The sequence below is a fragment of the Acinetobacter sp. YH12045 genome, from assembly GCF_013419925.1.
Classification (GTDB): domain Bacteria; phylum Pseudomonadota; class Gammaproteobacteria; order Pseudomonadales; family Moraxellaceae; genus Acinetobacter; species Acinetobacter amyesii.
Genome location: NZ_VOZE01000009.1, coordinates 1 through 57,671 on the forward strand (window position 1 = coordinate 1; position 57,671 = coordinate 57,671).

Consider the following 57,671-nt stretch of genomic DNA (forward strand, 5'->3'; position numbering starts at 1 on the left):
AAACTTTCAAAATCCTTGCCGAGCGATATCGTAATCGAGGAAAAAGACTGGGCTTAAGATTCAATTTAATTGCGGGAATCTATAATTTAGAGCTGAGCAAAAAATGAATTATGAAAGAAGTCTATTATTCCACGGGGTTTCTTTTCCACGCTGTAAAGTATTTTTCTAGTCCAATCAAGAAATAGTTAAAGGATAAGCCTACGAGGGTAATGACTAATATGCCTACAAACATTTGTGGAATTTCAAAGCTAAATTGCGAATAAATAATCAGATATCCTAGACCTGCTTTGGCACCAAACATTTCTACTGCAACTAAGGCCAAAATAGAAATTGCCCCTGCCAGACGGATACCGACAAAAATCGTCGGAACCGACGCAGGCAGAATCACTTTTCGGAACAATTGATAGGGTTTTAGGCCCATGGTTCGTGCCGATTTAATCAGTAAAGGATCGACCGTTTGTACGCCTGTAATGGTGTTCAATAAAATCGGCCATGTGCACGCGTAGACCAACAGACTGATTTTTGAGGTTTCACCAATGCCTAAAAATAAGATAAACAGCGGCATCAACGCCAATGCTGTGGTATTTCGAAACAGTTCTAACAATGGATTTAAAGTTTCAGCCACGAGCTTGTACCAACCAATGATGAGACCCAAAGGAATTGCGATCGCTAGGGCCAAAATGAAACCAATAATGGAACGCTTTATACTGGCCAAGAAATGGATGCCTAATTGCCCGCTTTGATATAGCTGCCATGTAGTTTCCAACACCACAGATAACGGCGGTAAAAAAGCCGGATTGACCACACCACTCCGCGGCAGAATCTCCCACAGCAAGAAAAAAGCCACAATGGCAATGGTGCGTTTAAAGACCGTGTTTAACCAAGTGAATTGTAGTCTGGGTTTAATGTCGTTATAGGTTTGCGTATAACTGATGGCTTGTTTAGTCGATGACATAAATAAATCCTCTGAATATTTTAGTTATGTGCAAGCTGTTTATGTTTTTCGAGGGCTTGCGCTTTAATCACTTCTTCACTGAGCAATGACCAAATTTTATGGCGAATTCGGCCATATTCAGGCAATGAACGGACATCTTCACTGGAGCTGCGCAGGCTTTGCGGAATTTCAATCACTTCCTTAATTCGCCCCGGTCTTGAGGTCATAATCGCCACACGCTGGCTCAGATAAATTGCTTCATCAATACTGTGAGTAATAAAAACAATGGTTTTTTTCGAACTTTTCCAGATATTGATCAGCTCAGCTTGTAAGGTTTCTCGGGTTTGCGCATCTAGGGCAGCAAAGGGCTCATCCATTAATAAAATTTCTGGTTCATAAGCCAAACTTCGGGCAATCGCAACCCGCTGTTTCATCCCGCCGGAAAGCTCATTCGGATAATGCTTTTCAAAGCCACTTAAGCCCACAAGCTGCAAATAGTATTCGGCTTTTTCGCGGCGTTCTTTCTTTGCTACGCCTTTGGCTTCTAGACCAAATTCAATATTTTCCAGTGCGGTTAACCATGGATAGAGCGCATATTGCTGAAACACAATGCCACGGTCTAAACCCGGTTGAGTAATCTGCTTACCACTCAGTAAAATCTGCCCTGTAGACGGTTTGGTTAAACCCGCAATTAAGTCTAATAATGTAGATTTTCCACAGCCACTTGGCCCCACGATTGAAACAAATTCACCCGGCTGAATATCCAAAGTGACATTTTCTACAGCAACAAATTCAGGCTTATAGTTTTTACTGCCGACATGGTTCTGTGCAGGAAAAACCTTCCGCACGTGATCTAAATGTAATGCACTGGTCATTGTTATGTTCCTTTTGATTTTTGGTCTTTCGCATAGGGATTAAATTCATTGCTATAGATGCGACTGACCTCAATTTGATTCGGTTTTAATTTGTGTTCTTTTTCTAAGGCACTCACCCATGGGGCAAAATCCTGATCTTTTTGCACGCCACCGACTTCGTGAACACCTGTACCTGTGTAATATGGAATCAGTGTTGTATTTTCATTGCGTTGGCGTTTTTCGATAATACTTTCCATACGAGCAATGATTTGCTCTTTCGGCGTGTTGTGTAACCATTCCTGTGCTTTAGCTACGCCACTGACAAAAGTACGAGCCAACTCGGGATGTTCTTGAATAAACTCTCCTCGCATCGAAAAACTCCCTGCGGTAAAGGGGCCGTATAAATCAATATCTTTAAAGATGCTGCGTACACCACCATTTTTTAAGGCACGTTTTTCCAAAATGCCAGAGAACACTGCAATATCAATTTGCCCATTCCTTAAGGCTTGTTCTGAGCTCACCGGTGGCAACATAATCAGCTCAACTTGACGGATTTCATCCTCAGTTAAGCCATGACGGGCCAAATAATCTTTCACCACAAAGTCATAATGCGCCCCGTAGGCATTCACTGCGACTTTCTTGCCAATAAAGTCTCGTGGGCTACGAATAGAACTATTTTCTAGCACATAAAAACCCACTTTTTGTTCAGCATCACTGCCATAAGAAGCCACTAGGGGAACGACATCTAGACCCGCAGCGATGACCTTCACCACAGCACCATTAAAGGCGCCAGCAAAATCAACATCACCGGCCACCAAAGTGAGTAAATCTTGTGGCCCACCTTGTACCGTGCCGACATAACTGAGTTTAACGTCGCCTAAATAGCCCAAGTCTTGTGCCAATTCAGGTAAGGACACCAGTCCCGGATAGCTTTGATAGCGTAGTTCTTTTAAAGCCACTTGCTGAGGTTCATCCACTCGCTGCGTGCTGCAACCAACCAAGGCTGTGCCACCGACCAATGCTGCAAGGAACATATTGCGCCAGAGTTGAGGAATGTTATGGATTGTCATTTTTTTCATTCTTATGTTCTCCTATCCAACCTGCTGCCAAGCTAAAACTTTACGCTCAACCCAAGTCAGTACCGTATTGAGCAACACGCCCACAATGCCTATCAGCAACATGCCAAAAATAATCAGTTCGACATCAAAAGCCTGACGCCCTTGAATCACGATATTGCCCAGACCATTGCCATAGTTCGCCAATAAAAATTCAGAGCCGATGGTGGCAAGCCATGCGAAAATCAGCCCAAGTTGTAAACCGACAAAAATCTGCGCCGAAGCACCGGGTAATATCAATTTACGAAACGCGTATGTCTTGGGAAATTGGTAGACTTCGGCCACTTCACGATATTTATGCGAAATACTGCTCACACCTTCAAAGGTGTGTAGCGCCACGGGATAAAACACCGATAAGGTAATAAACAGCACTTTGGCGCCATGTCCCGCACCTAAAAAGGTCGAAATTAGTGGCAACCATGCAAACAGCGAAATTTGACGCAATACATGAAAGCTCGGTGCAAATAACCAATTCGAAAGGCGTGAACTCGCGATTAAGATGCCAAATAACACACCTGCTATCGCACCTATGCCATAGCCGATAAAATTTCGCGCCAAACTTTCGCCAAAGCCTGTCAAAAAGCTCGGTTGTTGGAGCACGGTTACTGCTTTTTGCAGCACGAGCCATGGACTAGGAATCAACTTTGGATCAACCCAATTTTGCTGTGAGGCTACTGCCCACAGTGCGATAAATGCCACAGGTAGAACGAGTGCTTTTGCTGCTTTAACTAAGACTTGGCGCGCTGCCCCGTGTAATGAAAGAATGCTCATGAGTTCCCTCCTACTCGGGTTGCGTGAAAGCGCGCAGTTTTTTCTAACCAAGCCAGCAAGGTATCTAAGACATAGCCCGTAATACCAATCAGAATGATCGCCATGAAGATCAAGTCCATCTGCATTAGCTGACGTCCCCACACCATGAGATAACCAATTCCTTCACTACTTGCTAATAACTCGACAAAAACCAATGCCAACCACGCCTGCATAATGCCTTGACGTAAACCACTGATCACACTGGGTAGTGCAGCTGGGAAAATCACTTCTTTGAGTTTCTGCCAATTGCTGTATTGGTAAACCTCTGCCACTTCCATCAAACTATTCGGCACATGAGTAATGCCCTTATAGGTTGCAATCAACAGCGGCGGTAACACAGCCAATGAAATAGCGGCAATCTTCAAAGCCTCATCGATGCCTAAGAAAATCATCAATAATGGAATCCAGCCAACTATGGGAAATTGCGCAACAAGATTCACCGTCGGAAAAATAAAGTCCCGACTACGCTTTGCTAATCCCAACACAGTACCAAGCAAAATCCCGACACTGGCACCAAGCAAGACACTCCATAAAATACGTTTGGCACTGATGGCAAAATGAAAACTCAATTCACCGCTTTGCCATAATTCGACTGTGCTTTGCCACACCAGACTCGGTGCAGATAAAATCTGCTCAGGCAACCACTGTTTAAGTGTTGCCACATACCATAGACCGAACAACAAAACTGGCATCAGGAGTCTACACGCCACTTGCAAAGTTAGTTTTAAATAGGTCTTAAAAAAATCCAACGCACTTCGGTCACTTTGCAAGGGAACCGAATGTGCAGATACATCCGTAAGGCTCATAATTCTTGTCCTTTTACGCTCTGTTCTGAGACATCAGGTTTTAAAAATTGAATAAATTCCTGATCTTTGCTGATCAAAATAATCAGACCAATAAACACCAGCCCGATCGGTAAAAATAAATTTTGTAGTCCAACCTGTGCGCCAAATACGGCGCCTATCAAGCCCCCCAACAGTCCACCCGAAGGTCCGACGAGGGCTAAAATTGGAGAAATCTTTGCCATCGCGGTTTGCTCACCGACTCGGGCGAAAGACATAAAATTGGCGATATGCAACATACCGAGTCCAAGTCCAAACATGACCGAAGCAGGCCACATCAACAGCGTGATTTTGGTTAAGGCTAAAATCAGTAATGCCGTTGCCATCAGGCTTAGGCCAATCAAATAAAACTTTTGATAACCCATCAGCTCAGCCAAACCGCCCATGCTAAATAGCGATCCCACAAAGACGATGCCTTGTACGGTCAGCAGCATCACCGCCATTGGTTCTGAAAGTGCAAAACTTTGGATAGCAATCACCACAATGAAAAAGCCAAAGTAGTTATTTGCCACGCTGCTCAAAAATTCCAATATGCAGACAATCCGCAGTGAGGCATGGGTTTTGATGAGTGCCAAAGGCGCCACAATATCCCGCCAGTGAAAATGCGGGCGATTCGTCGCTTGCGGAGTGCTACGTTGAAAGCACCACGGAGCCAACAGCAAGGTGCCTAAAAAAAGCAAAGACACCACATAAAAACTTCCGCCATAGCCGAAATGCTCGATCAACAACACGCTCAGCGCAGGTGCAATCAGGAAATAGCCCATCATGTGCGAACCGCGAAACCAACCCGCACGGGCTGGACCTAAACGCTTTAAATTGCTCAGAAAAACGGTATTGATCGAAACAAAGCGCATGGGTAAGACAAAACTTACTAAGGCTGTGACTGCAAAGAGATACCATGCACCGGCTTTGAGTGGCGTTAAGCTATAGACCACAGCGCCCAACACACTGCCGATGCAAAATATTTTCAAAGACCCAAAGCGCTGTACCAACACGCCAATCGGCAATGCCATGATCAAAATGCCAAAATTTTGCGCTGCAGAAATTAACCCCAATTGCAATTCGGTGGCTTCTAAATGCACGGCATACAAGGAAATTAATACCCGTGCGACACCCACACCCAGTCCAGCCAAAATCGTGAGCAGCACAAAACTGCTCATAAATTTGGTGGTTAATGGACTGGCAATTACATTGCTTTCAATCGGACGACTCATGGCTGCGACTTACTTCGGTTGACCTTGAGCATTAAATTGGCGCCAGTAACCCTCTAACTTCAGCTCTTTCAAGGCATTATTTAGATACTTCGGTTCATACCATGTTTTGGTATCCACATCACGACGGATTAAGCGTGCGTCTTTGGCAATTTTTAAAGCACTGTCAATTTGTGAACGGTGGAATTCATCGAGTAGTGGTGTAGTACGGTCTTTTAAATTCCAGCCATCCCACGTTTTTTGATAATCCACCAACGGAATGCCACTTTGTGCCCAAAGTTTATATTGCGCGCTACGATTGGCTTCTTGAGAACTCCACTGCGCCTGTTTAATCAGTGTCGTGACGACACGTTGCACCACCTCTGGATATTGTTTTTCAAAGCTTTCTGTCACCCAGAAGTGCGCAATCGGTGATACTTTAGGATCTTTAATTTCTAGTAATGTTTTCGCCACACCACGCGCTTGCAAACTAAACGGTGAAGTAATCGTGGCATCAATATCACCTGTCGCTAACGCAGTACGCGCCGAATAGGCATCTTGCGAAATCACTCGTAAATCGCGCTCAGTTAAATTGTATTTTGCTAACACACGGTTAAAAACGATCTGACCATTGGTCCCTTTGAAGACAGAGAATTTTTTGCCTTTTAGATCTGCAAAGGATTTGGCATTAGAGCCGGCAGGCACCACCACATAAGTTGGGCCAAAACGTCCTGTCGAGAACAACACTTTGGTTTTTAATCCCGTCGAACGTCCAACCAATGAGGGCAAATCGCCATGCAATGCAAAGTCAACTTTGCCATTGGCTAAAGCTTCATTGGTTGCAGGTCCAGCCCCGGGGAAGAACAGCCAATTCACCTTAATGCCATCTTTTTTAAATTCTTGTTCAAGCACACCTCGTAAATGTGCTGTAGCTACAAAACTACCGCCCACTTTGGGTTTACCCCCCTCACCCGCGCCTGATACAGAAATACGAATTTCTTTGGGATTGGCAGCATGCAATTGAACACTTAAACCAAGTGCTGAAAGTGCCAAGAATGTAGCTGCGATTTTTTTAGAGATAATTTTCATTTTAAATGTTCCTTAATAGTTTAAATATTTGAATTAAAAGGTGTACTGAACCTGAGCTTGCAGCTCATTGGTGTCTTTTTGATTTGCCGTTTCGACATCAAACAGGTAGTGATTCAGCTGTAATTGGAATTTTGTGGTTTGCGCAAAAAATAGGTTTAAGCCCAAAGAGTGAATGTCATATTCACCAATACGACCGCTCGCGGTATCGAGATAGCTTGCGTTGTTTTTATTCGGGTTATAGCGGTCAAAACGGTAATAACCTTGGACTGACTTCGGCCAGAAATCATCAAATTTGGCGTTGGATTTAATACTGTTGTAGAACTGATCGCCCAAGGTGTAGAAGGCGGTAAATGTATGCCCTCCCGCTTTGGCTTCTTTGATTTCTTGGGCTACGGTGTCGACATAATCGGTCTTGCCTTGCAGATATTCATAGGTCACGCCAAATGGGGCGTGGTTATAATAAATATCGAATCCCAAACGATCGCGTTTCGCTGCATTATCACTGATTCCGCCGGCTGAAATTTTCGATTCGCCTTTGATATAAGAGGCCCCAAACTTCAACTCACGGAAAATGCTGGCGTAGTCCACTGGCAAGGTGAAAGCCACACGACCGATATAATCTTTGCCATTGTTGTCATCTGCCTTATTACTGGCGTTCCCATTGGTCAACCCTAAGGCATACTCAAATAGCGGCGCACGGTAGTTCGATGCAAAGTCGACAAAAGGTTTGGCATCTCCACGGACGATAAATCCATTTTGACGGTTAAACAGACCTAAAAAGGTCGAAGCTGCAGCAGTACTAATGGTTGGACGCAAATCTTCAGGAGACTGCACATCTAGACCAAAGGGCAATAACTGCTGACCGAGTGTAAAGTTCAGTTTGGCTGTTTCGGGGCCCGCATTGGTGGCAAAAGCGTTATAGCGAACAAAGGCATCTAGTAAGTTAAAGTTACTGTTATTGGTGCCATCATTGCGTTTGCCATAACCAAAGGACAATTGATAATCGAGGTTTTTGCCTTCGTTATAATCCCGGAATAAATTCCCGCGTACACCGATCAGTGCAGTCCCAATATCAAATGTCGATTTGGTTGCACCCAACACACCCGTTTCATCGAGCGCACTGGCACGTAGTTGAACTGTGCCATACAGGGTTGTATCACGAGTCGATTTTGTAGTTTGACGTTCATATTGACGTGACTGATCGTACTTATAGTTTTCAATATCTGCACGTAAGCCGTCGATATCTTCGGATGTTGCTGTGGTCACTTCTGAAACCTGCGTTTCACCTTCAACATCAGCGGCGTTGGTCGTATCGTCTGTCGTCACAGCGGCCGTTTCGACGACTTGGCTTTTCGTCGCACCAGATTCCACGGCATTTAAGCGTTTTTGCAAACTCTCAATTTGTTGTTTTAAGCTGCTCAGTTCTTGCTGAAGTGCTTCATCCGATGCAAAACTCAGCTGACTGGTTGCGGATAAAATCAGTCCGACCGCAACGGTTAATGTGGTTTTTTTCATGATTTGGTTTCACTAACATTTTTCCCAAAGCGCAAAATCCCCCAACCCCATGCAAGGTGCATGAAGTGAATGTACTGCGTGGGTTTTTTAAAAATTAATCTGAGTGGTCATAGGTTTTATTCAACTTATGCACGACCGAAACTCGAAGACAGCTTTTAGAATTTAAGCGCGCATCATCGCGAGTGTCATAGCACAACAACATGCCTGTTGTAGGACACGAAAAGCAGAAAGATATCGATGCGTAAAAGTACTCATAAATGTTCCATACAGTGGTGAGTTTTGTTCACTCTAATATGGCAATAACTGTGCCAACATTTTAAGTATTTATTTTTTAAAGTTTTATTATTTAAATCTGATAAATTCTGTTGGTTTTAACGCCAAAAAACTGTTGGTTATTCAACAGTTGCTTATTTCAAATCATCAGTTATTTCCATTTTTATATCTCATTTTATGAAATAAGAAATACGCTTTGGGCTTTTAATAACTGATGTTACGCCTGTAAAAGTAATTTCGGATTTTTAAAATGATTTTTAAATCTATTCGATGGAGTCTTACATCTAGGGATTGAATAACGGGATTAGCCTTCGGCTGGAGGTACTCTTACGAAACGTTGTTTCTCATTCGACAAAATGAGAAGCGTGCTTCGCAAGGAAACCATCTTGCGGTGCAATACACCTCACCGACAAAACTCGTTCAATACCATCAAATGATTCAAAGGATCGCAAAAACATTTTTGATTAAAAGTCGTCTTGTCTCAAACAATTGCGGATGACACTACCGCGTATCGTTCTTTTATTTGGATCAAATTGCGCTTCTGATATTACTAGAGCATAAAAAAACCCACTGACGTGGGCTCTTTTCAATCGATTGTATTTACCGCTTATTGACCAAATTTAGTCGCCATCGCTGTTAATTTTTGATAACCCGTCGGTAGCAAACGTTGAATTAAATCAATCGCTTTTGCATCATTACCAATCAATAAACGGCGCTTATCTTTTTGTACTGCTTCAATGATTTGACGAGCCGCTTCTTCAGGTGGACAACGCAAGAATTTATTAAAGGACTGTGCCGATTTTTGCGGGTTCATGCCTAAACTTTTCAAGCTGTCATTCATTTTTGCGGCATTGGCAATATTGGTACGAATCCCGCCCGGATGAACACATAGCGCACTCACGCCACAGTTTTCAATATCCAATTCTTGGCGTAAAGATTCGGTAAAGCCACGTACTGCAAATTTAGTGGCATTATATGCCGACTGTGTTGGCTGTGCCGTTAAGCCAAACAAGCTGGAAATATTGATGATATGACCTTCACCACTTTGCTTGATATACGGTAAAAATTCTTTGGTGCCATAAACCACACCCCAGAAGTTAATATTGACAATCCACTCCAGCTCTTCGTAGCTTGCGCCTTCAACGGTCGTGCCCAATGCCACACCCGCATTGTTAAAAATCATATTCACCGAACCATGATCTTTAACAGTCTGTGCTGCCCATGCTTTCATTGCCGCAAGGTCTGACACATCGAGTTTTTGCGTGGTTACACGTACATTGCTGGCTTTCACCAAGTCAACGGTTGCCGCAAGCCCCTGTTCATTCACATCACTTAAAGACAGATGACAGCCTTGTTTCGCCAAAAGCACAGCCAATTGCTGACCAATACCTGAACCTGCACCTGTAATGGCAGCCACTTTATTTTTGAAGTTTTTCATTGTGATTCCTTATTCCTTTATGCTGCCGCTTGGCTTTATCACAGCGTGATCTCATTTGCCAATGTGTGCAGTTCGTCGACTTAATATAGTTTTGACAATACATATTGTCAATGTCATCTTAGGACGTGCTAAGCTGTTGAAATCGCCAATGCTTAAACATAGGTTTAAACTGAAATTATTGCTAAAATAAGACAAAATTCTGCTTTAGTTCAGCGTATATTTTCATGACAGATGCAACAAATCACACAGAACAACAACAGGCAAAAAATGTGAAGGAACGTCAATTTAAAGGGCTTTCTCTCAGTGAACGTAAGCAAGCGCGACGTGAAAAACTGATTGAAGCCGGTATAGAAGCCTATGGGACACATGGCTTTTTTTCAGTGACTGTGAAAGATATTTGTTTGGAAGCCAAGCTGACCGAACGCTATTTTTATGAATCATTTAAGAAAAGTGAGCAACTGTTCCAGACCATCTTTTTAAAATTAATCGATGAACTGCAACAAAACGTGATGCAAGCCATCATGCAAGCATCGACCGATTCTAAAAAAATGATTGAAGCGGGTTTAACCGCCCTACTGTTAACTTTAAAAAATAATCCCCGTATGGCGCGCATCATTTACATCGATGCTATGTTGGTACAAGAGCTACATAACCAAGCCACAATTCATGAAACCATGATGCGCTTTGACCGTATGATTCATGCCTTTGTCATGCTGATGATGCCGAATATTGATCGTTCAGAACGTGAGATTTCGATGGTCGCAACCGGTCTCAATGGTTATGTCACCCAAATTGCGATTCGCTGGGTCATGAGTGGTTATAAACAGCCGATTGATGAGGTTTTATCGTCATGTAGCGTGGTCTTTTTGGCCTTGTTGGATGCATTTTCTGAAAAACCCAGTAAATAAATTCTGGGCTCAACACTGATCTTTACAATTTTTTTGAATGATTTTTTTGTGACAGCAGCATGATGCAAAGCCCATGTTGTTGAATATTTCAGGATTTAAATTGTCACAATTTCTTTCTAAACCCCAATGAAAGATCATTTTTGCAATGATACTGTCATAATTAATCTTTGTAATAAGCCTGTCATAAATATAAAACGGTCTACCGTTTACATAAAATAGGGTATTGCGCTGTGAAAGATGACTATATTTTAATCGTCGACGACGAACTCCCGATTCGGGAAATGATCCATACTTCACTGGATATGGCTGGTTTTCAATGTCAGCAAGCTGAAGATGCCAAACAAGCGCACCAAATGATTGTAGATCAGCGTCCTGCACTGGTTTTATTAGATTGGATGATGCCTGGTGGTGTGAGTGGTGTAGACCTGTGTCGTCGTTTAAAACGCGATGAAAATTTGTCAGAAATTCCAGTCATCATGCTCACTGCACGTGGTGAAGAAGACCATAAAGTCCAAGGTCTAGACGCGGGCGCAGATGACTACATGACCAAACCCTTTTCCACCCGTGAGCTGGTGTCACGGATTAAAGCGGTGCTACGTCGCTCAAATGCCTTGGGTGGTGAAAAAACCATTGATGCCAATGGCTTAATCCTCGATCCAGTCAGCCAACGTGTCAGCTTTGGCAACACCATTTTAGATATGGGACCGACTGAATATCGTCTATTGGCCTTTTTCATGACTCATCCTGAACGTGCCTATACCCGTGCTCAATTATTAGATCAGGTTTGGGGTGGAAACGTGTATATTGAGGACCGTACCATTGACGTTCATATTCGTCGTTTGCGTAAAGTTCTTGAACCTTTCCAAGCCGATCGTTATGTGCAAACTGTTCGTGGTACAGGTTACCGTTTCTCTACCCGTGCAGACGCTGTGATGGGTTAGTCATTTTAGGTCTTTAATTTTCTATGTACGAACCGTATCCCGTCCCTGAACTTGCCAGTGAACATAAAAAATTCCGTTACAGCAGTTTATGGACTTTTGCCAAGCAGGATTTGAGACTTCTGGCATTTTTCCTACTCATTGCTGCACTCATCGGCTTTGGTATCGGGTACTTATGGATCTGCATCTTAATCGCCTTTGCAGTGTTCTTTGCATTGCAAATGCGTTCGCTGTACTTGGTCAACGAATGGATTTCAAATCGTCCCTATGATGTCCCGCCAAATTTAGACGGTATTTGGGGGGCTTTGCTCTTTAATGTATACCGTGCGCAGCGTCAAGAACGCATTGTACAAGCTGAAATGGTTGGTCTGATCGACCGCGCTCAATCTTCCTTGGTGGCACTTGCTGAAGCTGTGGTATTGATTGATGAATTACACCAAATCGAATGGTGGAACCCTGCCGCAGAAAAGCTTTTGGGGATTCAACAGCTCGATCAAGGGCGCAATATTTTAAGCATTTTAAGACAGCCCAGTTTTATCGAATACTTTACCAATATCGATTTAGCCCCCGATGGTTTGAAAATGAAATCATCAGTGCTCGAAGACCATTATGTGCAAGTCAAATTGACCCGTTTTGGTCGCGAAAGTCGTTTATTGGTGGCCTATGACGTCACACGTATGCATAACCTTGAGCAGATGCGTAAAGACTTTGTCGATAATATTTCACATGAGTTACGCACACCGCTCACGGTTTTAAGTGGTTATATCGAAACCTTTACCGATCAGGAAGATTTAAATCCACGCTGGAAACGTGCATTCGATCAAATGCAATCTCAAACCCGCCGTATGAATGCTTTGGTCAATGACTTGTTATTATTATCTCGTCTGGAAAATGATAAAAAAGTCGCTAAAAATCAAATCATTGAAATGCCAAGTTTAATGAACCAACTGTATGACGATGCACATGCTTACAATGTGGATTATGGACATACACTGAATCTTGAAATTGATAGTCACTGTGACCTGATCGGATCAGATATGGAATTGGCGAGTGCCTTTAGTAACCTCATCACCAATGCAATTAAATACACCCCGAAAGGCGGTACTGTGACCATTGGTTGGCATGATGATGGTACGCATGGTTATTTTACCGTTGAAGATACGGGTATCGGGATTGACCCGAAACACCTACCCCGTTTAACGGAACGGTTTTACCGTGTGGACAGCGCACGTAGTCGCCAAACGGGAGGAACAGGTTTAGGTCTTGCCATCGTGAAACACGTTTTGATGCAACATCAGGCACACCTTGAAATTGAGTCCAAAGAAAACCGTGGTTCGCTGTTTAAAGTAGTCTTCCCTAAAGAACGCTTGTATCATGTGAGCTAAGCAGAATCATCCTGCCGGTCTTGCTGTGCTTCCAACTGTTGTTCTTGTTGTTTGGCACGGCGATATGCAGGACGCTGTTGCATCCGTTGTAAGAAAGCCTGAATTTGTGGATATCGCCCTTGAGTTCTGGTCATGACGGCTTCTAATGGAAACGTCATCTGAATATCCGCAAAGCTAAACGGTCCCGCAAAATATTCATTTTCCGCTAAATGGTTTTCTAAAAACTCGATATGTTCTTTTAAGCGAGGTCGTACAAAACCTTTTTTGACCCCATCACAAATGCGATTAGCTACGGGTTTGATGACCCAAGGTACATGGCGTGGCACATTGCTCATGACCAACTGCATCACCAACAACGGCATTAGAGAACCTTCGGCATAATGCATCCAAAAGCGATATTGTTGTTTTGAATGTTCCGCCTTGGCTGCAAAAAAATCATGCCGATCATACTTCTCTTGTAAATACTCCAAGATCGCTGCAGATTCTACCAAGACCAGTCCATCATCCTGCAATATGGGCGACTTCCCTAAAGGATGGATGGCTTTAAGCTCAGGAGGAGCAGACAAATTTGGCTGGCGCAGATAAAACTGAACCTGATAATCCAGTCCTAATTCCTGCATTGCCCATAAAATACGAAATGAACGAGATTTTTCTAGATGATGTAGCACCCGCATGGGTTCATCTCCTATATGAAGTCTAAAATTTTCTTATTTCTGGCATGCCATTAATATTTTGAAGTAGTTAAATCATAAAAAGTGTCAGATCACTGCTTGGATCTGTATCAAAACAAAATTTTGTACAGTACAGCAGCGACCTGCATTTAAATTAAACTAGAGTGGTTTTAATGTCTACACTGCGCAATAAAGTTTTTGTCACTGGGGTTTTTTCACAAATGGACAAGATTTTTTGCTCTAATTCTGCATCCAAGGGCGTTTGAAAATGCAGGCGTCGCTCAACCCATTCAGCTCCTTCACGGTTCGCACAAAAGTCTGCCTCGACACTAAACTCCCCCAATTGGATTTGTTTATGTGCTGCATACATGCGCAAGGTAATCATGGTGCATGAAATTAAAGAGGCGCACAGTAAATCATACGGTGCTAAACCTAAGTCCCCGCCGCCAAATGATTCGGGCTTATCGGTAATAAGTTGATGTTTTCCACTCTGAATTTCACCTGACCACGGTGCTTCTAAAGTGTTTACTGTTGCCGTTGCGACGATACCCATAATGACTCCCTAATGGTTATGCCGCACCATTTTCACGACAGGTACGGCTGTTCATTTTTATTTTTAAGTTAACGTGATGGACGCATTTTATCAGGGAAAGCCGGTGCTTCTAGTCGTGGACCATCATAGTCTGGAATAGAGCCAAAGCGTTCGTCCTGATTAATCCACTGCTCACGGGCAATATTCAATTCTTCTTGTGTGCGCCCCACAAAATTCCACCACAGCAGAATCGGTGATTCAAAAGGTTCACCCCCTAATAATAAAACACGGCCACCTGCGTGCAGATCAATTTTGACTTGGGTTAAGCCCGGCTCAAGTACCACCATATTGTCTTCATTGAGCTCGTGACCATTGACACTGGCAGTCCCTTCGAGGGCCATAAAGCCATATTCAAATTTTGGATTGAGCGGCAAGACGGTACTTTGACTTTCCGAACTACGCAGATCGACACCTAATAATTCACTATGTACTTTTACCGGCGATTTAGTCTGCAAAAATTCACCGACCAAGACCGTCAATTCAATCCCGTCTTGTGTCACCACTGGCAACTCTGGGTAATGGTCAAACTGGGGCGCCATATTGATTTTGTCATCTGGCAATGCAATCCAAAGCTGCGCAGCATGCATTTGCGTTTCAGATTCTGGAGCAACTTCAGTATGCGAAATACCATAACCTGCCGTCATGAGATTGACTTGTTTGGGCTGAATTAACTGATGTGTGCCCAAACTGTCGGTATGCATCATGGTGCCATCAATCATCCAGGTAAACGTTTGCAAACCAATATGTGGATGCGGCCCAACATCTAAGCCATCACCTTGAGGGAAATGCACTGGACCGGCATGGTCAAGGAAACACCATGCACCAATCATCCGTTTATGCCGACTCGGTAAAGCACGTTTAATCACTGTGCCTTGACCAATTTCAGCACGGCGCAGTGGAAATTCTTGAATGAACTGATTGACGTATTTTTCACAATCGTCGGAATGAGATATTTCTGTGTAATTGGTATTGGTCATATTCTTACCCTAAATTTGGCTAAGCCGATGCAAGGACTATCGGCTAGAGCTATGCATTTTTTTCCATTATATCTGCATTAACTCCATCTTCTTCAGCTGTCATTAATACGCTGAATCACAGAGATAGGACAATCGTTTTTTTGTTGCCTAATATGACATACAGATAGCAGTTATCGATGCTTCTTTAGACAAACCCAATGCAAAATTATTTGTTAAAATCACGTGAAATGTAAATCTAAGTAACACAAATTAACACTCACTTTTAACCAAACAATACCAAATAATTCACAAATCATTGAAATAACGTGTTTAATTTTAAATAAGAATAATATAGATTATTTTAGTTACATAAATTTACATACAAACCATGCTCACCTGTCGGTAATCTTGCATGATCAATGAGTATAAGAAAGAATCACGTACACTGATCCAAAATGCCTTGAAAGGAATCTTTGTTCGCGTTCCCGCTCAATTTCGTCAAGAATTTTTCCACTATCATCGTCATCAACTTTTTAAATTCTTTTTCCAAGTCAACATCGTGGCACAATTGGCCTATCTCTCTTATGCCATAGCGGATTGGTTTATGTTGCCCGATGTGGGCTTGCTCGCGATAAGCTTAAAAACGGCCTATACCTTACTGATGATGGGCATCACATGGGGCATTTATACATATAGTAAGAGCATTTTACTCTTTGACTTGATGCTTCCCCTATCGATCGTTGGTGCTTCTGCGCTGTGGTTTAGTCTACTCAATTTATCCAATAGCCCTGATGTGCCGATTTATTTATATGCATCCTTGGTTTTTATCGTGTTAGCCAATTTATGTGTGCAAATCCGCTTTAAAGCTGCTGTGCTCATTTCTCTGTGTATCAGTCTAATCTTGCTGATTGGGGTGTATTTCGCCGTTTCTGGCAATATCCATCAACTGCAACTGTTTATCTTGATCTATTCCCCTGTGTTGTTATTTAGTTTGTATATCAGTTGGAATTCAACGCAAAAATCCAGAATTGTTTTTTTACACAGTAAACTCGATCAGTTGAACCGTGAAGCGCTCAATATTATGGCGCATACCGACGTGCTGAGCGGCTTAAACAATCGCCGTCAATTTATTCAACTTGCCAATTATCATATTCATCATCAGTCCAAACCGTTACAGCCGCTTTCATTACTGATTTTTGATGTCGACAAATTTAAAAATATTAATGATCAGTTTGGGCACTATATTGGTGATCATGTTTTACAACAAATTGCCGAAACGTGCCGACATACTTTACGTAGCCAAGACATCATTGCCCGCTTCGGTGGTGAAGAATTTATTATCCTTTTACCGCAGACACACCTGCGTCAGGCTCAAGATATTGCCGAACGTCTGCGACGGGCAATAGCCGATGATTATTTAGAACTTGATACACTACAAAAACTTAAATTTACCGTTTCAATTGGTGTTGCCGAATTTGGTCAAAAAAACCGAGATTTACAAAGTGTAATTCGCATGGCCGATCAGGCACTTTACCAAGCAAAATCTGCAGGAAGAAATCAAATTTCAACTTATAAAACAGCAAGTTAATAATATATTTTGTAACATTCATCAGACGATTTTTTATCATTCATTCGAAAAATCCCTAGTTTCAGGTAGATATTTTTGTGTGTTTTTTGTTCATAATTTGTCCTAAGCCATTTATGGAGAAGGGACATGTCTGTTGATGTACGAATGAGTTCTCGGACTAATTCGTCTGCTCAGGAAGTTCGTAAAAATCATACTCATACTTTGAAACTTTCTGAGTGTGATCTTGCCAATCGTGCCGAGATTGAACAAGCTATTGCAGATCCTTTTGCACGTATTCCTACGCAGTTTAGAAACTATTTTCTACAACATCAGTATGCCCATCAGTTACCTTATTTGCGTCAAGTGAACTACATGGCGCAGATTACGTTTCTTCTTTATTTTTTTGCTGACATTTTTATTATTCCAGACATGTTCTTTTGGTCAGGCCTTTCTCGAGTTGCCCTGATTATTGTGGCTTTATTGGTTAGCTTTTATTTATTTAAATACAAAAAAGACATTCGTGTACTCGACATGATCTTACCGATCGGGACGGTCTGTAGCACCGCGATTTGGATTGGCTTATTACTGGCTTCAAATAGCCCAATGGTCTCGTCCTATATCTATGGTGCGGCGATCTTTATTTTAATTGCCAATGTCTGCGTACAAACACAATTTAAGCCTGCCTTGTATTGTTCGGGTCTCATTTCGCTATTGGTATATTTTGCGGTGAGTCAGCTTTTATCATGGCAAGAAGCGCTGATTTTTGTGGTCGTGTCTATTCCCGTTTGGATGATCAGCCTGCATATGAGCTGGAACAATACGCTCAATGCACGACGTCATTTTTTACGCACCCTGCTTGACGATTGGAATATGCATACGCTGAAAAATCTAGCGCATACAGATGAGCTCACCCAGTTATATAACCGTCGTCAGTTTGTTCAACTGGCTGAACATCGCATCCATGAATGGCCAACACCCGCAAGCACCTGCTTACTGATGTTTGATGTCGATCATTTTAAACATATTAATGATAATTACGGGCATGATGTTGGTGATCAGGTGCTGCAATGTATCGCTGAAACCACCCGCAAAGAAATGCGCCAAAAAGATGTTTTGGCTCGCTTTGGTGGCGAAGAATTTATTGTGCTTTTGTCGGAAACGCAAATACAGGATGCAATGTTGATCGCGGAACGTATTCGTTTAACGCTTCAAAATCAATCTTTGCTGAATGTCGCAAATCACCCGATCCAATTTACCGTTTCCATTGGTGTTTCACAGCTTAAATCACATAAACAAAATTTAACTGAACTGATTAAGCAAGCTGATATTGCGCTGTATCAGGCAAAAGAAAATGGCCGTAACCGTGTCGAACGCTATGACCCAAGCATGAAGCCCGAACGTAAATCGACGAAGTCTTGGCAAAGCTTTACCCATAAAGCGAAGTCCAAAGCTGAACCGAATAATGAGAGCGATCGTAGTTGGTCAATTGTTTATAAATAGAATGTTGAGATATAAAAAAAGGACGCTGAAGCGTCCTTTAAGTTTATTTAAAAACTATCTTCATCAAAACGGTCTTGATCTATTTTATAAATATGGAAACTTCTTTCAATTTGAATACCCAAGCCAAATTCAATCATGAGAGATGTAAGCTTGTCACCATCAATTAAAACAATGCCTGATTTCTTTGCTGACTCAATTGCTTCTTTACTAAAACAAGAAGTAGTAATAAATACGCCCTTTTTCGCCACTTGATCAGCCAAAGCTCCCTTAAACTGTTGAATGTCAGGGCGCCCCACCGTATTTTCCCAACGTTTAGCTTGAATATATATTTTATCTAAACCTAAACGATCTTCACTGATAATACCGTCAATGCCACCATCACTGGTTTTACCTATTGCTTGGGCTGCGTCTTGATGTGAACCGCCATAACCCATTATTACCAACAAATCGACAACTAATTGCTCAAAGAATTTGGGTGAATTACTTTTAATTTTATTTAATAGCTCATCTTTAATTGTTTGATTAAGCTCCTTTGATGATTGTTCGATTATTTCTGCAGGCGTCAAATATTCTGTTTGAATAGATGTAGCATGCTCTTCTATTAGAACTAGATTTTGAATATTTTTATTATGGTTAGAACCAATTTTATAATCAGAAAACCCTTCAAACTGCATCAAATACTGATTAGTTATATTGGATAAGCTGGACAACTCAATAGACCAACCTAACGTACTTAATTCGCAAAGACCACGTGATGGTTGTTGTATCAAACCTGCTTTAACCAAATATGTTTTCGCCCAGCCAACACGATCATAAAATACTGTTTTTGTACCACTAGATAGCCTTAAATTTAAATCAGCTTCAGATAACCCAGATCTTTCAGCTAAAATTTTTGTGGCAGAACTTAATTTTATTGCCTCTTTTTGTTCTGCTAAAAGTTTCATTAATGGAAGCATCAACTGATCGTATGTAGGCAATGACATTTAACTTGCTCTTTTTAAAATAGTATTTTTCATAATTATAAACAAAAAAAAGGACGCTGAAGCGTCCTTTTTTTATTGGATATATCTTAAATGAGATACTGCCACAGGCATCTTGCACAAAATTTAAAGCAGTGCTTTAAATCTTGTTCATGGCGTAAAACTGGCACGAAGCAGTGCTTCGTGAAACCCCAGTCTGGCGCAGGCATAGCCTTTGCCGTAATTTAGGCAAGAAACGTTGTTTCTTGAAATCCCTAAATTACTCCCACTCAATCGTAGCAGGTGGTTTAGACGATACGTCATAAACAACACGAGAAACTTCAGCAATCTCGTTCATGATACGTGTAGAAATCTTGTCTACTAAGTCGTATGGAAGATGTGCAAAACGTGCAGTCATAAAGTCCACAGTTTCTACAGCACGAAGCGCGATCACCCATGCATAACGGCGGCCATCACCCACCACACCAACCGATTTCACGGGTTGGAATACAGCAAATGCTTGTGCAGTTTTGTCATACCAGCCGCTTGCGCGAAGTTCTTGCATGAAGATGTCATCTGCTAGACGAAGGATATCTGCATATTCTTTTTTCACTTCACCAAGAATACGCACACCTAGACCTGGGCCTGGGAATGGATGACGGTAAAGCATTTCAAATGGAAGACCTAAAGTTGTACCTAAACGGCGTACTTCGTCTTTGAATAAATCACGGATTGGCTCAACCAATTCGAATGCTAAATCTTCAGGTAAACCACCCACGTTGTGGTGTGATTTAATCACGTGTGCTTTACCTTGTTTGCTTGCTGCAGATTCAATTACGTCTGGGTAAATGGTACCTTGAGCAAGGAAGTTCACACCGTCAAGCTTACGTGCTTCTTCAGCAAACACTTCAATGAATTCACGACCGATGATTTTACGTTTTTTCTCTGGATCAACTTCACCAGCAAGCGCTGTTAAGAAGCGATTTTCAGCGTCGGCACGAATCACGCGAATACCCATGTTTTTCGCAAACATGTCCATCACTTGCTCGCCTTCGTTCAAACGAAGTAAACCGTTATCTACGAATACACAAGTCAATTGGTCGCCAATCGCACGGTGTAAAAGTGCAGCTACAACAGATGAATCGACACCGCCTGAAAGACCCAAGAGAACTTTTTGATCACCAATTTGCTCACGAAGTTGTTCTACGCGAAGATCGATGATGTTTTCTGAGTTCCACAAGTTACGGCAACCACATACGCCATGTACGAAGTTAGACAATAACTCAGCACCTTTCGCAGTGTGTGTCACTTCTGGGTGGAATTGGATACCATAGAAACGACGTTTTTCATCAGAAACCATCGCCACTGGGCAGCTTGGTGTGCTGGCAGTGATTTGGAAACCTTCAGGAATTTGAGTCACTTTATCGCCATGACTCATCCATACTTTTAATTGGTCTTTGGTATCTTCAAGATCACCAATTAAAGCATCACGGACTTTAATATCAACTTCTGCATAACCGAATTCATGTACAGTACCTGGCTCAACTTTACCGCCAAGCTGCTCTGACATGGTTTGTAGACCATAGCAAATACCTAAAACAGGTACACCAAGTTCAAATACAACTTGTGGTGCGCGCGGACTACCTTCTTCATGAACACTTTCTGGACCACCTGAAAGAATGATCCCGTTTGGGTTAAATGCACGAATGTCTTCTTCAGACATATCAAATGCGTACATTTCTGAATAAACACCAGCTTCACGTACACGACGTGCAATAAGCTGGCTATATTGAGAACCGAAATCCAAAATCAGGATACGGTCTTCAGTAATTTGGGTATTGGTAGTCATGGCAAACAACTATGCAGGCAACGAAATATAAGCGCCGTATTCTAACATTTTTCTTGGACTTTCGCACACTATTCGGACAGGGGCAAAAACCACAAGCCAAACGATGTTTTTTACAACACATTTCAGGGCTTTATTGATTTACTTTAAATCAGCGATAGACATGAAAAAAGCGGCAGAACGCCGCTTTGATGGATGCTCGGACTCATGACCGCTTTATTTTGATTTTTCGATCCAATGATCAAAACTGAATTTACCTGCACCATGTAACATGAGAAATAATAAGCCGCCTGACATCGCCAAATTTTTCATAAAGTTAATGCCATCTTCTGCACCACCATGGAATAAAAATGCAGTGATTAAACTAAATACGGTTAGACCCAGTGCCGCAAAACGCGCTTGAAAACCAAACAATAAAGCTAAGCCACCACCCAACTCGACTAAAATGGTGATCGGAAGTAGCCCTGCCGGTACACCCATTGACTCCATATAACCTGCGGTTGCAGTGTAAGCGGTAATTTTACCCCAACCTGCCACAATAAAAATATAAGCCATCAAAATACGTGCAACGAGACTGACTACCGCATTGATTTGCGGCTGTTGACTCAGATTTTTCACCACTAGATTTGGATTAAACATACTGAAACCTATTTTTAATACTGTTCAAAAGATGTGCTTAGATTAGGTCGTTTCTTATTCTCTTTAAATATGCTTTTATAATATTCATCATTCCATATATAGAACGATTTTACTGATAATTAATTACGTTTTAATACTGACTTTGCTGCCCCAGACTGATAGCATCAGACCACTATTTTACGCATATAAGCCCCATGGAACTGATTGATTTTATACTACATGTTGATGACCATTTACTCGAGTTCATTACCAATTATGGCGTATGGATTTATGCAATTCTGTTCCTGATTATTTTTGTTGAAACCGGTTTAGTGGTCATGCCCTTTTTACCGGGTGATAGTCTTCTGTTTGCAGCAGGCGCGCTCGCTGCGTCAACAGGTGCCATGGATCCATGGGTTTTGGTGATTTTGCTGTTTATCGCTGCGGTCTTGGGCGACACGCTGAATTACCATATTGGTAAATATATTGGCCCACGTGTCTTTGAAATTGAATCACGCTTCATTAACCGTCAACATTTGGTCAATACGCAAAAATTCTTTGAAAAACACGGTGGTAAAACCATTATTTTTGCCCGCTTTATTCCTTTTGCACGAACCTTCGCGCCTTTTGTCGCAGGTGCAGGCAGCATGAACTATAAGTACTTCCTGACTTTTAACATGATTGGTGCGATTTGTTGGGTTGGCTCATTTATCACTTTGGGTTATTTATTTGGCAATATGCCCATCGTGAAAGATAACTTCACCCATCTGATCTTCGGCATCATTATTATTAGTGTTTTACCGGGCGTGATTGGTTTTATTCGAGCAAAATTAAAGAAATAAACCGATGTGGTGAACGCCTTTAAGCAAAAAAGCGCAAAACCACAGGGAACATACATAAAATCAGCATCAAGGCCGATCCTTTATATAGAAGATCGGCCTTAATTTTTTGAGTCTTACCCGCCAAAATCGTCCGTCCAAATGACATCCAAAACAACGCAACAGGCAGCAAAACCACACTAAATACAGCAAAAACCAAAATAAAATTTAATGGGCTTGCCCAAGTTTCTATCGGGAAAATACCTGCAGCAAAAAGCAAGGCTTTCGGATTTTTTAACGAGGAAATGAATAATTCACGTGGTTGAATTGAAGGATGTTTTTGATTGTACTGATGTAAATGCGTCGATTTCCACAAATGAAAAGCCAACCATAAAACATAGGCAATACTGAGAAAATGTAGCAAGTGAATTAAATTCGGCCACACTGGAGCGCTTAAATGAATAATCAACGCCCACAAATTAATGGCATAGAAATAGCCCAATAATTCTGCAGGAATCAGCATGCACGTCTTTGCAATGCCTTGTTGATGTGCAGAGCTTGCCATTAGTGCATTGCTAGGTCCCGGCGTCATCATCACCGCAATCATTGCCAATACAAAAAGCCAACTCTCAATCATAAATACCCAGACAATGTTTCAAAGCGCACACCTTAGCCGAAATGAATTTAAAAAAACAAGTACGCGCTAGGTCAGTTTTATCCTTGTACAAGTCAATGCACTCACGCTGAATGTTCAAGACCAGAAGGAGGTATTGAAATCCACAAATAATATTTAATTTAATTTTTTCATAGATTTAAATATTTTATTGGCTCTAAATAGTACAGTTTATTTAGCTCAAAAAAAATGCCAGTAGACGCCTCGCCTACTGACAAATTTTATTACACTTTTCTCATAGCACAGGCCTAAGCCTCTGCTCATGATCCGCTTATGATTTTGCTGCAGTAGCCGAATTTGCGCGAACGATAATCGGACAACCTTTAAATTTTGCTGCCTGTACAATCGCTTCTTGCTCACCTAGAACGCGTGAAAGTTCGGTACGTTTGGTATTTGAAGATTGTCCCATATTGACCGAAATACTCGGACCAATGCCCCAACCTCCACGGCTGCCCCAGCCACCACCAAGGCCAACACCGACACCAACGCCTGTGCGCTTCGGCGTTTCTACACCATTTTGAATATAGTCGTGGATTCGGTTGTATTCGCTTTGCAATTGTTGGCAACTCAAAGACTGATACTGTGTAGGTGAAACATAGCTTGGTTTAGGCGTACTTGCACATGCACCCAATACAACAGCAGTGAAAGCAACTAGACCACATTTAAGTGCATTCATACTTTTCTCGATACTACTTTTGCTCAATTTCATTGAACAATGATTGATAGGCTTGCGTCAATTTATGATCTGCAACCAAATGGATTAAAGGTTGATTTTTATGATGAGATTCTTTCATCAGCACCGAAGGCGGTAACATGCTGTCCAATACAGGCAGACCTTCATCTTTGAGTTGTTGTACAACTTCGCGCGGCAACTTCGCCTGTGCCTGAAATTGATTGACCACAATGCCTTCAATTTCCAAATGATCATTATGATCATCCTGCGTTTCTAACACATTTTCGATCAGGGTCTGTAAGGCACGTTTTGAAAACACGTCACAGTCAAATGGAATCAGCACGCGATCTGCCGCAATCAGCGCAGATAAAGTAAAAAAGTTAAAGGCCGGCGGTGTATCAATAAATACTCGATCATATTGACCGCTCATCTGCTGCAAAGCATCACGCAGTTTGTAAATTTTATGCTTAGATTCTAAGGCATGTGCCAACGCGCCTAAATTTGGACTGGCAGGAATCACATCTAAACGTAGATACGGCGATGCATGCACATAGCTTTCCAAACCTTTGGCACGGCCTTTCAAAATCGAACCAATGGCATTTCCCAACAAACCTTTACTTTGTTGTGTCCCCAAGACTTCTTCAAAATAATTTTCAATATTGGGTTCAAGAGCAGGCTTATCTGCCGAATACGTCGCATCATCCCCCAACAAATATTGACTTGAATTGGCTTGAGGGTCGAGGTCAATCACCAAAGTTTTTAAACCTTGGTGCGCGCTTATCGCAGCTAAATTGACCGTAATACTCGATTTCCCCACACCACCTTTTTGGTTAAATACCACACGCGTACGCATTCAAAACCCTCTAATCTTTGTTTTTCTACTCAAGCCTTGAAATCGGCCATGTGGATAAGCCATTTATCCAAAAACTGGTTTGATTATAACCAATGTAATGATGAAAATAAGTGCAACAGCTGCAATAAATAAGCCCGCACGGCGCTGAACCAATAATACACTGTCATCTTTTTTATACGCTTTAGATAAAGAAGACAGCAGCGCTAGAAATAATACAACTTTGGCATAGAACCATGGCTGCACATCAAAGTTTTTCATAAACAATAAGATAATTCCTGTTACGGCAATTAATGTCATTGAGCCATGTTGCAAAGCAACAAAAAACTTCCGGCCTGCTGGATTGGGTAAATTGCCCTGCGTCCCTTTAAACAACGTAAAAGCACGAATGAAAATGGCAGCACAGCCTAAAGCCACACCACACATATGAATGATTTTAATGATTAATTGCGTTTCCATGGCTCACCTTAAGATGACTTAGGTGCATGCGCACATTCAGGGCTAGTGGTGTCTTGACCTTTCCATTCTTCGGGTAAAAACGCATGAATGGCCAAGGCATGAATTTGCCCCGGACTAAGTAAATCACCGGCTGCGGCATAGACTTTTTGATGACGTTGCACCAAACGCAAACCTGCAAATGCCTCACTCACGATCACTGCTTTAAAATGCGACTCTTTACCTGGGAAATAACCTCCATGACCTGCGGACTCATTCACCACTTCAAGATGTGTAGGCGCTAATGTCTGTAGACGCTCAATTAATTGCTGTTCTAAACTCAAAACGGCTCTCCCAAATTCAAAAAAAGGTTCAACTGGTCTTAGTATAGCCTGTATTTGTTCAAGTTCTTGTGTCGCAAAGTTGCTGAAACCATCTGAATTGCATGATTTCATCAAAATGGAAGCCTTCGACCTGCAAAAATCTTCCAATTTTCAAACAAATTGTTTTTATTTTATGCAAACGATGCACAGTTTTTCATAAAGTTATTGACCTGAAAAATCCTTAATGTATTATACGTGGCTATGCGGGAATAGCTCAGTTGGTAGAGCATAACCTTGCCAAGGTTGGGGTCGGGAGTTCGAGTCTCCTTTCCCGCTCAAAATTTTTTCATTCGGTTTTTTATTTAAAAAATTGGATAGACTCCGCGGGAATAGCTCAGTTGGTAGAGCATAACCTTGCCAAGGTTGGGGTCGGGAGTTCGAGTCTCCTTTCCCGCTCCAAATTTTTTTCGATTCAGTTTTTTAGTAAAAAAACAGGATAGACTCCGCGGGAATAGCTCAGTTGGTAGAGCATAACCTTGCCAAGGTTGGGGTCGGGAGTTCGAGTCTCCTTTCCCGCTCCAAATTCAAAAAGCCCTCATCGAAAGATGGGGGCTTTTTTATCTATCGCTTACACCAATCAAAATCAATCTATATTTATTCAGTATGTGGAACATGGTTTGAGTCAGGTTCCACAAATATGAATAAAAATTAAAATTGCGTTAATAGGTCACACGGACATAATCACGATATTCAGGTTTCCAGAAATTCGCTTCAATCGCATGTTCGAGCACTTCAACGCTGACATTTGGCGCAACACCATCAGCAATCGCAGCCAACGCGACTTTCAATGCAATTTTCTTCGAAATATCCTGTAAATAATCCAAACTTGGCAATAAATCAGCATTTGGATCTGCCAATTTTGGTGAACAGTCCGCCAATGCCGTACTAGATGCCATCAGCATATTTTCCGTCACACGTTTCGCCCCAGATGCAATCACACCCAGTCCAATCCCCGGGAAAATATAGGAGTTATTGCACTGTGAAATCTGATGAATCTTGCCATGATAATTCACTGGTGCAAATGGACTACCTGTCGCAATCAGGGCCTTACCTTTGGTCCACTCTATAATATCTGCAGGCACCGCTTCGACACGTGATGTCGGGTTAGATAGTGGCAACACAATAGGCTGTTCACAATTTGCAGCCATCGTTTCAATAACCTCTTGGCTAAACAGCCCCGGTTGTCCCGAAACCCCAATCAATACAGTCGGTTTGGCATGTGTAACCACATCCAGGAGTGAGATGACCGAATCTGCATTTGCCCAATGTGCGACGTTATCCGGTGCTTGCGCAAGCTTGCGTTGGAAATCTAAAAGATTCGGCTGATTTTCAGTAATTAAACCAAAGCGGTCGACCATAAACACCCGCGCACGTGCTTGAGCATCGGTTAAACCTTCCGCCACCATTTGCTTGATGATCTGTTCTGCAATCCCACAACCTGCTGAACCCGCCCCTAAGAAGGTGACGATTTGATCTTTGAGCTGCTTGCCTGCTGCACGTGATGCCGCAATTAAACTTCCGACAGACACTGCTGCTGTCCCTTGAATATCGTCATTGAAACAGCAAATTTTATCGCGATATTTTTCCAGTAAAGGCATCGCATTTTTTTGTGCAAAGTCTTCAAATTGAATCAGCGCTTTTGGCCAACGTTGTTGAATGGCTTTAATCACGTCATCGACAAATTGATAATATTCTTCACCGCTGATACGAGGCTGACTCCATCCCATATAAATCGGGTCATTCAACAGCTGTTGGTTATTGGTTCCGACATCTAAAGTAATCGGCAATGTATAAGCTGGACTGATCCCACCACATGCGGTGTACAGCGACAACTTACCAATTGGAATCCCCATCCCGCCAATGCCTTGGTCACCAAGGCCAAGAATACGTTCACCATCCGTAATAACGATCACTTTCACGTTCTTTTTATTCACGTTATGAATAATTTGGTCAATATGATCACGGTCAGGATATGAAATAAAGATCCCACGATGACGACGATAAATGTCCGAGAAGCGCTGACAAGCCTCACCCACTGTTGGTGTATAGATGATTGGCATCATCTCACTGAGGTGGTTTTCAATTAAGTGATAGAACAGCGTCTCGTTGGTGTCTTGAATATTACGCAGGTAAATATGCTTATTAATATCACTATTAAATGCACAATATTGCTGATAAGAACGCTGACTTTGCTCTTCAATGCTTTCTGTGACGTGTGGAATTAAACCGTGCAAATTAAAGCTCTTACGTTCATCTTCATTAAACGCAGAGCCTTTATTTAAAAGTGGGAGTTCTAAAAGTGTATTTCCGGCATAAGGAATATATAAAGGACGTTTCGTTTTCAAATTTTCACTGGGCATTATTTAACTCGTTTAATTAATCTTTTGTTTCGCACTGCAAAAAGCGAAATGCACAAAAGTGACTATCTCGTTATTTGTTATAGCCTATCCTGATTCGAGCGCTTTGGGGCATTTAATAAATTGATAGTAGTTTTAGTTAGATTTTATAATCTGATAACTCGATCATGCATCCAATCATTGCAACGCCTATTTTGGCTTAAACGTATACGACTTTTAGCGAATCTCAGAAAATAGCAAAAACAATTAATGATTAAATTTCAATCAATTAAATAATTTCAATACAAAGCCCTAAATTTGGTAGGTCTTTGGTAGGTGTGAATTTAAAACATCCCTCGCAATACTCAGTTTAGGTGAGTATCACCCATAACAAATGACAATGAATGGTAGAAGGAATCGCACCATGGCTTTTAAAAATATTGCAGATCAAACAAACGGTTTTTACATCCCTTGTGTTTCACTTTTTGGTCCCGGCTGCGCTAAAGAAATTGGCGCAAAGGCGCAAAATCTTGGCGCTAAAAAAGCGCTCATCGTGACCGATGCCGGTCTATACAAATTTGGTGTGGCAGACACCATTGCCTCATATTTAACTGAAGCTGGCGTAGAAAGTCATATATTCCCGGGCGCAGAACCCAACCCAACTGACACCAACGTGCATAGCGGTGTAGATGCCTACAATGACAATGGCTGTGACTTTATTGTCTCTCTCGGTGGCGGCTCTTCTCATGACTGTGCCAAAGGCATTGGCTTAGTCACTGCCGGTGGTGGTCATATTCGTGACTATGAAGGCATCGATAAAAGTACAGTTCCAATGACTCCACTCATTGCGATTAATACCACCGCAGGTACGGCATCAGAAATGACCCGTTTCTGTATTATTACCAATACCGACACCCATGTAAAAATGGCCATTGTCGATTGGCGTTGTACCCCACTTATCGCCATTGATGACCCGAAACTAATGATTGCAAAACCTGCGGCGCTCACTGCAGCAACCGGTATGGATGCGTTAACGCATGCGGTCGAAGCTTATGTTTCTACAGCAGCCAATCCTATTACCGATGCTTGTGCTGAAAAAGCCATTTCAATGATCAGTGAATGGCTCAGCCCTGCCGTCGCCAATGGCGAAAACCTAGAAGCTCGTGATGCGATGAGCTATGCACAGTACTTAGCAGGGATGGCATTTAACAATGCCTCTTTAGGTTATGTCCACGCGATGGCGCACCAACTTGGCGGCTTCTACAACTTGCCACATGGCGTATGTAATGCCGTGCTGCTACCACACGTTTGCGAATTTAACCTGATCGCCTGCCCTGACCGCTATGCACGTATCGCACAGCTCATGGGTGTGCCAACCGACGGTTTAACGGTGACTGAAGCGGCTTATGCAGCGATTGCAGCAATCCGTGAACTCTCTGCTTCGATTGGCATTCCATCGAGCCTTTCTGAACTTGGTGTGAAAGAACAAGACCTCAGCATCATGTCTGAAAATGCACAAAAAGATGCCTGTATGCTCACCAACCCACGTAAAGCGACTCATGCTCAAGTGGTTGATATTTTCAAGGCAGCGCTTAAAGCCAATGCCTCTGTGGTCGACTTCAAAGCGGCCGTTTAAGTTAAGCCCTTAAAGGTCTTCATGTTTAAGTGACCTAAGTGCCTACATTATCCTTTGAGTCTGGTGATGTAGGCTCAACTGAATCCATTTCACCTTTTATTTCAGGAAAGCGACTATAGATTGGTCGCTTTCATACTGAGGTCACTCTTTTTTAGTCCGCATAACAGCATCGATTATTCATTTGACAAAAGCTTATGGCTCATCAAGGATAAAGCATAATGTCCAATAATATTGATGAGTATAATAATGAGCCATTCACATATTCAGTATCAGCCTGACATTTTGGGCGCAGGCTATGAACAAGCCACGCTGACCTTCCCTGATGATTATGAAGGCCCTGTGGTTGCCACACTGGTTCGCAAAAAAGCAGCGGCTCCAACCTCCAAAGCGGTGCTCTATATCCATGGCTTTATTGATTATTTTTTCCAAACCGAAATGGCGGAACGCTTCAATCAGCATGGCTTCGACTTTTACGCACTAGATTTAAGAAAATATGGTCGCTCCATCCGCCCGCATCAAAAATACTATAATGTGCATGCACTGTCTGAATATGATGCCGAAATAGATCAGGCTCTAACGATCATTGCTGATGAAGGTCACGATGCCTTACTGCTCTGTGGTCATTCAACCGGTGGATTAACCACCACCTTGTATGCGGCACATCATCAAAATCATCCTTTAATTCAAGCCCTGTGGTGTAACAGTCCATTTTACGACTTTAATATGAATCCGATTAAGCGTGCGCTGGGTATTCCACAGCTGAGTAAATTGGCAAAAACCTTTCCCAATTTAAAATTTCCGAGTGAACTGAATAAATGGTATACCGCCAGTTTACACCGCGAACTCAAGGGTGAATGGGACTTCAATTTAGACTGGAAAAAGACCCGCTACCCAATGGTGTATTTAAGTTTTGTACGGACAATTTATGAGGCTCAAAAAGAGATTCATCGAGGTGTCAGCCTAGATGTACCGGTCTTGGTCATGCACTCGCATCAAACACAAAATCCAAAACGATGGGGTAAAGCAGCACAGACCAGTGATGTGATTTTAGGTGTAAAAGACATCCAAAAATATGCCAAGAAAATTCAAGGCGATGTCACCATTCAAAGCATACACAATGGCTTGCATGATTTAGTGCTTTCGGAAAAAAACGCGCGCGAACAAGTCTATACCCAGCTCTTTGAATGGCTGGCCAATAAAGGTTTTTAACAGCCCGAATGACATTGCAACTTACTGTTTTAATTTCAACAAGGTCTGATGTACGGGATGCGATCTCGGCATCAGCTCGATCAGACGTTCAACCGCATCAATAGCTTCAGGAAAACGCGCGACATGCTTGAGCAGAACATCTGTTTCTTTGGCATTAAAAATCGCTTGGCTTAATCGTGACTCAAGACAATCACGCCATGCCCCTAAAAATGGGCTTTCAGTTTTAGCCAAGAAAACCCCTGAACACAGTTTTAATGCAGAATCGAGATAACCTGCATCTAAAGCTTGCTCGGCTTGTAAAAAGTCGGCTTCGACTTGCGCCAATAAGCGATAGGGTCTTGAGCCTAACATGCCACCCAAAATATCGCGTAGCTGCGACATTTCCGCTTTTAAAGTCCCAACACTCACCTTGCGTTCACCGTATAAGGCTTGATGCAATGTATCTAAGGTCATGCCTTGTGGACATAGCGCCAAGATGGTCAAAATTTCAATTTGCCGTGGGGTCAGCACCATCACTTTGCCATTAAATAACACTTGCGGCACTGCAAAGGCCCGAATGTACAAATGCTGTTTTTGAAAATCGAGCAAAGCCGATTGAATAATCGAAGCGCAGCGTTCAGCCGCAAGTAGCCCTAAACTATTGTGGTTTTTCCACACGGTGGATAAATCAACCACACCTAAAATTTGCTGTGTGTGTGGATCGATAATCGGTGCTGCATAGCAGACCCATTCATGTACAGACGGCATATAATGTTCATTTGAAAACACACAACTCGACTGTTGGGTTTTTAGAGACAACGCTAAAGCATTGGTTCCGACCAATTCTTCGCGCCATTGCCCACCTGCAATAAAATGCACACTTTCCGCAGCACTTTGCATTTGCCGACTCGACGCACTCCAAATAATCGTGCTACCCACATCACCCACGGCAAGTACCATCGACGACTGTTCGGCAATGTGTTTTAAATCTTCGGCACAATGTTGCAAGGCATGATGCAATGCCGACTGTTGTTGACTTTGAGGGCTTAAATTTACCAAAGGCGCAGCACTCCGGTTTTCCGGAATTTCCGCCTGCGCCGATCGCTGCCAAGAACTCGCAATGCTCTCATTCAATTGCGAGGTTTGCTGCTTTGACAGACTCATGCCCTGCCTTAACCGTTCGACATTCTGTCGTTTTTCAGATAAATCCTTCTGTATCATCATTCATTATTCTCACAACAATTCATGACTAAAAATCCGTTTCCCGGCTTTTGTTTTTAAGACTGAAAAAAAATATTGTAAACCTTCTTGTCTCCAACCTTTTTCCAACCTTATACAGGCTATGCTAATCAAATAATGTACAAAAGTACCTTATACCAAAGCTGTAGATTGCCACAGATGGGCAGCCCAACAAGATCATAATAAACAAGCAAAGGAAAATTCATATGCGTTATGTCGATCCTAATCAACCCGGTTCAAAAGTTCAGTTTAAAGCTCAGTATGAAAACCTGATTGGTGGCCAATGGGTCGCGCCAGTGAAAGGTGAATACTTTGAAAATATCTCCCCTGTAAACGGTAAAGTTTTTACCAAAGTGCCACGTTCTTCTGCTGAAGATATTGAATTGGCTTTGGATGCAGCACATAAAGCCAAAGCCCAATGGAACGCCTCTTCCCCAACCACACGCTCAAATATTTTATTAAAAATTGCCGATCGACTTGAAGAAAACCTAGAGCTCCTTGCTGTCGCAGAAACATGGGACAACGGTAAACCGATTCGTGAAACCTTAGCCGCTGATATTCCACTCTGTATCGATCACTTCCGTTATTTTGCCGGCTGTATCCGTGCCCAAGAAGGCGGCATTTCTGAAATTGATGAAAATACCATTGCTTACCATTTCCATGAACCACTTGGTGTGGTCGGTCAAATTATTCCGTGGAATTTCCCAATCTTGATGGCGGCTTGGAAACTTGCTCCAGCATTGGCTGCGGGAAACTGCATCGTGTTGAAACCTGCGGAGCAAACGCCTGTCAGCATCTTGGTGTTGGCTGAACTCATTCAAGACCTACTCCCACCGGGCGTGCTGAATATTGTGAATGGTTATGGTGTTGAAGTCGGTCGTCCATTGGCGACCAATCCACGCATCTCAAAAATCGCCTTCACAGGTTCAACCGCTGTCGGTCAAATGATCATGCAATATGCGACTGAAAATATCATTCCTGTGACTTTAGAACTTGGTGGAAAATCACCAAATATCTTCTTTGAAGACATCATGGACAAAGACGATGAGTTCTTAGATAAAACACTCGAAGGTTTTGCCATGTTTGCGCTCAACCAAGGTGAAATTTGCACATGTCCATCACGTGCATTGGTACAAGAAAGCATTGCAGATCGATTCTTGGAAATGGCAGTAGAACGTGTCAAACGTATTAAGACCGGTCATCCACTCGATACCGATACCATGATTGGTGCACAGGCATCGCAAGAGCAGCAAGACAAAATCTTGGGCTGTATTGCGACAGGTAAAAATGAAGGTGCACAGCTCATTACTGGTGGTGATCCACGCAATGAAGTCGGTACAGGTTTCTATATTGAACCAACCATTTTTAAAGGCACCAATGACATGAAGATCTTCCAAGAAGAAATCTTCGGCCCTGTGCTTTCAGTAGCAACCTTTAAAGACTTTGATGATGCCATTAAAATTGCCAATGACACGATTTATGGTCTAGGTGCAGGGGTTTGGTCACGTTCAGCGCATACTTCTTATCGTGCAGGCCGTGCGATTCAGGCCGGTCGTGTATGGACCAACTGTTATCATATCTACCCTGCACACGCAGCATTCGGTGGCTACAAAAAATCAGGGATCGGCCGGGAAAACCACAAAATGATGTTGGATCATTACCAACAAACCAAAAACCTATTGGTGAGCTATGACACCAAACCAATGGGCTTCTTCTAAATCTTGATTTGATCCAGAGCATAAAAAAGCGAACCGAGGTTCGCTTTTTTATTTCAATTTTTTAATGGATCTAGGCATGTATCACCAAGCGTTACTGCGCGTGTAACGCATCCTCTACGAAATGTAGATGATCCACACCCCAATACAATTCATCATTCACAAACCAACTCGGTGCGCCAAAAACACCCCGTTCAATGGCTTCTTCGGTCACCACTTTCAGCTCAGATTTGACTTTTTCATCATCCAACCACTGTTTCACTTGTTCTGCATCGAGCCCCAGTTCTTGCATGAGTTGAATGAAGGTAGTGAGATCATTTAAATTGCGGGGTTGCGCAAACATCGCATCAAAAATACCTGTCGCTACTTGCACGAAATTTTCAGGCTGAAACAGCTGAACGGCTGTGAGTAAGCGCATCAATTGCAAGGTATTGATTGGAAAATAAGGATTCATCTGTACGGGTATCTGCCATAGCTTTGCCCAACGTTGAAGATCAATCATGGAATAACGTGCCTTCGCAGGTACCGCCATCGGGCTACTATTGCCTGTAGCTTTAAACACTCCACCAAGAAGCATCGGCTTCCAGATCAGCTCGGCTTGATACTGCTGTGCAATCTGTTGAATGCGATGAAAACCGATATAACTATATGGGCTGCCGACATCAAAATAAAATTCAATGACTTTCATGTTTTTCGTCCTTTTTTTACTTATTTTCCTAACTGATGTTACGCACGTAAAAGTAACATCGTATTTTTTAAATGATTTTTAAGCCGATTTGACGGAGTCTTACATCCAGGGTTTAAATAAAGGGATTAGCCTTCGGCTGGAGGTACTTTTGTTTCGGCAAAAGTACCCAAAACCATTGTCATCCGCAAAACTCGTTCACTAGCGTCTAATTATTCAAAGTATCGCAAAAACATTTTTGAATAGATGTAGTCCTGTCTCAAACACTTGCGGATGACCTTACCGCGTATCGTTCTTTCATTTGAATCAAATTACGCTTACCAACGTTCCATCCACGGTCGCAGATCTAATTCATGCGTCCATGCATCTCGTGGTTGCTGTGAGAGATGCCAATAATTTTCTGCAATATGTACTGGATTTAAAATACCATCTTGCTCTTTTTTTGCGTACAAATCGGGAAAAGTATCTTTAATAAAGTCGGTATCAATCGCCCCATCAACCACCACATGCGCCACATGAATATTTCTTGGCCCAAGTTCACGTGCCATGCTTTGTGCCAAGGCACGAAGCGCATGTTTTGCGCCAGCAAAAGCGGCAAAGCCTGCGGCACCACGAACCCCAGCCGTCGCACCCGTAATAATAATCGTGCCAGATTCACGGCTCACCATGCGTTTTGCCACTTCCCGACCCGTTAAAAATGCCGAGAAACATGCCATCTCCCATATTTTGAAATATTTACGTGCGGTTTCTTCCAAAATACTACATGGCACATTGGCACCGATATTAAAGACCATGACCTCAATCGGGCCAATGTTTGATTCAATGTGCTCGATGAGTTCAATCACTTGCTCTTCTTTTCGAGCATCCGAACCAAAGCCAAAAGCAGCCCCTCCCTGTGCTTGAATTTCAGCAATTAAGGGCTGTAATTTGTCGACATTACGCCGCGTCATACATGCGGTATAACCACCACAAGCAAAGCGTTTGGCAATTTCACCACCGGTGGCATCTCCTGCACCAATGATCAATGCCACACCTTTGACAGGCTTAGATATATGATTATTTTCCATGACGATCTCCTCGTGCTGGATAGTTTTTATATTCCATGTGCGATCAATTTTATTGAATAACGATCGTTACTATAACGAATACTATGTTATGATTAATTTATCGTCAATCATAATTTTTTGGGGTCATGCACATGCGCTATAAACCCGAATACAAACAACAAAAACGACAAGAATTGCTCAACATTACGGGGCAAATTGCGAAAAAAAATGGCTTTGCTGCAACAGGTGTTGACGGCTTAATGAAAGCTGCAGGTGTCACTAGTGGCGCATTCTATTCACATTTTTCGTCAAAACAGGATTTACTCAAAGCATTGGTTGAATATGAATTGCAGCAAAGCTTTAACATGTGGCAAAGTAACCCGAATCACAATGCAGCAGACTGGATTAATTTTGAATTAGACCGTTACTTAACCCCTTCCCACCTTGAACATCCTGAACAAGGCTGTGTTTTGCCGACACTCGCGACTGAAGTAGCTCGCGCAGATGACACGATTAAACAAGCTTATGAAAAGGAATTACTGCGCGGTCATGCTTTATTTAGCACACATTTGGCGAGTGAAGAAAAAGCTTGGGCCATGATGTCCCAATTGGTCGGTGCGGTTTTAATTGCACGGGCAATGCATGATCCCGAATTACAAAAAAGCATTTTGCAGGCCAATAAAATGATCATTCAAGATTATTTAGCTGCACACTCAGCTGCATAAGCTCCTATTATTTTGTGTGATCCTTCATGTAGTTAAGCGATTAAACGCTTCCGACAAACTGTCAGTTTCATTTGGCTCAATTATTCAAAATCCATATAAGGTTGCCAATTTTTATGCTTTTCAATCGCTTAAAGATTGGGCATAAATGGCACAATTCAAATAAAGTCCTCTTTTCAAGGTTCTGACGACTGTGTATAACAATGAGCCATTAAAGGAAAATGATAAGCATAGGCAAAGAACGCAAAAAAACGTTAGACTATGCAACAATCAATGCAAGTAAATGTCATTCGAGACAAACAAAAAGGTGAAGATTGATGCCGCTCAATACTGTTGAAGAGCTCGTAGCTGATATTCGTGCAGGAAAAATGGTCATCCTCATGGATGATGAAGATCGTGAAAATGAAGGCGACCTTGTTATCGCTGCGACCCACGTACGTCCTGAAGATATCAACTTCATGATTACGCATGCGCGTGGTCTTGTGTGCTTAACGCTCAGCAAAGAGCGTTGCCAACAGTTGAACCTACCACTCATGGTTGATGCCAATGGTGCCCAGCACGGCACCAACTTTACCTTGTCTATTGAAGCAGCAAATGGCATTTCTACAGGGATCTCTCCTGCTGAACGTGCGCATACGATTCAAACAGCGGTGGCAGCACATGCTAAACCTGCGGATATCGTACAGCCAGGCCATATTTTCCCGCTCATGGCGCAGCCTGGTGGCGTTCTTCACCGTGCAGGCCATACTGAAGCGGGCTGTGACTTATCGCGTTTAGCAGGTCTTGAACCAGCTTCAGTGATTTGTGAAATCATCAATGAAGACGGCACTATGGCACGTCGCCCTGATCTTGAAGTGTTTGCTGAAAAACATGGCTTAAAAATGGGGACGATTGCGGACTTAATTCACTACCGCATGACCAATGAGCAAACCGTTGAGCGCATTGATCAACAAACTTTAGATACTGAATATGGTACTTTTGAATTGTTCCGTTACCGTGAAATTGGTAATCCAGACATTCATTTGGCACTGGTTAAAGGCGAACCAAAACAAGGTGTAACCACAGTCCGTGTACACGGTTTCAATCCCGTTCGCGACTTACTAAAACTCAATAAACAAGATGGCGCTCCAGCGTGGAATCTCGATAAAGCACTCAAAGAAATCGCATCCAGCGATCGTGGTGTTTTAGTATGGATTGGTCAGCGTCATTTACAGGACTTAGGCCCTGCTTTAGAAAATTTAACTGCACCGAAAAATGTTAAATCCAATGCGGCACTGTCTCAGCAGTATCAAACCATTGGTGTCGGCGCACAAATTTTACGTGATTTAGGCGTGGAAAAAATGAAGCTTCTCAGCTCGCCACTACGCTTTAATGCACTATCAGGTTTTAACTTAGAAGTGGTGGAATACATCACCGCAAATCAAACATCAGAGAAATAATCGAGGTTGCTATGGCAGTTCGCCGTATTGAAGGTATGTTACATCTCGCGAACGAAGACCGTTATGCGATTTTAGTTGGTCGTTTTAATAGCTTTGTTGTTGAACATTTGCTAGAAGGTGCCGTTGATACATTGAAACGTCATGGCGTATCAGAGGATAATATCACTGTTGTTCATGCACCGGGTGCTTGGGAACTTCCTGTGGTTGCGAAGAAACTTGCAGCTTCAGGTCGTTTCGATGCCATCATCGCGCTTGGCGCAGTGATTCGTGGTAGCACGCCTCACTTCGATTTTGTTGCTGGCGAATGTGCCAAAGGTTTAGGCGTTGTTGGTCTAGACACTGGCTTACCAGTAATTAATGGTGTATTGACTACGGATAGTATTGAACAAGCGATTGAACGCTCAGGTACAAAAGCAGGCAATAAAGGTAGTGAAGCTGCCTTGACTGCTATTGAAATGGTTAACTTGTTAAAGGCTATTTAACGCTATGTCGCAAACACTTCAAGCAACTTATGCAGCAAAACGTAAAGCACGTCGCTTTGCTGTACAAGGAATTTATGAATGGCAAATGAGCCGCAATCCTGTCCATGAGATTGAAGCACGTACACGTGTGGATAATGCCATGCACAAGGTCGACCTCGGCTATTACCACGAGTTATTGACCGAAGTTGTTGCCAATCATGAAGCATTGGATGCGCTTTTAATCCCTGTACTCGATCGTGAAGTAGACGCTTTAGATGGTGTTGAACTTGCAACACTTCGTCTTGGCGCATATGAACTCAAAGAACATCTTGAGATTCCATATCGCGTCGTGTTAGATGAAGCGATCGAGTTAGCTAAACATTTTGGCGGTGCAGACAGCCACAAATACATCAATGGTGTATTGGATCGTTTAGCGACTACATTGCGTGCAGCAGAAAAACAACAAGCTAATTAATTTTTTAAGTAGTACGTTGTATGGCTGAGTTCTCGATCATTGATACCTATTTTAATCGACAGAATATCAATTCTGTCGATTTAGGGGTCGGTGATGACTCAGCCTTGCTCACCCCTCCTCCACAGCAACAATTGGTCATCTGTGCCGATACACTGGTTGCTGGGCGTCACTTCCCCCTCGACACAAACCCACATGCCATAGGCTGGAAATCTGTTGCCGTCAATCTCTCTGATATTGCCGCAATGGGTGCCAAACCACACAGTATTTTATTGGCCTTGAGCTTACCCCAAATTGATCATGACTGGCTCAAAGGCTTTAGTCAGGGTCTGTATGATTGCTGCGATCAATTTGGTGTGAGTTTAATTGGTGGTGATACCACTCAAAGTCCTCATCTGACGATTTCAGTCACAGCCCTCGGCTGGGTAGAATCAGGACAGGCTGTCCCACGTTCAGGCGCCAAAATTGGTGATTATATCTGCGTCAGCGGACAAGTCGGTGATGCTGCATTTGGCTTAAAACATTTGGGCCACCAATTACAAAAGCGCTTGGACTATCCAATGCCACGTTGCTTACTGGGCCAACAGCTAAAAGGCTTAGCCAACAGTATGATTGATGTCTCTGATGGGCTCGCACAAGATTTAGGACATATCCTCGCTGCTTCACACGTCGGTGCAGAAATTGAATTAGATCAACTTCCTATCGATCCCGATGTAAAACAATTACAACAAGAAAAGCAGTGGCAATACGCCCTCGCGGGTGGAGATGACTATGAGTTATGCTTTACAATAAGTCCGCAGAATTATAAAAAGCTTCTGCAACTAGAATTAGATGTAAACATTAGTAAAATCGGTCAAATCACCCCAAATTTGGGAATCCGTTATAACAATCACGGTGTTGACCAAGTCATAAAATTTAAGGGATACCAGCATTTTGCATAAGCCAGCCATTAACTTTAAATCCATGTCTTGGTTTAACCGAGTCATCGCCTTTTGTGGCGTGGGATTTGGCTCGGGTCTTGCACCCAAAGCACCGGGTACCTTTGGCTCTGCTTTTGCTTTGTTGTTTATTCCAGGTTGGCTTGCAATCGGCTTTTTCAACTCCATTATAGTCATGATCCTCATGTCGATTATTGGGATCTATATTTGTGGTCAAACCGCCAAAGTCATGGGTGTCCATGACGATGGCCGCATCGTATGGGATGAATTTGCCGGTCAGTCCATTACCTTCCTCCCGATTTTATATCTTGGGCAAATGAGCTGGACTTGGGCATTGATTGGTTTTGCTTTATTCCGTTTATTTGATGTCTGGAAACCGTGGCCAATTCGTGTCATTGACCGTCAAGTCGGTGGTGGCTTTGGCATCATGTTCGACGACATCATTGCAGGTCTTTGGGCCGCGCTTTGCATCTGTATTTATTTTTATATTTTGTCTATGTAATAGAAACACCTAGGATTAAACATGTCTACTAGCGTTATTATTCTTGCTGCAGGTAAAGGGACACGTATGCGTTCTCGTTTACCCAAAGTATTACAACCACTCGCAGGACAACCCCTACTTGGCCATGTCATCAACACGGCGAAAAAACTAAATGCAGAAGAAATAATTACCATTTATGGGCATGGCGGTGAATTGGTTCAAAACGCGTTTGCACATGAAAATGTCAAATGGGTTGAACAAGCAGAACAATTGGGTACAGGCCATGCAGTCAAAGTGACTCTGCCTGTCCTAGCAAAAACCGGTATTTCTTTGATTCTCTCGGGTGATGTACCTTGCATCACTGAAGCAACATTACAAAAACTATTAGATGCATCTGCTCAAACAGGTATTGGCTTAGTAACCCTAACGGTTAATGATGCGACAGGTTATGGTCGTATTGTACGTGAAAATGGCAAAATTCAAGCCATTGTTGAACACAAAGATGCCTCTGAAGAACAACGTAAAATCAAAGAATTTAATACCGGTATTTATGCCGTAAGTAATGCAAAATTGCACGAATGGTTGCCAAAATTAAGCAACAACAATGCGCAAGGTGAATATTACCTGACCGATATCGTTGCCATGGCAATTGCTGACGGTCTCGAAGTGGCATCTGTTGAACCAGAACGTGCTTTTGAAGTGGAAGGTGTGAATGACCGCGTACAATTGGCAGCCCTTGAGCGTGAATTTCAAGCATTCCAAGCTAAACAACTGATGCAACAAGGCGTTCACCTGATTGATCCTGCACGTTTCGACTTACGTGGTACATTGACTGTTGGTCAAGATGTCCGTATCGATATCAACGTGATTATTGAAGGTGTTGTTGAACTCGGTGATAACGTAGAAATTGGTGCAGGTTGTATCATTAAAAACACCAAGATTGCGGCAGGTACTAAAGTTCAACCATATAGCGTTTTTGACAGCGCCATTGTTGGTGAAGATGCTCAAATCGGTCCATTTGCACGTTTACGCCCAGGCGCAAAATTAGCTGCAGAAGTACATATTGGTAACTTTGTTGAAGTTAAAAATACCACTGTCGGGTTAGGCTCAAAAGCCAACCACTTTACCTATTTAGGTGATGCAGAAGTCGGTGCAGGTTCAAACATTGGCGCAGGCACCATTACCTGCAACTATGATGGCGCAAACAAATTTAAAACCATTATCGGTGACTCAGCCTTCATCGGCTCAAATAGCTCATTAGTCGCTCCTGTCACCATTGGTCATGGTGCAACAGTGGGTGCTGGCTCAACCATTACACGTGACGTGGCAGACAATAGCCTTGCGGTAGAACGTTCGAAGCAATTTGCCAAAGAAAACTATCAACGTCCACAAAAATTGAAGAAATAAGAGGATTAAATTATGTGCGGTATTGTCGGTGGCGTTGCAGAACGTAGTATTACCAATATTTTAATTGAAGGCTTAAAGCGTCTTGAATATCGTGGCTATGACTCTGCAGGTTTAGCGCTGATTAATAAAGGCCACGTTCTACGTGAACGTCGCGTAGGTAAAGTTGCAAATCTTGAACAAGCCGTTGAAGAAGCAGATATCGCAGGTTCGGTCGGTATTGCACATACGCGCTGGGCAACCCATGGTAAACCAACTGAAAATAATGCCCATCCGCATATTTCAGGCAATGTGGCTGTTGTTCATAACGGTATTATTGAAAACTATCAAGAGCTTAAAGATGATCTTGAAGCGCTTGGTTATGTCTTTACATCACAAACAGATACAGAAGTTGTTGCACATTTAGTCAATGACGCTTTAAAAAGCACCCCGAGTCTTTTAGAAGCGGTTAAAAGTGTCGCACCTCAACTCAAAGGTGCTTATGCACTGGGTATCGTACATACCGACCATCCTGATGAATTAATCACAGTACGTGAAGGTTCACCACTTGTGATTGGTGTAGGTATTGGTGAAAACTTTATTAGCTCGGATCAATTGGCACTTTTACCAATTACCAACCGTTTTATCTACCTTGAAGAAGGTGATATTGCGCGTTTAACTCGTAATACCATTGAAGTATTTGTTGATGGTCAACTCGTGAACCGCCCAATTAAAGAACTCGATGCAACGGTAAGTAACGCATCGAAAGGTGAATACAAGCATTACATGCTCAAAGAAATTTATGAGCAACCTGAAGCGATTAAGCAAACGATCTCTCAGGCATTAAATGGCAATGCACTACGTGATGATTTCTTAATCAATGCGACTGATGCTTTTACTAAAATTCAGCAAGTGCAAATCATTGCCTGCGGTACCAGCTACCATGCCGGCATGATTGCCAAATATTGGTTTGAACAACTGATTGATGTGCCTTGCCAAGTCGAAATTGCCAGTGAATTCCGTTATCGCTCGCCTGTGATTGTGAATAACACACTGTATGTTTGTATTTCTCAATCAGGTGAAACAGCCGATACTTTAGCTGCACTGCGTGATACGCAAAAGCGTGCAGCAGCGAAAAGCTTGTATATCACCACCATGACCATTTGCAACGTGGCAACCTCGTCGATGGTACGTGAAACCAACTACAGTTTGTTGACGCTCGCAGGCCCTGAAATTGGTGTTGCTTCGACTAAAGCCTTTACCACACAGCTTGCGGCATTGATGCTATTGGTATTGAAAATTGGTCAAATTAAGCAAAGCATTTCAACTGACCGTATCTCTGAAATTATTGCAGCGCTTTGGCATACACCGAAAGTGATTTTAGATACTTTACAAAATAATGCTGAGATTCTACGTCTATCAGAATTATTTGTTGAAAAAAATCACTGTCTATTCTTGGGTCGTGGAACTGAGTTCCCTATCGCACTTGAAGGTGCTTTAAAACTTAAAGAGATTTCATACATCCATGCAGAAGGCTACGCGGCTGGTGAATTAAAACACGGTCCATTGGCACTGGTTGATAATGATATGCCTGTGGTGATTCTAGCTCCACAAGATGACATGTTGGATAAACTCAAATCGAATATGGAAGAAGTTCAAGCTCGTGGTGGTGAGTTATTTGTCTTTGCAGATGAAAATAGCGGGATCAAAGCGAAAGATCGTCAACACGTGGTTTATGTGCCAAGTGTGAATGAAATCTTGGCACCAATTGTGTATAGCATTCCAGTACAACTGCTCTCTTATCATGTTGCAGTGCTACGTGGAACAGATGTCGATCAGCCACGTAACTTGGCGAAGTCTGTGACGGTGGAATAAAATTTTTTGATCAAGGGCTGGAATTTCCAGCCCTTTTTTCTATAGTTGGAAATAACATGACAATGCTAACTTGTTTTAAAGCCTATGATATCCGTGGCAAACTCGGTACAGAACTCAATGAAGAGATTGCTTATAAAATCGGTCGTGCGTATGGGCAAATTTATCAATCAAACAAGATTGTGGTGGGCTGTGACATCCGTCTCAGCAGTGAAGATTTAAAACAAGCCACCATCAAAGGTCTGAATGATGCGGGTGTTGATGTATTAGATTGAGATATGACGGGGACTGAAGAAGTCTATTTCGGTGCCTTTCATCTAGATGTTCAAGGTGGGATCGAAATCACGGCAAGCCACAACCCGATAGACTATAACGGCATGAAATTGGTCCGCGAAAATGCACGCCCCATTGGAGCAGATTCAAGTCTAAAAGAAATTCGCTTACTGGCTGAATCAGGCAACTTTAATGAAGTTCCAACCAAAGGCAAAACTGAAAAGCACGATATTCTGCCCGAATATATCGATCATTTAATGTCGTATATCGATCCTGTCAAAATTCGCCCACTTAAATTGGTCATGAATGCGGGCAATGGCGCGGCTGGTCATGTGGTTGATGCCATTGAAGCAAAATTTAAACAGCTCAATATGCCTGTTGAATTTGTCAAAATTCACAACGATGCCGATGGCACCTTCCCGAATGGTATTCCCAACCCGATTTTAGTTGAAAACCGTGACAGCACCCGTAATGCGGTGATTGACCATCATGCAGATATGGGTATCGCGTGGGATGGTGACTTTGACCGCTGCTTCTTATTTGATGAAAAAGGTCAATTCATTGAAGGCTATTATATTGTCGGTCTATTGGCACAAGCGTTCTTACTGAAACAATCTGGTGAGAAAATTGTGCATGACCCTCGTCTGGTTTGGAATACCTTTGATGTGATTGAACAATACCAAGGTGAAGCGATTCAGTCTAAATCAGGGCATTCATACATTAAAGAAAAAATGCGTGAGCACAATGCAGTGTATGGCGGTGAAATGTCAGCACATCATTACTTCCGTGATTTCTCTTATTGTGATAGCGGTATGATTCCTTGGTTATTGGCAATTTCTGTACTCTCAGAAACCCAGCAAACATTGTCTTCACTGGTTGAAGAAATGATTGAAAAGTTCCCTTGTTCGGGTGAAATCAATTTTAAAGTTGCGGATACTCAAGCCACCATTCAAAAGATTTTTGATCACTTTGCCGATCAAAATCCTGCGATTGATGAAACAGATGGTGTCAGCCTAAATTTTGGTGCATGGCGTCTAAATGTACGTGCTTCCAATACTGAACCTTTATTACGTCTCAACATTGAAAGCCGTAAAGACCAAAATTCAAAACCAGTGCAAGATTATGTCGATGAATTAACACAGTTGATTCAAGGATAAATTTTTCTACATGCTAATACAAAACCATTCAACTTATCATGTAGGTTGAATGGTTTTATTTTTTTAGCTGAATTCCCAATGGGTGCTCTAAAAAATTACAGCGTATTAAAATAATGAGCGATCCAATGGAATTTCGACTCCGATAGACACTCCCGCATCTTGACCATAGACATCAGAATCACTCACCCATCCATTCAGTTTCAATGGCGCATTTGGTTTTAAGTAATGTGTCCAAGTAAGATCTAAAGCTTTAATTTCATCTTTTTGAGTAAATGCCTGATTATTTATCGAATTTGATTGATTAACTTTTGCCACCATTACTCGACCATTTAAGCGATTCATAACATCAAAGCGAATATCTCCACCAAGACTTACCATTTGACCATCCCCGCCCATGGCATGCCCTAACGGGAAGCCGTGTTGATAATAGCCATCTTGATAAATATAGTGATTATAGGAAATACCTTGTACGTCGCCATTGGTTCGAGTATCAGCCCATTCCGCATACACCTGCAAAGGTAAATTATTCAATTGTGAAGAATAATCGACACCTGCTAAATACATTTTTTTTGAAGGAAGAAGCCCAGCTTCATCTTCACCGACATATTGCCCATAAAGGCTAATCGGTACACCACTCCAGTGGTTTAAATTAAGGCGTGCATCAAAACCTGCAATTTGATTAGACTTATCTAGATCGCCATCATAAAAGTTGTCATTACCTTTAATTGCATTCCATAATGAGTCAAAACTTTCTGAGCGCCCCTCACCTCCCCATTGAAGAATTCGAGAAGCGCCTAGCTCCAAGTACGGCAATGGCTGTGCAGTTAGACGCAGCCCTAATAGTTTGGCATCTGGAATCGCACTGTAGTCATCTAATTGACCTGCAAAAGCTTGATATTGCCAAGGTCCAATCCAAGACAACCACTTTGTTTCAAAGGCCTGTTGTTCCGCTCTTTGCATAGTAAAACCATAAACAGGGCGACTCGCATCACCACGGATTAGGCTTCCTTCATGTCCAGGTCCCCAATAGGTTGGGATTTGTCCCGCAATCAACCATTGATTCCACAATTTTCCTGCAATATAAGAACCTTCTAAATTGACATCATGTCCATGGTCAATGATTGGATCTTTTTCAGCATTGACTCGCAGTCTTGCATCCCACTGCGTTCCACCTGCATTCAATTCAAGGGCCGCTTGATATTGCGATTTTTGCTCATCTGCAAATTTTTGCGGGATGTTTTGTGGATCTGTTTCAGCAAATAAAGCGAGCTTAATAGAGGTATTTTCTGCTTCTAAATTTGCCATAACCGAATTGACAACTTTCTGCTGAGCAGTGTTTTCAATTTTCGCAGTGGATAATGCACGCTGAATTTCTTCACCACTCAATGGCCAAGTCGAAGTGCTAATTTGGATCACACCTTGCTGATTCAGCCAATTTAAATCTGTACGTAGATCATCATTATTCAAAATGATCCCTTGAGCGTAAACTGGCAGAGCTAGAGAAGAAAAAATGGCAAATGATAAAACCCTAAGAGTTTGATATTTCATATATTATTTCAGTCAATTTATCTTTCACATATGATAACGATTTTTTTCAAACAAAAGATAAGATCTATCATCATTTTTGCACAATCAATACATGATTCAATACTTAAGTTAGATAGTTAGAAGTATGGCAAATACAAAATTTGCCATACTGTCTTTAATGAATTTACACACTAAATTTTAATCTTAGTTATAACCATTCGGATTTTGTTTTTGCCAGTTCCAACTATCCTTCAACATATCTTCTAAACCATATTGAGGCTGCCAATCTAACTCTGCCACAGCACGGGCATTATCAGCAAATGAAGTTGCAACATCACCTTCTCGACGAGGTACGTATTCAAATGGAATCTCAACTCCATTCACTTTTTCAAAAGTATCTCGAATCTGTTTTACTGAAATCCCATTGCCTGTACCAATATTCCAAGCGCGGCATCCTTGCGTTTTTAAACGATGATTCAAAGCGCATAAATGTGCATTGGCCAAATCGACCACATGAATATAATCACGCACACCTGTACCATCTACCGTGTCATAATCATTGCCAAAAATTGACAACTTATCACGACGGCCGACTGCCACCTGTGTGACATAAGGCATCAAATTATTGGGTATCCCTTGTGGGTCTTCACCAATTTGACCACTTTGATGTGCCCCTACTGGGTTAAAATAACGCAGCAAAGCGATTGACCAACGCTCATCTGCAGCTGCTAATTTTTCTAGTAATTGCTCAACAATCAGTTTGGTATAGCCATAGTTATTGCTTGGCATACCTGTAGGCATAGTTTCATTCAAGGGTGAAATATTGGCTTCATCATAAACTGTTGCAGATGAACTAAAGACCAACTTAAAAACTTGAGCACGCTCCATCGCTTTAACTAAGCTAATAGAACCCGAGATATTATTTTCAAAATATTTTAGTGGCTCTTTTTGGCTTTCACCCACAGCTTTTAAGCCTGCAAAGTGAATCACTGCATTAATAGAATGATGCTGAAAAATTTGATCTAAAATTTGCTGATCGAGAATATCACCTTCAACAAAATCTAATTTTTTAGCTGCCAACGCTTGAACACGTGCTAAAGATTCGACAGAACTGTTGGACAAATTATCCAGTACAACAACCTCATGCCCTGCGCTCAAAAGTTGAATACAAGTATGTGAACCAATATAACCTGCACCACCTGTTACTAAAATTTTAGCCATTTGTTTTTCCTAATAATATGTGTAGTAAGCCTTGCGTTGAGCCATCTAAATCCGAAATATCCTTTCGATCACCATTTAATATTGGAAGTAGCTGATTGGCAATTTCTTTGCCTTTCTCTACACCCCATTGATCAAACGGGTTAATGTTCCAAAGCACGGACTGTACAAAAACTTTATGTTCATACATTGCGATCAACATGCCCAAACTATATGGATTTAGCTCTTGCAATAAAATGGTTGAACTTGGTTGATTACCTTCATATTGTTTATATTCCGGCAAATCTTGTACTTCTTGTTGATTTAAAGCTTGATTACCAAATGCCAGTAAGCGCGATTGAGCCAAACAATTGGATAAGGCCAAATGATGCTGTTCCAGTGGATGAGCAGCATCTAGAAAGATGTTACACCAATACACTTGATGCCCACATTCCGCCAAGAGTGCAGACATCACGCCTGCATAGAGGGTTTTTCCAAGGACTGCGACTTTCAAAATGTATTCCTGTTGTATAGGTTGATGCTGTTTATTTCATGGGGTTACTCTCTTTATTCAAGAGATTAGGAAAGATTTTTACATTTTATCCTTTCTTACATTAGATATCTTTCATAAATCAAGAAATCATCGTTATATTCATATTTAAATGGATATTGAAATTTCCTTCTCTTGCGCCATATATGGCTCACCTTTCTCAAAAGGGGAAGTTCGCACAAGCAAGGGCTTTGTTATGAACGTTCCTCCCTGAGCAAGAATTTAAGCACTGCTTTAAATTCTTGCGTAAGAAGGCAGGCGAGGAGGGATTTTCTACTTTTCCCCTTAATCACCTTTAAGATTCAATCTTTAACTCTTGAATCAAGGCTTTAAAATCATCGCTTAATTTTGGATGATCAAGTCCATAATGCAACACTGCTTTTAAGTAACCCAACTTGCTGCCACAGTCAAAAGTCTGACCTTGCATACGGTAAGCTTCCACCACACTATTTTGCTGCAACATGGCAATGGCATCGGTCAATTGAATTTCATTGCCTGCCCCTTTAGAGGTTTTTTCCAGCAAAGTCATAATTTCTGCAGGCAAGACATAACGCCCCACTACCGATAAATTAGAAGGTGCCGTGCCTATTGCAGGTTTTTCAACAATGTCCTGCATCACGATACTTTCACCTTCTGCTGGTGCTGCGGCTACATTGAAAATACCGTATTGATCGACCAGATGATCTGGCACTGCTTCAACCATAATCTGTGCGGCATGGCTTTGCTCAAAACGCTGAATCATACACGCCAAGTCATTTTGTGCAGCATCATCTTTAACCAATACATCGGGTAACAGCACTGCAAAGGCGTCATTCCCCACTACAGATTTAGCACATAAAACTGCATACCCTAAGCCTAAAGGTGTGGCTGACGTACACTCACGACACTGACATGCGCAGGTAAAATTTCGGTAATTTCTTTGAGCAAATCCAGTTTTTGTTTTTGTGCTAATGTAGTTTCTAGCTCAAAGTTACGGTCAAAGTAGTTTTCAATGGAGGCTTTAGAAGAATGGGGCACCAAAATAATTTGCTCAATCCCTGCTGCAACTGCCTCGCGTACTACATATTCAATGGCAGGACGATCGACCACGGTGACCATTTCTTTGAGAATGGCTTTACTGGCAGGCAGAAAACGGGTGCCTAAACCTGCAACGGGTAAAATAGCTTTTTTAATTATGATCTACTTCACACCTTTCCTATTTCTTTGCGCCCGAAAGCATCTTTACCCTCATCCCAGCCTTCTCCCAAAGGGAGAAGGAGTTTTTCAATATTAATTTAATAAGTTGATATCGATTATTTTTCATTCATGGATAAAGTCTATTGCTACTTGAGTCTAGTTCACCTTAATTTCTGTACCACTGATATAACCATCCACATAGTGTTCAAGCTGCGCCAAAGCCCAGTCAATATCGCTTTGAATTGCAGTTAAGTCATGCATACGCTCAAATACCAACAGCAATTCATCCAACGGATACATCTTTTCAAAAGAACGTAAAATACGACTGTGCTGGGTAATTTCGGTATTGTCTGAATCAATCAACAATTCTTCGTAGAGTTTTTCGCCTGGGCGTAAGCCTGAATATTGAATTTCAATATCACCTTCCTGACTGCCTGATTCTCGTACTTTTAAACCACTCAGTGCAATCATTTGACGGGCCAAGTCCTGAATGCGTACAGGTTCCCCCATATCTAACAGGAATACATCGCCCCCCTGACCCAAAGCGCCCGCCTGAATTACCAATTGTGAGGCTTCTGGAATGGTCATAAAGTAACGGGTTACTTCAGGATGAGTTACGGTAATTGGCCCACCTTTGGCAATTTGCTGTTTAAACAACGGCACCACCGAACCCGAAGAACCCAAAACATTCCCAAAGCGGACAATGCTGATTTGGGTCTGATCTTGCGCTTCCGCCATGGCTTGACAATACAACTCTGCCATACGTTTAGACGCCCCCATGACATTGGTCGGACGCACGGCTTTATCGGTAGAAATAAGCACAAAGGTTTCTACTCCTGTTTTGACTGCTGCATTTAAGCTAAATGCCGTCCCAATCGCGTTATTTTTCAAACCTGCCAATGGGTTACATTCTACCAAGGGCACGTGTTTGTAGGCAGCCGCATGGTACACGGTTTGAATTGCATACTGTTCCATCACCCTTTCTAGTTTGGCCTGATCAAGCACTGACCCTAAAATCGGGATAATCGTGACATCGCTATTTAAGCGTAATTCTTTGTCAATGCTATACAACGCAAATTCGGTCAGTTCATAAATCACCAAGGCTTTGGGTTTATTTTTGACAATTTGGCGACACAGTTCAGAACCAATGGAACCACCCGCGCCTGTGACCAAGACTATTTTGTTTTGAATATTTTTAGCCAACAGTTCGGGTACTGGCGGCACAGGGTCACGCCCGAGCAAGTCAATAATATCGACTTCCTGAATATCCGATACGCGAATTTCACCATCGACCAGTTTGGTCAGTCCTGGAATTTCGGTAATTTTAATATGTGCAGGTTCTAAAAATTTGACGATCTCGCTTTTACGCATGCGCCCGACAGAAGGCAACGCAATCAAAATTTCATCAATATGCTTTTTCGGCATGACTTTTAATGCTGTTTCTGCATCATAGACTTTTAAACGCCCCAATTGCTGCCCAGTGAGTGATGGATCATCATCAATAAACAACACAGGTAAGTGTTCATCTGAACTACATAAAGCCGCCGCAATTTGCTGCCCTGCATTGCCCGCGCCATAAATCGCGATGCGTTTTTTTTGTACATCGGCCTGTAAATAAGAACGCACGATAAAGCGAATAAAACCACGGCTAAACCAGACCCAAGCGAACATGAGAAAGCCAAACATGAGTGGAATAGACGTGGGAATAAAGGCATCGGTAAAATATGCCAACGCATACAACCCTGCCACAGTCAAAGCAGTACCCAACCCCAGCTTGAACATAAACAGTTCGCTATAGGTGCGCACAATAAAACGATACACCCCAAAAACAAACAACGATGCAACTGCAATCACACTTGCCCATACCGAACCAAAAGCCAAGTTGGGCACCACTTCTGCGCCTAAATCAAACTGGCGGATGGCATAACATAGCCAAAGCAAGACAGGAAATACACAAAAGTCCAGCACCATTAAAAATGCAAGTTTGACTAAGCGGGGGGATTCTACAGCAGGTTCGATAATGGATTTCATAAATATACAATTATTAATATTTGAATTTTAAAACACCGTATTACTTTAATGCAGAATACAGGTTCCAACCTCTAAAAATGAATGTGCGGCGATAGTTTGACCACCTGCAACTTTTACCCCCACGCTTAAATGGGCAAATTGCTCAATGACCACATCATGATCTAATAATGTACCAATATTTAAAATTACACCATCGTTGATCACAGTTTTACGACTAATTACACACCCTGCCATCACACTCACCCCTAGACCGATGTTAGCTGTTGGACTCACAACTGTTTTAGGATGAATCACCGAAGTCAATTCTATACCCAAGGCTCGCAAGGTCTGTTGCCATTGCTGCCGTAATGTATTATTGCCTACCGCCACAATCGCTTGAAGCTGAGTATTCTGCAACTGATTTAAATTGGCAATATTTGTCACAATGTTATATTCCGCCACATGCTGTGTTGCAGGCCAACGGTCATCGGCAAACATAATCTCTTGCCATTGTCCACTCAGTTCTGCAGCGTCTGCAACAGCTAAACCGTATCCACCTGCACCTAGAATTAACAAGCTGGGTTTATTAAGCATCGGGATGACCTGCCTTGAATTTTATAGCCACAATTAACAATGGTATATAGGCAATCAGTACTGCCAATTCAGGGTACGCCCATGCTTGTGTAACCGTTATATAAGCGATAGGAAATAACCACAATAGGTTAATCGCAGCAACCGCCAACGTCACGAGGGTATGACTCTCGCATTTACGCGATAAAATTTGATAGCTATGGCTTCGATGTGCATCATACATTTTATAGCCACTCAACACGCGTTTAATGAGGGTATATGTTGCATCGACCACAAATACACCTAGACAAATGATCCACGCACAAAACAGGGCTAAATTTTCTTTGAGGGCGATGAGCGCCAAAATACCCAAAGTGAGGCCGAGAAATCCGCTACAGGCATCGCCCATGAAAATTTTAGCCTTGGGAAAGTTCCACAGTAAAAAGCCAAATACACAGGCTGACAATAACCATAGAATGTCTGAGTTTAATGTGGTATTGAGTACATAATACAAAATGGCCATACTAACGACAGTAGTAATGGCTTCGACACTGGCAATGCCGTTAATTCCATCCATAAAGTTGTATAGATTGAGCAACCATACCAAAAATAACACTGCAATAATATTGGCGAGAAAGCCAAGTTGCAGACCATTAAAAGCTGTAACTTCGCTAAAGCCACCCAAGCTGATCACCACGCCAATGGCCACCAAGAAATGTACGGCTAAACGCAGCATGGAGTTAATATGTCCATGGTCATCTAAAAAACCAAGTAAAGCGATAACAAAACCTGCAGCCATAAGGGTTAAACCTATATGTACTGTCAGCTGCTGGCTATACATTAAAATAATCAAAGCCAATAAGTAGCTACATACGACCGCAACACCGCCACCTCGCGGCGTAGGTACACTGTGAGAACTACGTTCATTGGGATTGTCTATAATATTTTTCTTTAGGGCGTAATGCCGCATATAACCTGTGAATAGTAATGTCAGTATAAAAAATACGATGCTCAGTGCAAAAATTGACATACGTGAATTACTCTTTCATTTTTAAATAGTTTCGGCCCGCTTGTAGCATGGCTTGCTGGGTAGTAAGAGGGGCTGTCCAACCCAACAACTTCTGAGCTTTGGTCGTATCGACTTCTAGTGACTCAAATAACTGCTCATAGAGTTTAGATTTGCCAATACATGCTGCTCCTAATTTTATAAGCGGTTGTGGGAGATAAATAAAACGTGCTGGTTTTCCCACGCCCTGCTTTAAGTATTGCACCAGCTCACGTGTAGAAATACGACTTTGATCTGCTACTAGAAATGTTTGATTGGCTGCATTTGGATGTTCAATACAGGTTTGAATAAAGTCTACCAAATTTTCAAGTGCAACAAAGCTACGTTTATTTTTTGTGCCTGCAAAAGGCAAAGGCAGATTGGTTGCAACCAATTTAAGCAGTCGAGCAAAGTTACCCGGAGCATGGGCTGCATAAACCAAGGGTGGGCGAATAATAACTAATTCTGTGTCTGACCCGGCAAATAGTTTTTTAAGTTCTTGTTCGGCTTCGAGTTTAGAAACCGCATAATCTGCATGAGGTTGGGGCAGGGCATCTTCTGTAAATGGCTGCTGCAATGTCACTGCACCATTTACACCAATAGAACTCATAAATATGAAGCGTTTAACTTTTTTGTCTAAAGCCTGACGCGCTAATTGCAAAGTGCCTTCCACATTTACTTTACGGAATTCGCTCAATGGGTCTGTTGTTTGTTCATTTAGAATATGAGCGCGACCTGCTAAATGAATAATGACGTCTATATTGGCAGGTAAGTCTGCTGCAAAAATATTAGCAGCAACAAGTTGTTGGATATTTGCAGAAAGTACATGATTCTGAGTGCGGACTAAAGCAATCGTGTCATACACACTACTCACCCGTTCAGTCAGAGCTGTACCTACAAATCCTGTTGCACCTGTGATTAAAACTCTCATTATTTTAAAGACCGCTTTGATAATACTTGAGTATAGACATCCAATGTTTTATGCAACATTGTGTTAAAATTAAATTGTGTTTCATACAAATGACGACTGTTATCACCTAATTGTAGACGCAAATTTTTATCCACAATTAGTTCTTGAAGTGACTGAACTAAAATATCAATATCCCCTTTAGGAATAAGATATCCATTTTTAGAACTAACACTTTCCTTTACCCCTCCCACATCAGAAGCAATAATAGGTAAAGATGTACTCATTGCCTCCAATATAGTCAAAGGAAAGCCTTCATAATTTGAAATTAATACAAAAATGTCAGCCAGATTCAGAAACTCTTTTACTTTAAAACTTTGACCATGAAAAATGATTTTTGAATTAAGATTTTCATGGGTAGCCAATTCTTGACATTTTTTAAGATTTGGCCCATCACCTAAAAAATCAATTTTCCAATCTAAATTTTTTGGCAATTTAGATAAAGCTTCTATAAGGAAATATTGATCTTTAGGATCTTCAAATCTAGCAACCATAATCAAATTAACAACAGAGTTATTTTCTTTATGTACAAATATTCGATCTGAATTCGCGATATCTGGCACCCCATTATGAATAGTTGTAACTAGATCTGGTGTACCAACCTTATATTTAAAACCATGTTGTCTATCATATTCTGAAACAGTAATAATATGATCTGAAAATTTAGTTAGGAAATTTTCTAATTTAGAATATATTTTTTGTCTTCTAGGGCTAACACCATCTGTAAAAGCCCACCCATGAGCTGTAAAAACCACAGGCAAACCTAATGTCTTAGCAGCTAAACGCCCTAACAAACCAGCTTTGCTTGAATGACAATGCACAATATCAGGCTTTATTTTGCTCAAATACTTTCTTATTTCTAAAAAGCCCAATAAGTCATGGGTAGGAGAAATTTCTCTTTTTAAATGCTTTAAAGAACTAAATTTTATATTGTTTTTTTCTAATTCTGTAGTAAAAGCACCCTTACCACCAACTAAAATATGTACATTATGCTTTTTTTGAACAATCCCTTTTGCTAAATCTAAAAGATGTACACTCGCACCTCCTAATACATCTGATCTAGTAATAATATAAACAATATTCATAGTATATTAACCTTTAGACTAATTTAAGTTTATCTAAATTAGAATAGAACTCAGAAGACAAGTCATTATTGACAGCAATAGATCTAGATTTCAAAATATAATCAAAGCCAAAAAAATTAACTAAAATAATCAATCTCAGAATTTTAATATATTCTAAAGAAGCATTAAATATAGATAAAAATGGATTAACTTTAATAAATTTTAAATAACTTTTAGCACTAAATTGATAGCTACTTAAAATTTTACTATAATTGTTTGATATATACTCATCATAAACATATCCAACAAAATCAAGTTGAGCGTATTTACGTCCTAACATAATTCTGCGCAGAAAATCTGTGTCCTGACCTAATTTAAAATTAACATCATAAACATTATTACCAACAATATTAGCTCTAAACATACTACTAGCATGAGGTATTGGTACTTTGCGAGGTTTATCAAAGCTATATATCTTATTATTACCTATTCCTCTAACAGCAACACAATCATTATCCTTTTGGATGATCATCCCACAAGAGACGATATCAACATCTATATTTTTTTTAAAAAAATCGACCTGTTTTTCTAATTTATCATGATAATACCAGTCATCTGCATCTAGCATAGCATATAACTCACCATTGCATTTTTGCATTGCAAACTTTCGTGCTAAGCCTCGACCTTTATTAGTTTCAAATGAATACAATTTTATTCGGCTATCTTTAAAACCTTTAATAATTTCTACCGTATTATCAGTAGAACCATCATTAATAATAATACACTCCCAATTAGTGTAAGTTTGATATAATAAAGATCTGATTGCTTTAGCAATTGTCATTTCTGCGTTATAGGCAGGAATCATAATCGAAACAAGAGGATTTTTCATATTATACCTTATTTAAGACTTGAATCATTCCTTGAGTATTTTTCTCAGGATGAAAATAGTTTTCACTGAATAAAAATGCATTAGATACAATATTTTGGTACAAATCTTCATCTTCTATTAATTTTTTTAAGTTACCAAAAAGTTGCTCTGAATCATCTATATCAAATAACATGCCTGTTTTATTATGCGTAATAGCTTCAGGAATACCACCTACAGGAGTAGCACAGACAGGAACCTTATGTATCATTGCTTCTATTACTGACCGAGGAAAACCTTCCGTATGACTAGGTAAAACAACAATATGACATTGAACAATATCTTCAATTAGATTATCACGCCATCCTATAAAATGAACATTATTTTCCAATTGATATTTAGTAATTAAATCATTTAAATATTTTAAATAGCTATCATCAAATCCCGTAGCAATTACACCTGGGATTAATAAATCTACTTCTATATTTTGCTGCTTTAACTTATTAACAGCTTCAATAGCTATATGTTGGCCCTTTTCTTCTGTCAATCGAGCAGCAGCTAAAATAAGTTTAATCTTTTTATATTTTGCTAAACTAGTACTTTTATTAGGCAATGAGAATCTTTCCAACTCGATGCAGTTGGGTATGAAACTTAAATGCTGATGTGGTACACCAGCATTTTTTAAATTTTCTATAGCTACCTTCGAATGAGCTACAACGTGGGATGTATCATTTACAAGAGAATTGACAAATCTTTTTGGCAATTGTTCTGGTATACCTTCTCCACGAAAATAGAGAATAATTTTGAAATTTATGATTTTTTGTATAATTTTCAGAAAAAATAAAGATTTCTCATTATTAACAATGATAATTTTCGGTTTTTTCTTACTTATAATTTTTCTTAAATTTACTAAAATATTAATATATGTAAAAGATTGAGAAAGTATAGATAATATTCTTCGGATGGGTTTTCCATTATATCCAATCGTCATTTTTTTATATTTTTTTAATAGAATATGATGATCTAAATTATATTCTTTAGCTTTATTTGAATATTCTGTGCAGTTACCATATACATCAATAACTCCTACTTGATATCCAGCATCTTTTAAACGTGACATTAGGTATAAACTACCTTGAGGTGCACCTCCAAAATTTACAGTAAAGTCAAAAAAATATACTCGCATATTACCTACCTAAAACTTATTTTCTTTTTATCAAAAAAGTAAATAAGTGTTAATGGAAAAAAGATGAATAAAATATTATTAAAAAAACTACTATAGAAGCTACCTAAATTCAACATAAAAACCAATGAAAGATTTATAGATAGATAGGTAAAAACATATTTATACCCAATAAACCTTACACTTTTACTTAGCCTCTCAAAATAAAGAGCAATTGCCATAAAGATAGGAGAATATAAAAAAAGTCCAATATAACCAAAATGAAACAATCCACTTATACTCAACGGAACAATCTGATCAGCCCAAGACTTATGCCCATAAATCATCTCATTGAATTTAACATTTGTTTTATAATCTTCTAATGCAAATTTAGATAAAACAGGGATATTCTGTATAGTATCGTTCACTATATATAGTACATTATTATTAATATATAGATAATCGTATGCATCTAAACCAATAGCAATATTACCAAATCCTGAAAAGTAAGCATTAATTGATCTAGCTGTCAATACAGCATCACTAGTCGCTTCATTTCCATATCTTGAAAACTTTGCTAGAGTAGCAGTTAAAAGAATAAAAAATACTACAGGTAATGAAAAATATATAACTTTATTTACTTCTTTTTTATCCATGAAAGAG

51 protein-coding genes, 3 tRNA genes and 4 pseudogenes (1 of these 58 running past the window's edge) are annotated in these 57,671 nt (G+C 41.3%); 22 read left to right on the forward strand and 36 right to left on the reverse strand.

Annotation, left to right across the window (positions count from 1 at the left end):
• Positions 1 to 107: pseudogene (locus tag FTU02_RS11880) on the forward strand (IS5/IS1182 family transposase); the annotation flags it as partial.
• 17 nt (positions 108 to 124) lie between these two features.
• On the opposite strand, the gene FTU02_RS11885 reads toward FTU02_RS11880, so the two are convergent.
• The 9 genes from FTU02_RS11885 to FTU02_RS11925 form a co-directional block, all read right to left on the reverse strand.
• Positions 125 to 955 (reverse strand): ABC transporter permease, encoded by an 831-nt coding sequence (locus FTU02_RS11885; protein ID WP_168378818.1) that lies wholly within the window; start codon positions 953 to 955, stop codon positions 125 to 127.
• Between the two features lie 20 nt (positions 956 to 975).
• The gene (locus FTU02_RS11890; RefSeq protein WP_180157262.1) at positions 976 to 1,809 is read right to left on the reverse strand and encodes an ABC transporter ATP-binding protein; all 834 of its coding nucleotides are present in this window, start codon (positions 1,807 to 1,809) and stop codon (positions 976 to 978) included.
• A gap of 2 nt (positions 1,810 to 1,811) precedes the next feature.
• Positions 1,812 to 2,867: an ABC transporter substrate-binding protein gene (locus FTU02_RS11895; protein WP_257232779.1), complete on the reverse strand. Its 1,056-nt coding sequence runs from the start codon at positions 2,865 to 2,867 to the stop codon at positions 1,812 to 1,814.
• 12 nt (positions 2,868 to 2,879) lie between these two features.
• Positions 2,880 to 3,674, reverse strand: a complete 795-nt coding sequence (locus tag FTU02_RS11900; protein ID WP_180157264.1) for an ABC transporter permease — start codon at positions 3,672 to 3,674, stop codon at positions 2,880 to 2,882.
• Entirely contained in the window at positions 3,671 to 4,519 is an 849-nt protein-coding gene (locus FTU02_RS11905; protein ID WP_180157266.1) for an ABC transporter permease, read from the reverse strand. Before FTU02_RS11905 ends, FTU02_RS11900 begins: the two co-directional genes overlap by 4 nt.
• Positions 4,516 to 5,769, reverse strand: a complete 1,254-nt coding sequence (locus tag FTU02_RS11910; RefSeq protein ID WP_180157268.1) for an MFS transporter — start codon at positions 5,767 to 5,769, stop codon at positions 4,516 to 4,518. The genes FTU02_RS11905 and FTU02_RS11910 overlap by 4 nt, the downstream gene beginning before the upstream one ends.
• 9 nt (positions 5,770 to 5,778) lie before the next feature.
• The gene (locus tag FTU02_RS11915) at positions 5,779 to 6,834 is read right to left on the reverse strand and encodes an ABC transporter substrate-binding protein (RefSeq protein ID WP_180157269.1); all 1,056 of its coding nucleotides are present in this window, start codon (positions 6,832 to 6,834) and stop codon (positions 5,779 to 5,781) included.
• Positions 6,835 to 6,867: 33 nt separating this feature from the next.
• Entirely contained in the window at positions 6,868 to 8,349 is a 1,482-nt protein-coding gene (locus tag FTU02_RS11920) for a carbohydrate porin (RefSeq protein ID WP_180157271.1), read from the reverse strand.
• A gap of 880 nt (positions 8,350 to 9,229) precedes the next feature.
• A complete protein-coding gene (locus FTU02_RS11925) occupies positions 9,230 to 10,060 on the reverse strand; it encodes an SDR family oxidoreductase (protein ID WP_180007971.1) in 831 nt (276 codons plus the stop codon).
• 224 nt (positions 10,061 to 10,284) lie between these two features.
• On the opposite strand from FTU02_RS11925, the gene FTU02_RS11930 reads away from it, so the two are divergent.
• The 3 genes from FTU02_RS11930 (at position 10,285) to phoR (ending at position 13,291) form a co-directional block, all read left to right on the forward strand.
• A complete protein-coding gene (locus FTU02_RS11930) occupies positions 10,285 to 10,968 on the forward strand; it encodes a TetR/AcrR family transcriptional regulator (protein ID WP_078191503.1) in 684 nt (227 codons plus the stop codon).
• Positions 10,969 to 11,198: 230 nt separating this feature from the next.
• The gene (phoB, locus tag FTU02_RS11935) at positions 11,199 to 11,909 is read left to right on the forward strand and encodes a phosphate regulon transcriptional regulator PhoB (RefSeq protein WP_078191504.1); all 711 of its coding nucleotides are present in this window, start codon (positions 11,199 to 11,201) and stop codon (positions 11,907 to 11,909) included.
• Positions 11,910 to 11,932: 23 nt separating this feature from the next.
• Positions 11,933 to 13,291 carry a phosphate regulon sensor histidine kinase PhoR gene (gene phoR / locus FTU02_RS11940; RefSeq protein WP_078191505.1) on the forward strand — a complete coding sequence of 453 codons (1,359 nt, stop codon included), beginning with the start codon at positions 11,933 to 11,935 and terminating at the stop codon, positions 13,289 to 13,291.
• Here phoR and FTU02_RS11945 read toward each other — a convergent pair.
• From FTU02_RS11945 to FTU02_RS11955, 3 genes are all read right to left on the reverse strand, one after another.
• The gene (locus FTU02_RS11945) at positions 13,288 to 13,965 is read right to left on the reverse strand and encodes a glutathione S-transferase family protein (RefSeq protein ID WP_180035124.1); all 678 of its coding nucleotides are present in this window, start codon (positions 13,963 to 13,965) and stop codon (positions 13,288 to 13,290) included. The two genes, phoR and FTU02_RS11945, sit on opposite strands and share 4 nt — an antisense overlap.
• 151 nt (positions 13,966 to 14,116) lie before the next feature.
• A complete protein-coding gene (locus FTU02_RS11950) occupies positions 14,117 to 14,515 on the reverse strand; it encodes an OsmC family protein (RefSeq protein ID WP_180157273.1) in 399 nt (132 codons plus the stop codon).
• A 68-nt stretch (positions 14,516 to 14,583) separates the two neighbouring features.
• Positions 14,584 to 15,531, reverse strand: coding sequence for a pirin family protein (locus FTU02_RS11955; RefSeq protein WP_180039790.1), 948 nt, complete (start codon positions 15,529 to 15,531; stop codon positions 14,584 to 14,586).
• Between the two features lie 391 nt (positions 15,532 to 15,922).
• Between FTU02_RS11955 and FTU02_RS11960 the strand changes: the two genes are divergently transcribed.
• Together FTU02_RS11960 and FTU02_RS11965 are read left to right on the forward strand one after the other, a co-directional pair.
• Positions 15,923 to 17,098, forward strand: coding sequence for a GGDEF domain-containing protein (locus FTU02_RS11960; protein ID WP_180157275.1), 1,176 nt, complete (start codon positions 15,923 to 15,925; stop codon positions 17,096 to 17,098).
• Between the two features lie 144 nt (positions 17,099 to 17,242).
• Positions 17,243 to 18,577 carry a GGDEF domain-containing protein gene (locus tag FTU02_RS11965; protein WP_180026233.1) on the forward strand — a complete coding sequence of 445 codons (1,335 nt, stop codon included), beginning with the start codon at positions 17,243 to 17,245 and terminating at the stop codon, positions 18,575 to 18,577.
• Between the two features lie 47 nt (positions 18,578 to 18,624).
• Here FTU02_RS11965 and FTU02_RS11970 read toward each other — a convergent pair whose 3' ends face one another.
• The 3 genes from FTU02_RS11970 to FTU02_RS11980 all read right to left on the reverse strand — a co-directional run bounded on the left by FTU02_RS11970 (position 18,625) and on the right by FTU02_RS11980 (position 22,021).
• Complete coding sequence (locus FTU02_RS11970) at positions 18,625 to 19,560, reverse strand: restriction endonuclease (RefSeq protein ID WP_180007975.1); 936 nt, start codon at positions 19,558 to 19,560, stop codon at positions 18,625 to 18,627.
• Positions 19,561 to 19,816: 256 nt separating this feature from the next.
• Positions 19,817 to 21,385 carry a glutamine-hydrolyzing GMP synthase gene (gene guaA, locus FTU02_RS11975; RefSeq protein WP_078194056.1) on the reverse strand — a complete coding sequence of 523 codons (1,569 nt, stop codon included), beginning with the start codon at positions 21,383 to 21,385 and terminating at the stop codon, positions 19,817 to 19,819.
• Between the two features lie 213 nt (positions 21,386 to 21,598).
• Entirely contained in the window at positions 21,599 to 22,021 is a 423-nt protein-coding gene (locus FTU02_RS11980; RefSeq protein ID WP_180039796.1) for a DoxX family protein, read from the reverse strand.
• Positions 22,022 to 22,215: 194 nt separating this feature from the next.
• Between FTU02_RS11980 and FTU02_RS11985 the strand changes: the two genes are divergently transcribed.
• The gene (locus FTU02_RS11985) at positions 22,216 to 22,842 is read left to right on the forward strand and encodes a DedA family protein (RefSeq protein ID WP_078191514.1); all 627 of its coding nucleotides are present in this window, start codon (positions 22,216 to 22,218) and stop codon (positions 22,840 to 22,842) included.
• 19 nt (positions 22,843 to 22,861) lie between these two features.
• On the opposite strand, the gene FTU02_RS11990 is transcribed toward FTU02_RS11985, so the two are convergent.
• The 5 genes from FTU02_RS11990 to FTU02_RS12010 all read right to left on the reverse strand — a co-directional run bounded on the left by FTU02_RS11990 (position 22,862) and on the right by FTU02_RS12010 (position 25,793).
• Complete coding sequence (locus FTU02_RS11990) at positions 22,862 to 23,455, reverse strand: LysE family translocator (protein ID WP_168378830.1); 594 nt, start codon at positions 23,453 to 23,455, stop codon at positions 22,862 to 22,864.
• A 307-nt stretch (positions 23,456 to 23,762) separates the two neighbouring features.
• Positions 23,763 to 24,167, reverse strand: coding sequence for a hypothetical protein (locus tag FTU02_RS11995; protein ID WP_078191516.1), 405 nt, complete (start codon positions 24,165 to 24,167; stop codon positions 23,763 to 23,765).
• Between the two features lie 13 nt (positions 24,168 to 24,180).
• Positions 24,181 to 25,017 carry a ParA family protein gene (locus FTU02_RS12000; protein ID WP_180157277.1) on the reverse strand — a complete coding sequence of 279 codons (837 nt, stop codon included), beginning with the start codon at positions 25,015 to 25,017 and terminating at the stop codon, positions 24,181 to 24,183.
• Between the two features lie 63 nt (positions 25,018 to 25,080).
• Positions 25,081 to 25,473: a SirB2 family protein gene (locus FTU02_RS12005; RefSeq protein ID WP_180049492.1), complete on the reverse strand. Its 393-nt coding sequence runs from the start codon at positions 25,471 to 25,473 to the stop codon at positions 25,081 to 25,083.
• Between the two features lie 8 nt (positions 25,474 to 25,481).
• Positions 25,482 to 25,793, reverse strand: a complete 312-nt coding sequence (locus tag FTU02_RS12010; protein WP_078191519.1) for a BolA family transcriptional regulator — start codon at positions 25,791 to 25,793, stop codon at positions 25,482 to 25,484.
• A gap of 242 nt (positions 25,794 to 26,035) precedes the next feature.
• Between FTU02_RS12010 and FTU02_RS12015 the strand changes: the two genes are divergently transcribed.
• The 3 genes from FTU02_RS12015 to FTU02_RS12025 all read left to right on the forward strand — a co-directional run bounded on the left by FTU02_RS12015 (position 26,036) and on the right by FTU02_RS12025 (position 26,353).
• A tRNA-Gly gene (locus FTU02_RS12015) sits at positions 26,036 to 26,108 on the forward strand.
• Positions 26,109 to 26,155: 47 nt separating this feature from the next.
• Positions 26,156 to 26,231, forward strand: a tRNA-Gly gene (locus tag FTU02_RS12020).
• A gap of 46 nt (positions 26,232 to 26,277) precedes the next feature.
• Positions 26,278 to 26,353: transfer RNA gene (locus FTU02_RS12025), tRNA-Gly, on the forward strand.
• Between the two features lie 138 nt (positions 26,354 to 26,491).
• Here the strand turns inward: FTU02_RS12025 and FTU02_RS12030 are convergent.
• Positions 26,492 to 28,192, reverse strand: a complete 1,701-nt coding sequence (locus FTU02_RS12030; protein ID WP_180003556.1) for an NAD-dependent malic enzyme — start codon at positions 28,190 to 28,192, stop codon at positions 26,492 to 26,494.
• Positions 28,193 to 28,592: 400 nt separating this feature from the next.
• Here FTU02_RS12030 and FTU02_RS12035 point away from each other — a divergent pair, with 400 nt between their 5' ends.
• Positions 28,593 to 29,804 carry an iron-containing alcohol dehydrogenase gene (locus FTU02_RS12035; RefSeq protein ID WP_078194068.1) on the forward strand — a complete coding sequence of 404 codons (1,212 nt, stop codon included), beginning with the start codon at positions 28,593 to 28,595 and terminating at the stop codon, positions 29,802 to 29,804.
• A gap of 246 nt (positions 29,805 to 30,050) precedes the next feature.
• The gene (locus tag FTU02_RS12040; protein ID WP_180157279.1) at positions 30,051 to 31,013 is read left to right on the forward strand and encodes an alpha/beta hydrolase; all 963 of its coding nucleotides are present in this window, start codon (positions 30,051 to 30,053) and stop codon (positions 31,011 to 31,013) included.
• 21 nt (positions 31,014 to 31,034) lie between these two features.
• Here FTU02_RS12040 and FTU02_RS12045 read toward each other — a convergent pair whose 3' ends face one another.
• A complete protein-coding gene (locus FTU02_RS12045) occupies positions 31,035 to 32,216 on the reverse strand; it encodes a transcriptional regulator (protein ID WP_078191528.1) in 1,182 nt (393 codons plus the stop codon).
• A gap of 221 nt (positions 32,217 to 32,437) precedes the next feature.
• Here FTU02_RS12045 and FTU02_RS12050 point away from each other — a divergent pair, with 221 nt between their 5' ends.
• Positions 32,438 to 33,949: an aldehyde dehydrogenase family protein gene (locus tag FTU02_RS12050; RefSeq protein ID WP_180157281.1), complete on the forward strand. Its 1,512-nt coding sequence runs from the start codon at positions 32,438 to 32,440 to the stop codon at positions 33,947 to 33,949.
• Between the two features lie 91 nt (positions 33,950 to 34,040).
• On the opposite strand, the gene FTU02_RS12055 is transcribed toward FTU02_RS12050, so the two are convergent.
• The gene (locus tag FTU02_RS12055; protein ID WP_180157283.1) at positions 34,041 to 34,634 is read right to left on the reverse strand and encodes a 2-hydroxychromene-2-carboxylate isomerase; all 594 of its coding nucleotides are present in this window, start codon (positions 34,632 to 34,634) and stop codon (positions 34,041 to 34,043) included.
• Between the two features lie 314 nt (positions 34,635 to 34,948).
• Positions 34,949 to 35,698, reverse strand: a complete 750-nt coding sequence (locus FTU02_RS12060; RefSeq protein ID WP_180157285.1) for an SDR family oxidoreductase — start codon at positions 35,696 to 35,698, stop codon at positions 34,949 to 34,951.
• Positions 35,699 to 35,829: 131 nt separating this feature from the next.
• Here FTU02_RS12060 and FTU02_RS12065 point away from each other — a divergent pair, with 131 nt between their 5' ends.
• The 9 genes and pseudogenes from FTU02_RS12065 (at position 35,830) to FTU02_RS12105 (ending at position 44,875) form a co-directional block, all read left to right on the forward strand.
• Positions 35,830 to 36,402 (forward strand): TetR/AcrR family transcriptional regulator, encoded by a 573-nt coding sequence (locus FTU02_RS12065; RefSeq protein WP_180003563.1) that lies wholly within the window; start codon positions 35,830 to 35,832, stop codon positions 36,400 to 36,402.
• A 314-nt stretch (positions 36,403 to 36,716) separates the two neighbouring features.
• The gene (gene ribBA, locus FTU02_RS12070; RefSeq protein ID WP_111885508.1) at positions 36,717 to 37,838 is read left to right on the forward strand and encodes a bifunctional 3,4-dihydroxy-2-butanone-4-phosphate synthase/GTP cyclohydrolase II; all 1,122 of its coding nucleotides are present in this window, start codon (positions 36,717 to 36,719) and stop codon (positions 37,836 to 37,838) included.
• A gap of 11 nt (positions 37,839 to 37,849) precedes the next feature.
• Positions 37,850 to 38,320, forward strand: a complete 471-nt coding sequence (gene ribE, locus FTU02_RS12075) for a 6,7-dimethyl-8-ribityllumazine synthase (protein WP_180073534.1) — start codon at positions 37,850 to 37,852, stop codon at positions 38,318 to 38,320.
• 4 nt (positions 38,321 to 38,324) lie between these two features.
• Positions 38,325 to 38,774 carry a transcription antitermination factor NusB gene (gene nusB / locus FTU02_RS12080; RefSeq protein ID WP_078191534.1) on the forward strand — a complete coding sequence of 150 codons (450 nt, stop codon included), beginning with the start codon at positions 38,325 to 38,327 and terminating at the stop codon, positions 38,772 to 38,774.
• Positions 38,775 to 38,794: 20 nt separating this feature from the next.
• Positions 38,795 to 39,712, forward strand: a complete 918-nt coding sequence (thiL, locus tag FTU02_RS12085) for a thiamine-phosphate kinase (protein ID WP_180157287.1) — start codon at positions 38,795 to 38,797, stop codon at positions 39,710 to 39,712.
• A 22-nt stretch (positions 39,713 to 39,734) separates the two neighbouring features.
• Positions 39,735 to 40,211, forward strand: coding sequence for a phosphatidylglycerophosphatase A (locus FTU02_RS12090; RefSeq protein ID WP_180003656.1), 477 nt, complete (start codon positions 39,735 to 39,737; stop codon positions 40,209 to 40,211).
• A gap of 21 nt (positions 40,212 to 40,232) precedes the next feature.
• Positions 40,233 to 41,597, forward strand: coding sequence for a bifunctional UDP-N-acetylglucosamine diphosphorylase/glucosamine-1-phosphate N-acetyltransferase GlmU (gene glmU, locus FTU02_RS12095; RefSeq protein ID WP_180157289.1), 1,365 nt, complete (start codon positions 40,233 to 40,235; stop codon positions 41,595 to 41,597).
• A 12-nt stretch (positions 41,598 to 41,609) separates the two neighbouring features.
• Complete coding sequence (glmS, locus tag FTU02_RS12100) at positions 41,610 to 43,448, forward strand: glutamine--fructose-6-phosphate transaminase (isomerizing) (protein WP_180157291.1); 1,839 nt, start codon at positions 41,610 to 41,612, stop codon at positions 43,446 to 43,448.
• 56 nt (positions 43,449 to 43,504) lie between these two features.
• A pseudogene (locus tag FTU02_RS12105) lies at positions 43,505 to 44,875 on the forward strand (phosphomannomutase CpsG).
• A 105-nt stretch (positions 44,876 to 44,980) separates the two neighbouring features.
• On the opposite strand, the gene FTU02_RS12110 reads toward FTU02_RS12105, so the two are convergent.
• From FTU02_RS12110 to FTU02_RS12165, 12 genes and pseudogenes are all read right to left on the reverse strand, one after another.
• The gene (locus FTU02_RS12110; protein WP_180157293.1) at positions 44,981 to 46,423 is read right to left on the reverse strand and encodes a capsule assembly Wzi family protein; all 1,443 of its coding nucleotides are present in this window, start codon (positions 46,421 to 46,423) and stop codon (positions 44,981 to 44,983) included.
• A 183-nt stretch (positions 46,424 to 46,606) separates the two neighbouring features.
• Positions 46,607 to 47,623 carry a UDP-glucose 4-epimerase GalE gene (gene galE, locus FTU02_RS12115; RefSeq protein ID WP_180157296.1) on the reverse strand — a complete coding sequence of 339 codons (1,017 nt, stop codon included), beginning with the start codon at positions 47,621 to 47,623 and terminating at the stop codon, positions 46,607 to 46,609.
• A pseudogene (locus FTU02_RS12120) lies at positions 47,616 to 47,999 on the reverse strand (glucose-6-phosphate isomerase); the annotation flags it as partial. The gene galE and the pseudogene FTU02_RS12120, both read right to left, overlap by 8 nt.
• Positions 48,000 to 48,444: 445 nt before the next feature.
• Positions 48,445 to 49,325 (reverse strand): annotated as a pseudogene (locus tag FTU02_RS12125) (UTP--glucose-1-phosphate uridylyltransferase).
• Positions 49,326 to 49,481: 156 nt separating this feature from the next.
• A complete protein-coding gene (locus tag FTU02_RS12130; RefSeq protein WP_180157298.1) occupies positions 49,482 to 51,356 on the reverse strand; it encodes a nucleoside-diphosphate sugar epimerase/dehydratase in 1,875 nt (624 codons plus the stop codon).
• Between the two features lie 45 nt (positions 51,357 to 51,401).
• On the reverse strand, positions 51,402 to 51,929 hold the full coding sequence (locus FTU02_RS12135) for an acetyltransferase (RefSeq protein ID WP_180157300.1): 528 nt from the start codon (positions 51,927 to 51,929) through the stop codon (positions 51,402 to 51,404).
• Complete coding sequence (locus FTU02_RS12140) at positions 51,922 to 52,935, reverse strand: glycosyltransferase family 4 protein (RefSeq protein WP_180157302.1); 1,014 nt, start codon at positions 52,933 to 52,935, stop codon at positions 51,922 to 51,924. Before FTU02_RS12140 ends, FTU02_RS12135 begins: the two co-directional genes overlap by 8 nt.
• Positions 52,936 to 52,942: 7 nt before the next feature.
• Positions 52,943 to 53,881, reverse strand: a complete 939-nt coding sequence (locus FTU02_RS12145; RefSeq protein ID WP_180157304.1) for an NAD-dependent epimerase/dehydratase family protein — start codon at positions 53,879 to 53,881, stop codon at positions 52,943 to 52,945.
• Positions 53,881 to 55,002: a glycosyltransferase family 4 protein gene (locus FTU02_RS12150; RefSeq protein WP_180157306.1), complete on the reverse strand. Its 1,122-nt coding sequence runs from the start codon at positions 55,000 to 55,002 to the stop codon at positions 53,881 to 53,883. Before FTU02_RS12150 ends, FTU02_RS12145 begins: the two co-directional genes overlap by 1 nt.
• Before the next feature lie 13 nt (positions 55,003 to 55,015).
• Positions 55,016 to 55,870: a glycosyltransferase family 2 protein gene (locus FTU02_RS12155; protein WP_180157309.1), complete on the reverse strand. Its 855-nt coding sequence runs from the start codon at positions 55,868 to 55,870 to the stop codon at positions 55,016 to 55,018.
• 1 nt (position 55,871) lies between these two features.
• Positions 55,872 to 57,032: a glycosyltransferase family 4 protein gene (locus tag FTU02_RS12160; protein ID WP_180157311.1), complete on the reverse strand. Its 1,161-nt coding sequence runs from the start codon at positions 57,030 to 57,032 to the stop codon at positions 55,872 to 55,874.
• A 5-nt stretch (positions 57,033 to 57,037) separates the two neighbouring features.
• Positions 57,038 to 57,671, reverse strand: the 3' portion of a protein-coding gene (locus FTU02_RS12165) for an O-antigen polymerase (RefSeq protein WP_180157313.1). It continues 722 nt past the right edge of the window; 634 of the gene's 1,356 nt are visible here — the last part of the coding sequence; its start codon lies beyond the right edge, outside the window; the stop codon is at positions 57,038 to 57,040.

Excerpts from the sequence above, each read along its gene's own strand:
- FTU02_RS11885 (WP_168378818.1), bottom strand. The coding sequence starts at position 955 with ATGTCATCGACTAAACAAGCCATCAGTTATACGCAAACCTATAACGAC.
- FTU02_RS11890 (WP_180157262.1), bottom strand. The coding sequence starts at position 1,809 with ATGACCAGTGCATTACATTTAGATCACGTGCGGAAGGTTTTTCCTGCA.
- FTU02_RS11895 (WP_257232779.1), bottom strand. The coding sequence starts at position 2,867 with ATGAAAAAAATGACAATCCATAACATTCCTCAACTCTGGCGCAATATG.
- FTU02_RS11900 (WP_180157264.1), bottom strand. The coding sequence starts at position 3,674 with ATGAGCATTCTTTCATTACACGGGGCAGCGCGCCAAGTCTTAGTTAAA.
- FTU02_RS11905 (WP_180157266.1), bottom strand. The coding sequence starts at position 4,519 with ATGAGCCTTACGGATGTATCTGCACATTCGGTTCCCTTGCAAAGTGAC.
- FTU02_RS11910 (WP_180157268.1), bottom strand. The coding sequence starts at position 5,769 with ATGAGTCGTCCGATTGAAAGCAATGTAATTGCCAGTCCATTAACCACC.
- FTU02_RS11915 (WP_180157269.1), bottom strand. The coding sequence starts at position 6,834 with ATGAAAATTATCTCTAAAAAAATCGCAGCTACATTCTTGGCACTTTCA.
- FTU02_RS11920 (WP_180157271.1), bottom strand. The coding sequence starts at position 8,349 with ATGAAAAAAACCACATTAACCGTTGCGGTCGGACTGATTTTATCCGCA.
- FTU02_RS11925 (WP_180007971.1), bottom strand. The coding sequence starts at position 10,060 with ATGAAAAACTTCAAAAATAAAGTGGCTGCCATTACAGGTGCAGGTTCA.
- FTU02_RS11930 (WP_078191503.1), top strand. The coding sequence starts at position 10,285 with ATGACAGATGCAACAAATCACACAGAACAACAACAGGCAAAAAATGTG.
- phoR (WP_078191505.1), top strand. The coding sequence starts at position 11,933 with ATGTACGAACCGTATCCCGTCCCTGAACTTGCCAGTGAACATAAAAAA.
- FTU02_RS11945 (WP_180035124.1), bottom strand. The coding sequence starts at position 13,965 with ATGCGGGTGCTACATCATCTAGAAAAATCTCGTTCATTTCGTATTTTA.
- FTU02_RS11950 (WP_180157273.1), bottom strand. The coding sequence starts at position 14,515 with ATGGGTATCGTCGCAACGGCAACAGTAAACACTTTAGAAGCACCGTGG.
- FTU02_RS11955 (WP_180039790.1), bottom strand. The coding sequence starts at position 15,531 with ATGACCAATACCAATTACACAGAAATATCTCATTCCGACGATTGTGAA.
- FTU02_RS11960 (WP_180157275.1), top strand. The coding sequence starts at position 15,923 with ATGATCAATGAGTATAAGAAAGAATCACGTACACTGATCCAAAATGCC.
- FTU02_RS11965 (WP_180026233.1), top strand. The coding sequence starts at position 17,243 with ATGAGTTCTCGGACTAATTCGTCTGCTCAGGAAGTTCGTAAAAATCAT.
- FTU02_RS11970 (WP_180007975.1), bottom strand. The coding sequence starts at position 19,560 with ATGTCATTGCCTACATACGATCAGTTGATGCTTCCATTAATGAAACTT.
- guaA (WP_078194056.1), bottom strand. The coding sequence starts at position 21,385 with ATGACTACCAATACCCAAATTACTGAAGACCGTATCCTGATTTTGGAT.
- FTU02_RS11980 (WP_180039796.1), bottom strand. The coding sequence starts at position 22,021 with ATGTTTAATCCAAATCTAGTGGTGAAAAATCTGAGTCAACAGCCGCAA.
- FTU02_RS11985 (WP_078191514.1), top strand. The coding sequence starts at position 22,216 with ATGGAACTGATTGATTTTATACTACATGTTGATGACCATTTACTCGAG.
- FTU02_RS11990 (WP_168378830.1), bottom strand. The coding sequence starts at position 23,455 with ATGATTGAGAGTTGGCTTTTTGTATTGGCAATGATTGCGGTGATGATG.
- FTU02_RS11995 (WP_078191516.1), bottom strand. The coding sequence starts at position 24,167 with ATGAATGCACTTAAATGTGGTCTAGTTGCTTTCACTGCTGTTGTATTG.
- FTU02_RS12000 (WP_180157277.1), bottom strand. The coding sequence starts at position 25,017 with ATGCGTACGCGTGTGGTATTTAACCAAAAAGGTGGTGTGGGGAAATCG.
- FTU02_RS12005 (WP_180049492.1), bottom strand. The coding sequence starts at position 25,473 with ATGGAAACGCAATTAATCATTAAAATCATTCATATGTGTGGTGTGGCT.
- FTU02_RS12030 (WP_180003556.1), bottom strand. The coding sequence starts at position 28,192 with ATGCCCAGTGAAAATTTGAAAACGAAACGTCCTTTATATATTCCTTAT.
- FTU02_RS12035 (WP_078194068.1), top strand. The coding sequence starts at position 28,593 with ATGGCTTTTAAAAATATTGCAGATCAAACAAACGGTTTTTACATCCCT.
- FTU02_RS12040 (WP_180157279.1), top strand. The coding sequence starts at position 30,051 with ATGAGCCATTCACATATTCAGTATCAGCCTGACATTTTGGGCGCAGGC.
- FTU02_RS12045 (WP_078191528.1), bottom strand. The coding sequence starts at position 32,216 with ATGATGATACAGAAGGATTTATCTGAAAAACGACAGAATGTCGAACGG.
- FTU02_RS12050 (WP_180157281.1), top strand. The coding sequence starts at position 32,438 with ATGCGTTATGTCGATCCTAATCAACCCGGTTCAAAAGTTCAGTTTAAA.
- FTU02_RS12055 (WP_180157283.1), bottom strand. The coding sequence starts at position 34,634 with ATGAAAGTCATTGAATTTTATTTTGATGTCGGCAGCCCATATAGTTAT.
- FTU02_RS12060 (WP_180157285.1), bottom strand. The coding sequence starts at position 35,698 with ATGGAAAATAATCATATATCTAAGCCTGTCAAAGGTGTGGCATTGATC.
- FTU02_RS12065 (WP_180003563.1), top strand. The coding sequence starts at position 35,830 with ATGCGCTATAAACCCGAATACAAACAACAAAAACGACAAGAATTGCTC.
- ribBA (WP_111885508.1), top strand. The coding sequence starts at position 36,717 with ATGCCGCTCAATACTGTTGAAGAGCTCGTAGCTGATATTCGTGCAGGA.
- ribE (WP_180073534.1), top strand. The coding sequence starts at position 37,850 with ATGGCAGTTCGCCGTATTGAAGGTATGTTACATCTCGCGAACGAAGAC.
- nusB (WP_078191534.1), top strand. The coding sequence starts at position 38,325 with ATGTCGCAAACACTTCAAGCAACTTATGCAGCAAAACGTAAAGCACGT.
- thiL (WP_180157287.1), top strand. The coding sequence starts at position 38,795 with ATGGCTGAGTTCTCGATCATTGATACCTATTTTAATCGACAGAATATC.
- FTU02_RS12090 (WP_180003656.1), top strand. The coding sequence starts at position 39,735 with ATGTCTTGGTTTAACCGAGTCATCGCCTTTTGTGGCGTGGGATTTGGC.
- glmU (WP_180157289.1), top strand. The coding sequence starts at position 40,233 with ATGTCTACTAGCGTTATTATTCTTGCTGCAGGTAAAGGGACACGTATG.
- glmS (WP_180157291.1), top strand. The coding sequence starts at position 41,610 with ATGTGCGGTATTGTCGGTGGCGTTGCAGAACGTAGTATTACCAATATT.
- FTU02_RS12110 (WP_180157293.1), bottom strand. The coding sequence starts at position 46,423 with ATGAAATATCAAACTCTTAGGGTTTTATCATTTGCCATTTTTTCTTCT.
- galE (WP_180157296.1), bottom strand. The coding sequence starts at position 47,623 with ATGGCTAAAATTTTAGTAACAGGTGGTGCAGGTTATATTGGTTCACAT.
- FTU02_RS12130 (WP_180157298.1), bottom strand. The coding sequence starts at position 51,356 with ATGAAATCCATTATCGAACCTGCTGTAGAATCCCCCCGCTTAGTCAAA.
- FTU02_RS12135 (WP_180157300.1), bottom strand. The coding sequence starts at position 51,929 with ATGCTTAATAAACCCAGCTTGTTAATTCTAGGTGCAGGTGGATACGGT.
- FTU02_RS12140 (WP_180157302.1), bottom strand. The coding sequence starts at position 52,935 with ATGTCAATTTTTGCACTGAGCATCGTATTTTTTATACTGACATTACTA.
- FTU02_RS12145 (WP_180157304.1), bottom strand. The coding sequence starts at position 53,881 with ATGAGAGTTTTAATCACAGGTGCAACAGGATTTGTAGGTACAGCTCTG.
- FTU02_RS12150 (WP_180157306.1), bottom strand. The coding sequence starts at position 55,002 with ATGAATATTGTTTATATTATTACTAGATCAGATGTATTAGGAGGTGCG.
- FTU02_RS12155 (WP_180157309.1), bottom strand. The coding sequence starts at position 55,870 with ATGAAAAATCCTCTTGTTTCGATTATGATTCCTGCCTATAACGCAGAA.
- FTU02_RS12160 (WP_180157311.1), bottom strand. The coding sequence starts at position 57,032 with ATGCGAGTATATTTTTTTGACTTTACTGTAAATTTTGGAGGTGCACCT.